Origin of the sequence: Chitinophaga deserti (assembly GCF_003149455.1) — a bacterium.
GTDB classification, from domain to species: Bacteria; Bacteroidota; Bacteroidia; order Chitinophagales; family Chitinophagaceae; genus Chitinophaga; species Chitinophaga deserti.
This window is the reverse complement of record NZ_QFFK01000006.1, coordinates 426,150-480,278: the sequence shown is the minus strand read 5'-3', so window position 1 is coordinate 480,278 and position 54,129 is coordinate 426,150. Positions and strand designations below refer to the sequence as shown.

38 protein-coding genes (1 of these 38 cut by a window edge) are annotated in these 54,129 nt (G+C 50.8%); 12 read left to right on the top strand and 26 right to left on the bottom strand.

The window, feature by feature from the left end; genetic code table 11:
• The first annotated feature begins 359 nt into the window (after nt 1-359).
• The gene (locus tag DEV76_RS16550) at nt 360-1,490 is read left to right on the top strand and encodes a cysteine desulfurase family protein (RefSeq protein WP_109699043.1); all 1,131 of its coding nucleotides are present in this window, start codon (nt 360-362) and stop codon (nt 1,488-1,490) included.
• Between the two features lie 14 nt (nt 1,491-1,504).
• Here DEV76_RS16550 and DEV76_RS16545 read toward each other — a convergent pair whose 3' ends face one another.
• The 6 genes from DEV76_RS16545 to DEV76_RS16520 are packed head-to-tail and all read right to left on the bottom strand — an operon-like array spanning nt 1,505 to nt 5,670.
• On the bottom strand, nt 1,505-1,945 hold the full coding sequence (locus tag DEV76_RS16545) for a molybdenum cofactor biosynthesis protein MoaE (protein WP_109699013.1): 441 nt from the start codon (nt 1,943-1,945) through the stop codon (nt 1,505-1,507).
• A 31-nt stretch (nt 1,946-1,976) separates the two neighbouring features.
• Nucleotides 1,977-2,204, bottom strand: a complete 228-nt coding sequence (locus tag DEV76_RS16540) for a MoaD/ThiS family protein (protein WP_109699012.1) — start codon at nt 2,202-2,204, stop codon at nt 1,977-1,979.
• A gap of 18 nt (nt 2,205-2,222) precedes the next feature.
• A complete protein-coding gene (locus tag DEV76_RS16535; protein WP_109699042.1) occupies nt 2,223-2,951 on the bottom strand; it encodes a sulfite exporter TauE/SafE family protein in 729 nt (242 codons plus the stop codon).
• Between the two features lie 15 nt (nt 2,952-2,966).
• Nucleotides 2,967-3,560, bottom strand: coding sequence for a nucleotidyltransferase family protein (locus DEV76_RS16530; RefSeq protein WP_109699011.1), 594 nt, complete (start codon nt 3,558-3,560; stop codon nt 2,967-2,969).
• Nucleotides 3,557-4,537 carry a GTP 3',8-cyclase MoaA gene (gene moaA / locus DEV76_RS16525; RefSeq protein WP_109699010.1) on the bottom strand — a complete coding sequence of 327 codons (981 nt, stop codon included), beginning with the start codon at nt 4,535-4,537 and terminating at the stop codon, nt 3,557-3,559. The genes DEV76_RS16530 and moaA overlap by 4 nt, the downstream gene beginning before the upstream one ends.
• Nucleotides 4,538-4,545: 8 nt before the next feature.
• Nucleotides 4,546-5,670: an XdhC family protein gene (locus DEV76_RS16520; protein ID WP_109699009.1), complete on the bottom strand. Its 1,125-nt coding sequence runs from the start codon at nt 5,668-5,670 to the stop codon at nt 4,546-4,548.
• A 311-nt stretch (nt 5,671-5,981) separates the two neighbouring features.
• Between DEV76_RS16520 and DEV76_RS16515 the strand changes: the two genes are divergently transcribed.
• Genes DEV76_RS16515 through DEV76_RS16505 form a run of 3 tightly spaced genes read left to right on the top strand, consistent with a single transcriptional unit; the run spans nt 5,982 to nt 9,366 of the window.
• Nucleotides 5,982-8,195, top strand: coding sequence for a xanthine dehydrogenase family protein molybdopterin-binding subunit (locus tag DEV76_RS16515; RefSeq protein ID WP_232826968.1), 2,214 nt, complete (start codon nt 5,982-5,984; stop codon nt 8,193-8,195).
• 23 nt (nt 8,196-8,218) lie between these two features.
• Nucleotides 8,219-8,686 carry a (2Fe-2S)-binding protein gene (locus DEV76_RS16510; protein WP_109699007.1) on the top strand — a complete coding sequence of 156 codons (468 nt, stop codon included), beginning with the start codon at nt 8,219-8,221 and terminating at the stop codon, nt 8,684-8,686.
• Nucleotides 8,687-8,724: 38 nt separating this feature from the next.
• Nucleotides 8,725-9,366 carry a hypothetical protein gene (locus tag DEV76_RS16505; RefSeq protein WP_198652095.1) on the top strand — a complete coding sequence of 214 codons (642 nt, stop codon included), beginning with the start codon at nt 8,725-8,727 and terminating at the stop codon, nt 9,364-9,366.
• Nucleotides 9,367-9,382: 16 nt separating this feature from the next.
• Here DEV76_RS16505 and DEV76_RS16500 read toward each other — a convergent pair whose 3' ends face one another.
• Nucleotides 9,383-10,273 carry an AraC family transcriptional regulator gene (locus DEV76_RS16500; protein WP_109699006.1) on the bottom strand — a complete coding sequence of 297 codons (891 nt, stop codon included), beginning with the start codon at nt 10,271-10,273 and terminating at the stop codon, nt 9,383-9,385.
• Nucleotides 10,274-10,375: 102 nt separating this feature from the next.
• Here DEV76_RS16500 and DEV76_RS16495 point away from each other — a divergent pair, with 102 nt between their 5' ends.
• The 4 genes from DEV76_RS16495 (at nt 10,376) to DEV76_RS16480 (ending at nt 15,611) form a co-directional block, all read left to right on the top strand.
• A complete protein-coding gene (locus DEV76_RS16495; protein ID WP_109699005.1) occupies nt 10,376-12,733 on the top strand; it encodes a GH92 family glycosyl hydrolase in 2,358 nt (785 codons plus the stop codon).
• A 402-nt stretch (nt 12,734-13,135) separates the two neighbouring features.
• On the top strand, nt 13,136-14,074 hold the full coding sequence (locus tag DEV76_RS16490) for a pentapeptide repeat-containing protein (RefSeq protein WP_109699041.1): 939 nt from the start codon (nt 13,136-13,138) through the stop codon (nt 14,072-14,074).
• Between the two features lie 10 nt (nt 14,075-14,084).
• On the top strand, nt 14,085-14,843 hold the full coding sequence (locus tag DEV76_RS16485) for an ABC transporter ATP-binding protein (protein WP_109699004.1): 759 nt from the start codon (nt 14,085-14,087) through the stop codon (nt 14,841-14,843).
• Nucleotides 14,844-14,855: 12 nt separating this feature from the next.
• Nucleotides 14,856-15,611, top strand: a complete 756-nt coding sequence (locus DEV76_RS16480; RefSeq protein WP_232826967.1) for an ABC transporter permease — start codon at nt 14,856-14,858, stop codon at nt 15,609-15,611.
• 164 nt (nt 15,612-15,775) lie between these two features.
• Here the strand turns inward: DEV76_RS16480 and DEV76_RS16475 are convergent, their stop codons facing one another.
• The 10 genes from DEV76_RS16475 to DEV76_RS16430 form a co-directional block, all read right to left on the bottom strand.
• Entirely contained in the window at nt 15,776-17,257 is a 1,482-nt protein-coding gene (locus DEV76_RS16475; RefSeq protein WP_109699002.1) for a S41 family peptidase, read from the bottom strand.
• A 69-nt stretch (nt 17,258-17,326) separates the two neighbouring features.
• Nucleotides 17,327-18,646: a MutS-related protein gene (locus DEV76_RS16470; protein WP_109699001.1), complete on the bottom strand. Its 1,320-nt coding sequence runs from the start codon at nt 18,644-18,646 to the stop codon at nt 17,327-17,329.
• A complete protein-coding gene (locus tag DEV76_RS16465; RefSeq protein ID WP_109699000.1) occupies nt 18,643-19,956 on the bottom strand; it encodes a MutS-related protein in 1,314 nt (437 codons plus the stop codon). Before DEV76_RS16465 ends, DEV76_RS16470 begins: the two co-directional genes overlap by 4 nt.
• A 33-nt stretch (nt 19,957-19,989) precedes the next feature.
• The gene (locus tag DEV76_RS16460; RefSeq protein ID WP_109698999.1) at nt 19,990-22,314 is read right to left on the bottom strand and encodes an ABC transporter permease subunit; all 2,325 of its coding nucleotides are present in this window, start codon (nt 22,312-22,314) and stop codon (nt 19,990-19,992) included.
• Between the two features lie 2 nt (nt 22,315-22,316).
• The gene (locus tag DEV76_RS16455; RefSeq protein ID WP_109698998.1) at nt 22,317-23,243 is read right to left on the bottom strand and encodes an ABC transporter ATP-binding protein; all 927 of its coding nucleotides are present in this window, start codon (nt 23,241-23,243) and stop codon (nt 22,317-22,319) included.
• 29 nt (nt 23,244-23,272) lie between these two features.
• Nucleotides 23,273-24,040, bottom strand: coding sequence for a hypothetical protein (locus DEV76_RS16450; protein WP_109698997.1), 768 nt, complete (start codon nt 24,038-24,040; stop codon nt 23,273-23,275).
• Between the two features lie 27 nt (nt 24,041-24,067).
• Nucleotides 24,068-25,528 carry a RagB/SusD family nutrient uptake outer membrane protein gene (locus DEV76_RS16445; RefSeq protein WP_109698996.1) on the bottom strand — a complete coding sequence of 487 codons (1,461 nt, stop codon included), beginning with the start codon at nt 25,526-25,528 and terminating at the stop codon, nt 24,068-24,070.
• A 10-nt stretch (nt 25,529-25,538) separates the two neighbouring features.
• Nucleotides 25,539-28,835, bottom strand: coding sequence for a SusC/RagA family TonB-linked outer membrane protein (locus DEV76_RS16440; RefSeq protein ID WP_157962933.1), 3,297 nt, complete (start codon nt 28,833-28,835; stop codon nt 25,539-25,541).
• Between the two features lie 227 nt (nt 28,836-29,062).
• Nucleotides 29,063-30,280, bottom strand: a complete 1,218-nt coding sequence (locus DEV76_RS16435) for a FecR family protein (protein WP_109698994.1) — start codon at nt 30,278-30,280, stop codon at nt 29,063-29,065.
• Nucleotides 30,281-30,346: 66 nt separating this feature from the next.
• Nucleotides 30,347-30,934, bottom strand: coding sequence for an RNA polymerase sigma factor (locus DEV76_RS16430; protein WP_109698993.1), 588 nt, complete (start codon nt 30,932-30,934; stop codon nt 30,347-30,349).
• Between the two features lie 78 nt (nt 30,935-31,012).
• On the opposite strand from DEV76_RS16430, the gene DEV76_RS16425 reads away from it, so the two are divergent.
• Together DEV76_RS16425 and DEV76_RS16420 are read left to right on the top strand one after the other, a co-directional pair.
• Nucleotides 31,013-31,681 carry a Crp/Fnr family transcriptional regulator gene (locus tag DEV76_RS16425; protein ID WP_198652094.1) on the top strand — a complete coding sequence of 223 codons (669 nt, stop codon included), beginning with the start codon at nt 31,013-31,015 and terminating at the stop codon, nt 31,679-31,681.
• 61 nt (nt 31,682-31,742) lie between these two features.
• Nucleotides 31,743-32,525 (top strand): sterol desaturase family protein, encoded by a 783-nt coding sequence (locus DEV76_RS16420; protein ID WP_109698991.1) that lies wholly within the window; start codon nt 31,743-31,745, stop codon nt 32,523-32,525.
• Between the two features lie 115 nt (nt 32,526-32,640).
• On the opposite strand, the gene DEV76_RS16415 is transcribed toward DEV76_RS16420, so the two are convergent.
• The 9 genes from DEV76_RS16415 to DEV76_RS16375 form a co-directional block, all read right to left on the bottom strand.
• The gene (locus tag DEV76_RS16415) at nt 32,641-34,917 is read right to left on the bottom strand and encodes an FAD-dependent oxidoreductase (RefSeq protein WP_109698990.1); all 2,277 of its coding nucleotides are present in this window, start codon (nt 34,915-34,917) and stop codon (nt 32,641-32,643) included.
• Between the two features lie 9 nt (nt 34,918-34,926).
• Nucleotides 34,927-37,743 carry a hypothetical protein gene (locus DEV76_RS16410; RefSeq protein WP_198652093.1) on the bottom strand — a complete coding sequence of 939 codons (2,817 nt, stop codon included), beginning with the start codon at nt 37,741-37,743 and terminating at the stop codon, nt 34,927-34,929.
• Between the two features lie 118 nt (nt 37,744-37,861).
• Nucleotides 37,862-39,247 carry an SGNH/GDSL hydrolase family protein gene (locus DEV76_RS16405; RefSeq protein WP_109698988.1) on the bottom strand — a complete coding sequence of 462 codons (1,386 nt, stop codon included), beginning with the start codon at nt 39,245-39,247 and terminating at the stop codon, nt 37,862-37,864.
• Nucleotides 39,244-42,582 (bottom strand): hypothetical protein, encoded by a 3,339-nt coding sequence (locus tag DEV76_RS16400; protein WP_109698987.1) that lies wholly within the window; start codon nt 42,580-42,582, stop codon nt 39,244-39,246. The genes DEV76_RS16405 and DEV76_RS16400 overlap by 4 nt, the downstream gene beginning before the upstream one ends.
• Nucleotides 42,583-42,604: 22 nt before the next feature.
• Nucleotides 42,605-45,157, bottom strand: a complete 2,553-nt coding sequence (locus DEV76_RS16395) for a glycerophosphoryl diester phosphodiesterase (RefSeq protein WP_109698986.1) — start codon at nt 45,155-45,157, stop codon at nt 42,605-42,607.
• On the bottom strand, nt 45,154-46,836 hold the full coding sequence (locus DEV76_RS16390) for a sodium:solute symporter family protein (RefSeq protein WP_109698985.1): 1,683 nt from the start codon (nt 46,834-46,836) through the stop codon (nt 45,154-45,156). Before DEV76_RS16390 ends, DEV76_RS16395 begins: the two co-directional genes overlap by 4 nt.
• A 7-nt stretch (nt 46,837-46,843) precedes the next feature.
• Nucleotides 46,844-47,734, bottom strand: a complete 891-nt coding sequence (locus DEV76_RS16385) for a DUF5017 domain-containing protein (RefSeq protein ID WP_109698984.1) — start codon at nt 47,732-47,734, stop codon at nt 46,844-46,846.
• A 2-nt stretch (nt 47,735-47,736) separates the two neighbouring features.
• Entirely contained in the window at nt 47,737-49,305 is a 1,569-nt protein-coding gene (locus tag DEV76_RS16380; RefSeq protein ID WP_109698983.1) for a RagB/SusD family nutrient uptake outer membrane protein, read from the bottom strand.
• Nucleotides 49,306-49,352: 47 nt separating this feature from the next.
• On the bottom strand, nt 49,353-52,514 hold the full coding sequence (locus DEV76_RS16375; RefSeq protein ID WP_109698982.1) for a SusC/RagA family TonB-linked outer membrane protein: 3,162 nt from the start codon (nt 52,512-52,514) through the stop codon (nt 49,353-49,355).
• A gap of 252 nt (nt 52,515-52,766) precedes the next feature.
• Here DEV76_RS16375 and DEV76_RS16370 point away from each other — a divergent pair, with 252 nt between their 5' ends.
• Together DEV76_RS16370 and DEV76_RS16365 are read left to right on the top strand one after the other, a co-directional pair.
• On the top strand, nt 52,767-53,780 hold the full coding sequence (locus tag DEV76_RS16370) for a LacI family DNA-binding transcriptional regulator (protein ID WP_109698981.1): 1,014 nt from the start codon (nt 52,767-52,769) through the stop codon (nt 53,778-53,780).
• 143 nt (nt 53,781-53,923) lie between these two features.
• Nucleotides 53,924-54,129, top strand: the 5' portion of a protein-coding gene (locus DEV76_RS16365) for a DoxX family membrane protein (RefSeq protein WP_109698980.1). 181 nt of this gene lie beyond the right edge of the window; 206 of the gene's 387 nt are visible here — the first part of the coding sequence; its start codon is at nt 53,924-53,926; its stop codon lies off the right edge, out of view.

Genomic DNA, 54,129 nt, shown 5'->3' with positions numbered 1-54,129 from the left:
CTGGGCTATCGCTATGCGCTCTGAATCTGAATATTGGCTTTTTCTGCCCTGCGTCTTCTTCATAAAGGAAATTTAATTTAAACGTTATTAAATCCCTAAACTGTAAAGCCAATTTTGAAATAAGACAGGAATCAACCGGCCGCTTAACGGCCAAAACGGTCATTTGCGGCCAAAATGGCCATTTGCTTTTAACCGCATTCCTGCAAAACTTACTTTTGAATTGTAACTACAAAGCATCATGGTCAGGATTGAGGAATTTTGTTTACCGCCCTGGCAGCAGGCAAAGAGGGCATAATTCCTGATTTTATGTGGTAAATTCACGCAGTATGCCGGTTGAATTCCGGAACAATAACAAACTAATGTCCGCAACGCCAATATACCTGGATTATAACGCAACCACTCCGCTGGATGAGCGGGTGCTGGAAGCGATGCTGCCATACTTCAGAACGCACTTTGCGAATGCAAACAGCGTGCATTTATCCGGCTTAGTGGTGCGGGAAGTGGTGGAAAATGCAAGTGAACAGCTCGCCGCGCTTATTGGTGCCAGTCCAAATGACATACTACATACTTCCGGCGCAACAGAATCCATCAATCTGGCGCTGAAAGGCCTGCAATCCACAGAAAGGAACCACATCGTTACTGTTACTACCGAGCACAAAGCCGTACTCGACACCTGCCGCTTCCTAGAAGAACAGGGCTTCCGCATCACCCGGGTACCGGTGGATGCGGAAGGACTCGTAAATGAAGTTGAATTGGAAAATGCAGTAACGGAAGATACCCTCTGTGTATCGGTTATGCTGGCGAATAACGAAACCGGCGTCATACATCCTATCCGGAACATTAGCGGGATCGCGCATGCCCGTGGCGCACTGATGCTTTGCGATGCAACGCAGGCGGTGGGGAAAATTCCGGTTAATGTCCGGGAACCGGGGATTGATCTCTTGGCGTTATCGGCACATAAATTCTATGGCCCTAAAGGCAGCGGTGCATTGTGGATGTCTCCGGGAGTAAAGAAGTTACTATCAGCCCAGATGCATGGCGGTGGTCATCAGAAAGGGTTCAGGAGCGGCACGCTCAATGTGCCGGGCATTGTTGGGATGGGGAAAGCTGCGGAGGTGGCTCAGGCTGAGATGGCGGAAGATGCTGCCCGTATCGGGAACCTGCGGGACCAGCTGGAGAAGGAATTGCTTACGGTCGCCGGAGCATTTGTGAACGGCCATCCCGGGCAGCGGCTTTATAATACTACAAATATTTGTTTCCCGGGTGTGAATGCGGATCAACTGATCCTTGCGCTGCAGCATATATCTGTTTCCAGCGGCTCTGCCTGTACAGCGGCAACCACCCATCCATCGCATGTCCTGAAAGCGATGGGCCTCAGCGACCAGGACGCGCTTTCATCAATCCGTTTCAGCCTTGGGAGGTTTACGACCGAACCGGAAATTGCGGAAACCATCGGGCGGGTGAAGTTATTGGTCGGCCGGCTTACCTGAAGGAATATTGCCTGTTATTGATTTACTTTCCACTGATGGGTTTCATCTTCGAATAATTCCTTCCCCCATACCGGAAGTTCCTGCTTGATGCGCTCCACTACTTCCTCACAGGCGTCAATCGCCATTTTCCGGTGTTTGGACGAGGTGAATACGAACAGGCAGATTTCCCCGGCTGCTACCGTGCCTAAACTGTGATATACATGCATACAGGTAAGTGCGTATTTCTCAAAGGTCCCTTCCCGGATCTCATGCATTTTATCCAGTGCAAGATCCTTGTAGGTAGTGTATTCGATGGCGCGTACGGCCTTACCGTTGATCTGGTCGGCCCTTACCTGCCCCAGGAAAATACTATGCGCACCTATATCCGTTTTAGAAGAATGCTTAGCGATGGCATCCGCGATGAATGCCGGAGAGATTGCACCTTCCATGAAAATCTGTTTCTTTTCCCTGCTCATGTAATTACTGTTATCAGTTAAATGGATAGTATCACCCGCCGGAATATGGGGGCATCAGCGCCACCTCGTCGTTATCATTCAGGGGTATGTTATTCTTCACGATCTGCTGATTAACGGCAACCAGGATCTTTTGCGTTGTAAGTGCGGGAAATCTGGCTTTCAGTACTTTCAACAGCTCATCCGTATCCGTAGCCTCAAGTTCCGAATGTTTATCGAGGATGTCCGTCAATGCGCCAAAAGCAGTTAGTTTTACCTTCATAGCATTACAATTTAACAATTAACCGCCTGTAAACAATAACTTATAAGCTGCAACCAGCAACACGGTGGCTAATACATACTTCAGTATTTCATGATTGAACTTTTTGGCACCGATGTAAGCCCCCAACAATCCGCCTGCGAATGCCACGGCAATGTACGACCACATGCCCGCCGTAAAAGTAACCCCTTGCGTCAGCATACCACCGAGTCCGGCTACGGAATTCACGAATATAAACGCTGCGCTGATGGCCGCAGTTTGCTTCTGGTTGGTCCATTTCAGCAGGATAAGAACCGGGGAAAGGATGATGCCCCCACCGATCCCTATCATGCCCGACAACAGGCCTATAACGGCCCCGGCAGCCAGGGAAATGGTAAGGTCCGGCTTCTTCAGCTCGCTATCCTCCACGTTTTTAAAGAAAAAGAAACGGAAAACGGGGAACAGCAGCAGTACTCCAAGCATCCGCTTATAAACCACCACATCCACGTTCAGCATCCCGCCGAGGAAAGCGCAGGGTATGGAAGCCAGTGCTATCGGTATAAATATCCGGGCTTTGAAATGCCCGCCGGAATAGTATTGGAGGAACGAAATCACTGACACGAACAGGTTCAGCACCAATGCCGTAGGCTTCATTTCCTGCGGCGCCACACCGTAAAGCGCCATCAGCGCCAGGTAACCGCTCGCCCCGCCATGCCCTACAGATGCATAGAGGAACGCTACAATGAACAAAACGATGTAAAACAATTCCATACCAGAGATCATACATTAATTGCCGGTCAGCTTATTATATTCTGCCATTGTATCAATATCGATACGGCCTTCTTCAAACGGGTAAATGGCGGTATCATCTTCATGCTGCCTGATCAATTTCTTCGCGCCTTCCTGTCCTTCCAGTTGCAACAGCTGTTTAAAATATGCCCGTGTGAACAGCACCGGGGTACCATAGGTATTATCGTAGCCAGATGCTGCGATCCCCTTGCCGGAAGAGCGTTGCGTTGATTTCAGGCCTTCGAAGACGGCGGCACTGATGAAAGGCTGGTCGCAAACGGCGAGTATGCAGGCAGCTAATTCCGGCTCAGCATCCAGCAGCGACAATAACCCCACACGGATGGAGGAGGCCATACCGGATTGCCACCCGGGATTGGTGACCAGCTGCACCCCGGTTTCCGCCAGTTCCTGTTCCACAGCACCGGCATCGGCACCAGTAACTACTATAACCAGATGCTGTTCAACTGCGAGCGCAGCATCTGTTACCCGGCGAACAAGGCTTTTACCCCCGAAGTGCATCAGCTGCTTGGGCTGCCCCATGCGTGAGGAGCCCCCGGCTGCCAGAATGATGATACCTGTCTGAAATGTCATCCGCCTATGTTTATCATGCTCCGGTTTTCAATAGACCGTGCATCGAGATTCTCAAAATTACCAGTCATTTGTCCGCCCAGTTCGCGGGCTTTAGCGCGGATGTTCTCCATAATAAGCAGCAATACATCTTCCCCGCGGCGCAGCGCCGAAAGAAGGTCCGTTTCCGATTTGGAGAACAGGCAGTTCTTCAGTTTACCGTCGGCCGTGAGGCGTATACGGTTACAGCCTGCGCAGAACGGGGCCGTCATAGTACTGATAACGGAAAAATTCCCCTGGTGACCGGGTATGGAAAACCGCCGGGCCGTTTCATTGGGTTCTGCCGGCAAGGGGTTCGTTTCATATTCTGCGTTCACTGCTTCCAGTATTTCACGGTAGGTGAATACCTGGTTGCTCGTCCACCGGTTACCACTGAAGGGCATAAATTCAATAAACCGCACTTCCACCGGCCATTCCCGCGTAAGGGCAATGAAATCGTTGATCTCATCATCGTTCAGCCCTTTCATGACCACAACGTTGATCTTGGTACGGATACCCCGTTCCAGTAAAAGACTGATATTGTTCCTGACACGGTGAAAGAGATCCCGCCGTGTGATTTTAAAGAACTTACCGGCCTGCAGGGTATCGAGACTGACGTTGATACCCGCAAACCCCGCGGCTTCGATATCGGATATCATTTCATCTACCCGGATGCCGTTGGTAGTACAGGCCAGTTGTACCGGAAGTTCGGCCAATGCCCGGATGATGGCAGGGGCGTCTTTCCTGACAAGCGGTTCGCCGCCCGTCAGCCGGATTTTACGGACGCCCTGATCAACGAAGACCCTGGCGAGGTGATCGATCTCCGCTGGCTGCATAAGCCGGGCATGGGGCGCAAAGGCATAATTTTCCTCCGGCATGCAATAAAAGCAACGCAGGTTGCAGTTATCCGTCAGCGACAGGCGCAGGTAATCGTGTACACGTCCAAAGCGGTCTTCAATCATGATGATACTTATGGTAATACAATTGTATCCTTATGGATTTTCTCTTTACGGTATTTAAGTGAAGTTCCTGATTTTCCGGTTAATACGGCCTTTATTTCCGCGATCACGGCAATAGCGATCTCATCGGAGGTTTCGGCTCCAATGTCCAGTCCTACGGGACCATAAACGCGTTGCTGTTGTTCGGGAGTGAGGCTTATTCCTGCTGATGAAAGCTCTTCCAGCATCCGGTTCATTTTGGTTGCCGGGCCCAGGATGCCGATATAAGGTGTGGCAGTTGCCGGGAGTACTTTCAATAGTGCCAGATCGTACTTGTAGTTATGCGTCATCAGTACGAATACGGTTGATTCGTCGATGGTTAACAGGCTGGTCAATTCTTCCGGCTTTGCCAGCAGTACTTGTTTCGCCCGGGGAAACCTGCGGGCCTGTGCATGGGTTGCGCGGCCGTCGGCCACGGTCACTTCCCATCCCAGCAGGGAGGCCGCTTCCACCAGGGGCTTCACATCGTTCCCGGCGCCGGCCACGATAAGCGAAACCGGAGGTGCCACATATTCCAGCAGTGCCTCTGCCCCATCGCCTCCCGTGGAGATCTTCCGGATAACAGTCCGTTTTCCTTCCAGCACGCTTGCCAAGGCAGCGGACAGGTCAGTACCGGGAATGCCTGCACCATACCCTTTACCTCCCTTCCAGCATAAGACGGTACCCGGCTGGGGCGCCCGGCGGTCCAGCGAATAAAGGGTGACCAGTGCGGCCTCCCTGCGGTCTTCCGTTAGGCGTGCCAGCAATGCCATGGCATTGTCGGGCTTATCCGGGTCGATGTATTCGAATAAAATATGCACGATACCATTACAGCCGAGCTGAACGCCGAATTCGGCATCATCAGGATTGCTGGTATCGTAGGTGATCAGTTTATTCTGCCGTTGCTGAATGGCCAGCAGGGCTTTCCGGAGCGCATCGCCCTCCAGGCAGCCACCGCTGATAGCGCCGGTAAGGCTTCCGTCTTCCGTCACCAGCATGCGTGCTCCGGGCCGGCGGTAGGAAGAGCCTTCCACCCTTACTACTGTGGCCAGCACAGCCTGCATTTGCGCCTGGCGGGCTGTATGATAAGACTGAATGATTTCCAGGATCTCTTTCATCCTAATATCAGGACTGTTTTGTAAATTTAAGTATACCCTTCAACACCGGTGGGTGACGTTACCAAATCTAATGAATTCCTGGCTGGCGATGTTCCCGTTCTTCGCCAAACCGTAATATTGGTAGGAAAATAAGTAATACATATACAACCGTGCGGAGAATATTTTGGTAACTTGATCTTGTGCAAATAACGGCCTTCATGCTGAATGGAAACTTTTGCCTAAAACTATAATTTCTGATAATGGAACAATCAAAGTCAACCCAAAGCAGGCGATCATTTTTAAAGTCATCTTTATTAGCCGGGGGCGGCCTTATGATCAGTTTCACCTGGCTATCCCGGGCAGGACTGGCAGATACCCCTAAGGGCATCGCATTGCCGGAGCAATGGCATGAACTGACCGGCTATATCAAGATCACGCCTGATAATATCATAAAGATCCTCAATCCCAATCCGGAATTTGGCCAGAATGTGATGACCTCTCTCCCCATGATAGTGGCCGAAGAGCTGGAGGCCGACTGGAAAAAGATAGTAGTGGAAATGGGCCCGCACGACAATGTGAAGCTCGGGCCTCAGTTTACCGGCGGCAGTAATTCAGTGCGGATGTACTGGAAGCCACTCCGGGAAGCTGGCGCCGCAGCCCGTCATATGCTGCTGCAGGCAGCCGCAGAAACCTGGGGCGTACCGGTTGAAGAACTGACGGCCCAAAACGGCATTATCTCCCATGCCAAAAGCGGCAAGTCAGCCAACTATGGCAGCCTCGCGTCTAAAGCGGCCACATACCCCATTCCCAAAGGGATGGCGTTAAAAGCGGCCAAAGACTTCAAAGTGGTACGCAACTCTCAGAAGAATGTTGAAGGTCAGAAGATCGTTACCGGCAAACCCCTTTTTGGACTGGATTACAGGCAGGAAGGAATGCTGTATGCCATGATACAACATCCCCCGGCATTCGGCATGAAACTGCAGTCATTCGATGCTTCCCAGGCCCTTAAAATGCCAGGGATCAAAGACGTTTTCACGCTTAAACTGTATGAAGATGGTTTTGAACAAGGAGGGTTTGATACCCGTTCCTTCAACGATCTGCTGGTTGTGGTTGGTAATACTACCTGGGAAGTAATGAATGCCCGTAAAAAGCTCATCGTGCAATGGGAAGCGACCGGCGACACAAAAGACACGATTGCCGGCAGGGGTACCAAAAGAGAAGTGATAGTACCCGGAGCGCTGGAAACCACCACTGCACAGCTGGAGAAAATGAAGGAATACGCTCAGAAACCCGCCCAGCAGCTGAGAAAGGACGGCGACCCGGAAGCAGCCTTCAAAAACGCCGCACAGGTGATAGAACGTACTTACAATGCCCCGTTCCTCGCGCATAACTGCATGGAGCCCATGAACTTCTTTGCGCATGTTACCGATGAAAAAGCCTTGCTGGCAGGGCCCTTACAGGCACCTGCATGGACGGAACCAACCCTCGCTAAACTATTAAACCTCCCACCTGAGAAGATCGAGATACAGATGACTCGCATGGGCGGTGGCTTTGGCCGCAGGGCTTACGGCCATTACCTGCATGAAGCAGCCCTGATCTCGAAAAAAGCAAAAGCACCCATCCAGCTGATATACTCCCGTGAAGATGATATGACCTACGGCATCTACCGCCCCATGTACACCGCCACTTACCGGGCAGCACTGGATGCCAATAAAAACCTCATAGGCTTTCATGTGAAAGGGGGTGGTATTCCCGAACACGCCATTCACGCCAACAGGTTCCCTGCCGGCGCTGTTGATAATTATCTTGCAGAAGGCTGGCAGATTCCATCCAATATCACCATCGGGGCCTTTAGGGCGCCACGTTCCAATTTCAATGCTGCCGCAGAGCAATCGTTCTTAGACGAACTGGCAGTTGCTATGGGTAAAGATCCCATTGAACTACGGCTGGAACTGCTGAAAAGAGCCAAAGATAATCCCGTTGGTAAAAACAATGATTACGACCCGGACAGGTATGCAGGTATATTGAAACTGGTGAAAGAAAAATCAGGATGGGGCAAACCGGAAAACAAAAAGTACAGCCGGGGTGTTGCCGCCTATTTCTGCCATAATTCCTATGCAGCCCACGTAGTGGATATTGTGATGAAAAATGGGGCGCCGTATGTGGAAAGGGTGTACAGCGCGGTAGACTGTGGCATCGTCATTAATCCGGACGCCGCGTCGAACATGGTTGAAGGTGCTGTGGTAGATGGAATCGGGAATGCATTCTATGGCAGGCTGAGCCATAAAGAGGGTGCACCGGAGCAAAACAATTTTAATAATTACCGGATGATAAGGCACAGCGAAGCGCCTAAAAAGATCGAAGTGCATTTCGTTCAAAACGACATCGATCCCACCGGATTGGGAGAGCCTCCCTTCCCCCCTGTTTTCGGTGCCGTAGCCAATGCATTGTTTAAAGCCACCAACAAAAGGTATTACGACCAGCCTTTCCATGAACAGATCCCACAGCCCGGCAGTACGCTGGATAATAAAAAACGTTTAGGTTAATAGTACTTCATCAATTATCGACTATGATCAAATTAAATATCAATAAGAAATCCTACGAGCTGGACATTGATCCGAATACCCCCTTGCTATGGGCGCTAAGGGATGTAATTGGCCTTGTGGGAACGAAATACGGATGTGGTGTGGCGCAATGCGGGGCCTGTGTAGTTCACCTGAACGGGGAAGCCGTGCGGTCGTGCGTGACCAAGGTAAGCAGGGCGGCCGGGCAGCAGGTAGTTACCATCGAAGGCCTGTCTCCCAACAACGATCACCCATTGCAAAAAGCATGGCTGGAGCTGGATGTTTCTCAATGCGGATATTGCCAGGCAGGCCAAATCATGTCTGCAGCAGTATTGCTGAAAGAGAATAAAAACCCTACCGACAAGGATATCGATATGGCCATGGAAGGAAATATTTGCCGTTGCGGCACTTATATGCGCATCCATAAGGCGATACACCTTGCAGCTAAAATGCAAAGCAAAGATTCAAAGTAAATACACCGCTACACCGGAATAACATAAACAACAAACTGATGGAAAAAGCACCTGGGAAAAAGTCTTTTATTCAACATCCAAAGCTCATTATTACCACAATAGTTGTTGCGACAGTTATCGGATTGTCTGCAAGCGGGCTGAACAGCGAAAATGAAACAATAGTCGTTAAGCATGACAACATCAGTCAGGCAGACAGTATTGCCTCAGTAACGGCCTTCGAGAAGGTGTATAAGGTGCTGATGAGTCCGCGGTGTATGAACTGCCATCCTGCCGGTGATATTCCACTCCAGGGCGACGACAGCCACCTGCACGCCATGTCTCCCGTACGAGGGCACGATGGAAAAGGGTTGTATTCCATGAAATGCTCCAATTGCCATCAACCCACCAATTCGCCGGGCCTCAATACCCCGCCCGGTAATCCCAAATGGGCACTCCCTCCCGCTGATATGAAAATGGTGTTCGAAGGCAAATCTGCCAGAGAACTCGCTTTACAAATAATGGACTACAATAAGAACGGCCATAAAACGAGGGCGCAATTAATCGAACACGCCCGGGATACCCTTGTTAAAGCCGGCTGGAACATGGGTGAAGGCCGTAAACCGCCACCGGTACCTTATAATGAATTTGTAGCTGCCTGGGATGAATGGATTAATAAAGGCGGCATCGCGCCTGCTAAATAACAGGTAGAACATTCAATTATACCTCCGTCTCATTCTTTCTGTAAGCCGATGGCGATAACCCCATTACTTTCGTGAAAACGCGGGAAAAGTACGCCGGTTCCTCAAACCCGAGGCGGTTAGCGATTTCGTGCAGTTTAAGATTAGTCAGCTCAATGTATTCACAGGCTTTCTGAATCTTCAGATTGATGAAGAAATTAATGGGTGATATGCCTGTTTCTTTCTGGAAAAGCATGGAAAAATGAGATTGCGAGTATTTAAAGTACCGCGCAATCTGATCCAGATCCAGGTTGCGCTCTATATTCTCCTGCATATAATAGATGACCTTGGCAGAAAAAGGATACTCTTTCCGCGACCTGACCGTGAAATGCTGATAGGCGTTCAGGTAAACAAATGAAGCCAGAAATGTATAGAGGCACATGGAAGCATAGATCATATACTCTTTAATGTACCCCATTGAAAACCGGCTGTAAATTTCTTCAAACAGCCTAATACGATCCTGCAGCCGGGAATGTTCATCAGGCAAAATAGTGACCGGGTTAGCTTTAACCGGTACAAAACTCTTACTCAGCTGCCCGCGGAACTGCAGCCAGTAGATAGTCCATGGATCATCTGCATCCGCACCAAAAGCATAATCGGTTTCTGCAGGAATTATGATGAACTGGTTGGCTGATATCGTATACTTCTGACCATAAATGGAATACCACCCTTTCCCTTCCGTACAGTATATGAGCAGGGCATAGTCGCACTTATTGGTTTTCTGAACATAATGAAACTTTACTTTCGGGAAGTAGCCGATCTTACGCACATACAGATTATTGATCAGCGGCTCTTCACAATAGGTTTGTAACAGCTCTTCGGGCAATGAAATGCTCCGCTCCCCCTTAAAACCTTCCTTTATCTTTTTCATCAAAAAAATCGTAAGATAGTATAAGTAAATAGTGATAAATGTACTTTTATCTCCAACAGCAACAAAATACTTTTACATACGTATTCAAATAATTAAAACCGTATGAATGTAAAAAGCTGCTATAGTCTGGGCGTGTTGTTTTCGCTGCTATTATTCTCCTGTTCCAGGAAGGTTTTAACTGGTGGATATAAGGGACCAAATGCTACCCAGGAAGCTTTATCTCAGTATGTGGATCCCAGAATAGGTACTGCGCATGCCCGCTGGTTTCACTTTACCCCGGGAGCCATGCCGTTTGGGATGGCCAAACCTGCCCCTTCCACCAACGGGCATCTGGGTAACAAAAGCGGATGGGAAGCTACCGGATATGATTACAGGGATAAAACAATTGAAGGCTTCCCCTGCCTGCATGAGTTCCAGGTTGGCGGAATTGTGCTGATGCCCGCTACCGGTAAGCTCAAAACCATCCCCGGTACGGTTAATGATACAACCGGCAAGGGCTACCGCTCGCGCTTCGACCGTTCGGATGAAATTGCCACAGCAGGCTACTACTCCGTACTCCTGAAAGATTATCAAATTAAAGCAGAACTGACCGCCACACCACGCGTTGCCTTTCAGCGGTACAGCTACCCTGCAGGTGCAGCGCATCATATCCTGTTCGACATCGGCAACCAGCAGGGCGAAAGCGGACGGGTGAAAGACGCATACGTCACTAAAACGAGTGATGGCCGGATTGAAGGCTGGGTAATCACCGAGCCGGAATACGTAAAAAAATACCAGCCGGGCGCAACCGTTACGCTCTATTTTTCTGCCGTTACCGATCATGCTCCTGCCTCCTGGGGTACTTTTAAGGGCAACGATGTACAGCCAGGAAAAACCGAAGTTTCAGGTGCGGGTGCCGGCATGTACCTGACTTTTGGATCCAACACCCCTGAAACCATTACGGTTAAGACGGGCCTGTCTTACACTTCGGTTGCCAACGCACGCCTGAACCTGCTGAAGGAAGCAGCCAACCTCAATTTTGACCAGGCTAAGGAAAATGCCGGTAAAGTCTGGGAAGATTATTTAGGACGGATCCGTGTGGAAACATCAAACAAAGCCGATAAAATCAAATTCTATACAGGCCTTTACCATGCATTGTTGGGAAGAGGGCTTGCCAACGATGTTAACGGTGCATACCCGCGCAATGATGGTAAAACCGGGCAGTTACCATTACAGAACAATAAACCCGTTCATAACATCTATAATACCGATGCAGCATGGGGTGTACAATGGAACCTTTCACAGCTGTGGATGCTGGTATATCCTGAATATCAGTCGGATTACCTGAGCAGTCATTTACAAACGTATAAAGATGCAGGCTGGCTGGCCGACGGGCTGGCCAATGGCCGTTATGTTTCCGGGGTAGGTACCAATTTGTTGACTACCTTGTTTGCAGGCGCCTACCAATGCGGCATCCGGGATTTTGATCTGAAAACTGCCTATGAAGCGGCCCTGAAAAACGAACTGGAAGGCGACAACCGCCCCTTAGGAGCTGGTAAGATGAACACGAAATCGTTTACAAAATACGGGTATGTTCCTGTTGACGCAGATACGGATGGCTTCTCCGCTTCGCATACACTGGAATATTCATATAGTGCCTGGGCAGTGGCACAATGGGCAAAACAACTGAACAAAACCAGTGATTATAACAGGCTGATGTACCTGTCCAAAGGCTGGGAACGGCTCTACGATTCTTCCACTAACTTTATTCGTCCGCGGAAAGCCAATGGGGAGTTTATTGAAAACTTTAATCCATTACAGGTATGGCGCGGATTCCAGGAAGGGAACGCCTGGCAGTATACCTTTTACGTGCCACACGATGTAAAAGGCCTGGCAGAGAAGCTTGGGCCTCCGCTTTTCAGTCAGCGGCTGGACAGTATCTTTACCGTTGCGCAAAAGTTGATTTTCGGGGGCGGTAAGCAGATAGATGCCTTCGCAGGACTTGAAACACTTTATAATCATGGCAATCAGCCCTGCTTACATATTTCCTGGCTGTTTAATGACATCGGTTATGCTTCCTTAACCCAGAAATGGGTGCGCGCCATCCTCAATGATTTTTATGGCACTGAAGGTATTCATGGTTATGGCTATGGGCAGGACGAAGACCAGGGGCAACTGGGCGCCTGGTACGTTATCAGCTCCATTGGCTTATTTGACGTGAAAGGTCTTACTGACACTACCCCTTCGTTTGGAATTAGCAGCCCACTGTTCGATAAAGTCACTATCCGGCTAAACAACCGTTACTATAAAGGAAGGGAGTTCATAATAGAGACGAAGAACAACAGCAAAACCAATGCTTATGTGCAGCAGCTTACGCTGAATGGAAAACGGCTGAAGGATACGCATATGCTGTTCAACTCGGTTGTGAATGGCGGCAAACTGGTGCTTGAAATGGGCAGCCAGCCTAAAGACAGATACTAATTCCGGTTAAAAGACAGGATAGCAGAAGCTGGGAATTACAGCCCTGCTTCTGTGTTTTATGTACTATCGTGGCATTCCAGTATTAACCGGATTTCCAATGGACCACCTGATATCTGCACCGCATCCTCAACTTTCGACGCTCGTTGCATGCTATGCCCCCCGTATTCTTCTATCTGGAATAATAAAGACAAAAGGCGCTATGAGGTAGCGTCTTTTGTCTTTTTGCCGGTCTAAATATCCTGATATTACCTTATCCCCCTCCTAAACAACTGTATTTTGTTAAAAAACAACCAAAAGTGGTGTGAAGACAACTAAAAGGAGCGATGTTTTTAGTGATTTTAGGTCTGATCCGGAATAACTTTGCCGAATCATCACTGTAAAGTACTCACCAAAAATGCAGATATGGATTCCAGGATTATAGGCGGCAAAATTGCCAAAGCGCGAAAAGATAAGAGCATGTCTCAGGCACAGGTAGCCCGGCTGCTGTTTATCAGTCCGCAGGCTGTCGGGAAGTGGGAACGCGGGGAGTCTGCGCCGGACATAGTTACATTTAACCGTTTAGCCGAGATATTCGGGGTAGACTTTAATTACTTCTCGGAGAGCTTTACCACCCCGGACAGCGAAGTACCCTCGCAGCCGGTAGAAGAAAATATGGGCCATACTCCTCCATCCCTTAAAACCGCCCCACTCCCAGTCTCCGGCAGGCAATTACTGACCAATTTTAGTGCGGGCAATCATGAAAAAGGGGATTTTGCCGGTGTTATAGCACATAAAGGCAGGTTTGAAGCGAGTACCCTAACCGGAGCCGATTTCTCAGGTGCTGACCTCACCGGCAGCATGTTCAGGGCAAGTGACACACGGGCAGCCAATTTCGACGGCGCGAACCTGACCGACTGCCGCTTTTCTGTACTGGAACTGGCGGGATCGAGTTTCCATCATACCACACTGGTACGCACAGAATTCGATAAAACCGGCATGGCCGGAGTAATCTTCTCTGATATTACATTTACAGGGGTAACGCTTAATATGATTGATCTGAGAAATACGCGCTTCGAACAATGCGCCTTCCTGGATGTCGATTTCAAATATTGTGATCTGAGAGAAATGGTATTGGACGGACTGACCTTTACCGGCGTACGGTTCGACAAGGCTGCGCTGAATGACGTTTCGTTCAAAGGGGCCACGCTCAACAATGTATCTTTTATACCCACGTTTACCCTCACCAACAGGTACTACAGGGCTATCAAAACCATCTCATTCGAGGGGGCCAAAATGGACAAGCTGACTTATGCCGCGCTTAAAGGCATTGGCGCTGATGTTTCCCAGGTCTCCATCATCTAAAACCTAATACATGCAAAAATCAATTCAAGTGACAGGACTGCATAAGTCCTACAGGAACCTCCATGTCCTGAAGGGAGTGGATCTTGAAGTGGAAAAGGGCAGCATTTTCGCCCTTTTAGGATCTAATGGATCCGGTAAAACTACGATGATCCGCATCCTTTCCACGCTATTGCCACCCGACAGCGGCCAGGTTATGGTGAATGGGCACGATGTGGTTGCCCAGCCCGGGCTGGTACGGCAGTCGATCAGCCTCACGGGACAGTTTGCCGCCGTAGACGAGATACTGACCGGCCGGGAAAACCTCATTATGATAGCCCGGCTCCGGCATCTCAAGGATCCGCGGCAGGTTGCAGATGATTTACTTCACCGCTTCAAGTTGACAGATGCGGCAGACCGGCGTGCATCCGGCTATTCCGGGGGTATGCGCCGCAGGCTCGACCTTGCCATGAGCCTCGTGGGTAACTCTCCTGTCATTTTCCTCGACGAACCTACTACCGGCCTTGACCCCGAAGCCAGGATCGAAGTATGGAAGATCATCAGGGAGATGGCCCGAAGCGGCGCCACGGTTTTCCTTACAACGCAATATCTCGAGGAAGCGGAGCAGCTGGCAGACCGGATCGCTATACTTCACGACGGTAAGATCATCGTCAGTGGTACGCTGGAGTCGCTGAAAAAGCTGTTCCCTCCCGCAAAGGTCGAATACATTGAAAAACAGCCTACGCTGGAAGAAATATTCCTTTCCATCATTGGCAACAATCAGCAACAATAAATAGATAAAACTATGCAACACTATTTCTCAGATATGCGCGTCATGCTCGGACGCAGTTTGCGCCATGTATTCCGCAGCCTGGATACTATTATCACCGTTACCATCATGCCGATCGCAATGATGCTGCTGTTTGTTTATGTTCTGGGCGGTGCGATTCAGGCGGGAACTGACAACTATGTAAATTACCTGTTGCCCGGCATCCTGCTGATTGCGGTGGCCAACAGTATAGGCTATGTATCATACCGCCTGTTCCTCGATAAACAGCGGGGTATCTTCGAACGGTTTAACTCCATGCCGGTGGCCCGGTCTGCCGCGTTGTGGGGGCATGTGCTGACCTCCCTTGTCTCCAATGCGGTATCCCTGACCGTGATTGTATTGGTGGCGTTGATGATGGGTTTCCGCTCACCAGCCGGCGTAATGTCGTGGCTGGCGGTAGCTGGTATTATCGGGGTGTTTACCCTTGCCCTTACGTGGATTGCAGCCATTGCCGGGTTATCGGCCAATTCGGTAGACGGCGCGGGCGTTATAGCATATCCCATTCATTTCTTCCCGCTGATCAGTTCTGCGTTCGTACCCACTGCCACCATGCCCGGGCCGGTTCGCGCCTTTGCCGAGCACCAGCCCGTTACCCCTATCGTGGAAGCCATTCGTGCATTATTATCAAATCAGCCTGTGGGCAGCGGAATATGGGTTGGACTGGCATGGTGCGTGGGGATTATGGTGGTAGCCTGTTTTGTGGCGGGCAGGGTGTACAGGAAACAGGGGTAATATTAACTTTGGGATAAAAAATAGCCGCCTCAAAAAGCTGAGGCGGCTATTTAATTTACCTGGCGGAGGAGAGTACAACGTGGAATGATAAAAGCAACGTTGAATTACGGACGGTACTATCCTCCCGGGTTTCACGAGTATTCAAAGGATACGATTTCAGGATATTAACGCTTACCAGACCGGATCAGATCCAGGGTATACTGTATCTCGGGATCTTTACCGGCACGGATATACTGCTGAAATTGCCCGAATGTGAGTTCTTTATCGGGCTGGCAACCGCGTCCGTTGTCTTCTTTGGCCTTCATGAAATATATTTCACTCATCGGCACCGTCAGCCTGCTTTTTGTTTTAGGCAGCGTATAGGTATTGAACCAGGCCGCCGTTGTGGAAGCCTCTCCGCTGCCGGTTTCCGTGCCTACCAGCACACCGCGCTTATTATTCTTTACCAGCGCTGCAAAGTAGGTGGCCGCGCTTACCGTGCCGCCGCTGATCAGAATATAGACGTCGCCCTTAAAGTTGTTCTTATCCGGCGGGTAGTTGACAATAGAGCCTTCCGTCAGACGGGCATTGCCGTAGTAAAAACCTGCGGAACTGTCGTAATCGAAGCGTTGCTTCAGGAAATTCGCGGTCTGCCTGATCTCTTCTTCCCCCATTTTGGTGCCATACCCGTTCAGCAGGTTCTCCGGATCATGGATATCGATGTTTTTTGTACGGTAGTTGAACACATTATCAAAGGGCTTTAAAGCCACGAAGGAATACAACAGGGCAGACATGTTGGGGTTACCGCCGCCGTTTGAGCGGATATCGATAATCACGTTCTTAATATTCCGCTTCTTTACTTCCGCGAAGAAATCACTCAGCTCCTTATACATAGCGTTCTCCTGGAGCATGAATGTGAGCACGGTTAACACCCCAGTCGATTCATTATCCAGATATTCCTTTGTTACGTAAGCACGCTTCAGGAAGGTATTAAAGGGAAGCTCTCCGAGGTTACGGTTATGATACCCTGTTTTAGCATCAACGGCTTTCAGCTGTGTGGTAACGGTGTTCTTAGCGCCGTATTCTTTATACACTACTTCATAGCTGGGGGCTTCGGGGAAAACCAGGCTGATAAACAGGCTCAGGTTTACGCCGGTACGGTCTGAACCAGTGCGGATGAAACCATCGCTATAGGTAGCGTATCCGATTTCACTAAGCAGGCTGGCCGCTGTTTTCTTATTAATGCTCAGGATCTCCGCGCCGAAAGGGATCGGTTCGCCTTTGGCGTTTACAATGATCTTATCCTTAAATGTGGTGGTAGCCAGCGGGAAGTGATGGATGCCATAGAATACATCTATCACACGTTCTTCGTCGTAATCCAGCTTCAGGTGAACGTCGTTAAACAACTGTACGGGAGAATACCGCAAAGCGCTCATGAGCGACGGATCCTGATCCAGCCGGTTCATCAGTGAATCCAGCCTGCGGTTAAACGTGGCCGTATCCGTAAACTTATAAGGATTCGGGTGCTGTTTCTTCAACAGGTCTGTAGCATATATAAAATCATCCTTCAGATCCTGCCTGGTAAACCCGGTAAAAGGTTGTAACTGCGCCAGCGCGGATGTGGAAAGCAGGGACATGAGCATCCCTGATGCAATCAATTGCTTCATGCTATTGGTAATTTTAAGAAACTTTCCATCGCGGCAGATGACCGCGACAGTATCAGGTGAGCGATATGGTTACATAGTATTGATAAGCTGGATAATCCCTTCGTTTTCGATGATCATCATCCCCTGCCGGTCTTCCGTAATGCCCTCCTGTAATGTGTAAGTGTACCTGGGTACATTCCCTTCCAGTATAGTGGGCATGAAACGGAACTGTACATTCGGCAGGTCTTTCAGTGCTTCCCCTACTTCGATAATGTGGGTAGACACGATGAACAGGCAATTGTTGTATTCGGAGAAACCGCGGGTAACAGCCAGGGTACCATCAAAGGCATCTTTTACGTTGGTACCTTTAAACAGCTCATCAAACATCAGCAGCAGGTGCTCGCCGGTGGCGGCAGCCAGAGCGGCATCCTTTACCCTTACTACCTCGGCATAGAAATGACTGTACCCCATAGCAATGTTATCGGCTACGTTGATACTGGAAAACAGGCCTTCACGTACGGAAAACACCATATCATCAGCCGCCACAGGAAAACCGATATGCGCCATGTACATGCCGATGCCGATGGATTTCATCCAGGTAGATTTACCGGCCATATTGGCACCGGTGAGGAAAATCACATTGCTGCCTTCTTTCATCAGGATATCGTTCCCCACTGCTTTGGTGATACAGGGATGCTTCAGGTTGGTGGCGTGGAACATGTTCTGCTCCTTCTCCATTGCCCGGGCATAGCAGAACTTCCGCTCACGTGCAACCTGGCTAACCGCGATGTATACATCCGTTTCTGCGATGAAATGCAATACATCTCTCATCTCATTGTTAAACTTGTTACGGAGCAGGAAGTCGTATTCGGCAACCGTTTGGGTAGACATTGCCTTGTAGATATCGCTGTCCAGCACCTTCCGGATATCCTTGTGATTCATGATCGTGAGCAGTGTATCTACACGCTGCTTTAAAGGGCTATCTTCTCCCTTCAGGCGCTCCAGCAGACCATAGCACTTCTTCAGGGTTACTATGGTTGCCTGCAACTGCAGCAGGGTGTTTTTATACCGACCATCCTTCATCACACCCGCCAGCAACTTCATGAGGTACGTATCTGCCGTGGTTGCCAGCTGCGACTTACCGCCTGTACTGTCGACATACTCCCGCATCAGCGCCACCTGATCCGCTTCGAATGGAAAGGCAATACTCTCTTTCCCGAAAAACTCAAACACCGCCACCCGCCGGTTGATGGCAGCAGCATCTATAAGCGGATGGGAAAACATCTCGTCCATCAGCTTCTCCCCGATACGGGTCCTGACTCTATTGAAAATGTAATACACCGATCCCTGCCGGAATTTCCCCATGAGGTTTAACTCTCCAACAGACTGGCGATCTATTTTAAAACTCATAATTGCTTATTTAACCGTTTACCGCCTTTGTTTCCCTGCCTCAGAATATCCAGAATCCCTTCGTTATTGATAATGATCATACCATGTTTGTCATTCGTTACCCCTTCCTGTAGAGTGTAGGTATACTCCGGGATAGCGCCCTTCATGATGGTGGGCAGGTAATAGAAGGCTGCGCTTTCCTTTTTACCCAGTTCGTCTGCAGCTTCTATGATATGGGAGGAGATGATGAACTTACTGTCTTTCCGGTTGGTAAAAGCATTGCATACGGCCAGGGTTCCTTCCAGCGCATCTTTTACGTTTGTGCCGCGGAATAATTCGTCGAACAAAACGAAGAGCGATTTCCCTTCGCTGAGCTCCTGCCCCATTTTCTTAACCCGCAATACTTCTGCATAAAAATGGCTGGCGCCGATACCGAGGTTATCCGGCAGGTTGATGGTGGTATATACGCCATCCAGTACTGAAAACTCCATGGCGGAAGCGGCAATGGGGAAGCCCATGTGTGCTATATAAACTGCGGTGCTGAAAGAACGGAGGAAAGTGGATTTCCCGGCCATATTGGCACCTGTAAGGAAAACCAGGTTGCGGGACGGATCCATATGCAGAGTATTGGCCACGGCATTTTTAAGCAGCGGGTGGTAAACACCCGCTACTTTTAAAATACCGGTACCTTTCGGGTGTACAGTGGGAAACACCATGCTATGCTTCCCCGTAACCTGCGCCACGGAAATGTACACATCAATATGATAGATGAATTGCAGCAGCTGCAATACCTTCTGCTTTTCCTTTGTACGGATCAGCACATCAAAGGCAGTCACTGCGGCGAAAGATATACGTGCATTGGGTTTCTCATTAAACACCGGCGCAAAAGCAGGATCATTCAACAGTACCACTGCCGCCAGGCGCTCTTCTTCCAGCTCAGGCACCCTGTCCAGCTCCTTCGACTCTAAATATTGCCGCAGAGCATGAAACAGCCCTACCACGGCCACGATACCGTTCTGTGCTTCCTTCTCGCTGAGCGTCACTTTCGAACCGCCATCGAGGTTATCATCAAACGATATATACTTCTCTACGAGATCCAGCATAATGCCATCGAACGGGAAGGCGGATTTCATTTTCGCGAAGGCGGAAATGATGTTGATCCGTTTGATGATCGCTTCCCTGTCGCTCAGCGGCCTTTTGAACATGGCTTCCATGATGAGCTGTCCGCCACGGGTGAACGAGTGGTTATATATATCGTATATGCCCTGTGTGTCTCCTTTGGAAAACAAGCGCAAATCCTCCATCGTCTGTATATCTGTCTGCAAATACATAATGTACGTTTTAATAAAAACTAAAAGCTGCCGTTACTTGCGTTTTCTACGGATCAGGATCACAATACCTGCAATGAGCATCAGTACAGGCAGGCCATACTGGAGCAGGGTTTTCAGCATTTGAGCCGGCACCTTGGTGATGGTGAGCCAGATATCTGCGGGTGCTTTTAAATTGTGATATACAGGGTAACGGTTATCCACGGTGTAGCTGTAGAAAGCGTTTCCATAATCCTTACCATTGGCTTTGGCGGCCGACATCATATCCGCATCGCTGGAAACGATGATCTTCTGCACCCTGTCCCCCTTCTTCCTGGTCAACTGCAGACCAACCGGATAGGGTCCTTCTTTGCGGTAATCGCCTTCTGCTGTGTTAAACACCGGCGCCGCCGAGTCTAATACCAGCACACCCCGTTCCACCCATGTATTTACATTGTTCGCCAGCGTGGTAATTTGCTCTGCTTTGAAGCCGGTGGTATCAGAATAACTCAGTACACTAGCCCCGGCAATGGCCGTATAGGTGGCCTTTTTAAGTCCGGTTTTAAAGGCATATAACTGCGGCTCATCAGCCATTTCCGCTCCTTTTTTCGAGATCAGCCCGGCAAATTTATGCGGCATATCGTGCGGGTTCACCTGTACAATGGTACCTTCTTCCGCATTAACGCCTACATGGTTCAGTATGGGATTCATAATGAACTGTTTACCCGGCTCGGTATAGAACATTGCATTCCCTCCCCTGTCGATATACTGCTTAACGCTGTCGATAACAGCTTTATCCAGTAGTGTTTTAGGATCGGATATCACCAGTACTTCATTAGGATCGGTGCCGCTTAAATCCGGTCTGGATATCGTATCGAAATCCACGCCCATATTGATCAAAGCATCTCTCGTTGATTTGTTCACGGCATGGTTACCATACTCCCGCTCACCATATTTAAATGGCGAACGCTCCAGGTCTCCTGTGAGGAACTTAAATACAGGTGTGGTATCGTTCATTAACCGCAGTAAACTACCGGATACATTCCGCTCGCTGGGCCACATTTCCGGATCCTGGTATGTTCTCAGGAATGTTTGCTTCCCCTTATACTCCACCTGCATCAGTAAGCCTTTCGCTTCTGCTTCCAGATCGATCAGGCTTCTGATTTCTGCAGGCTTCTTGTAGATATTGAGGTCGGTTTTATACATTTCGGCGTACTTCTCCGCGATTTCTTCCAGCGTTTTGCCCGGATAAGTCTGATAAATCGAGCTGTCCCCGGCATTCACATCATAGTAATACACATACTCAAACTCCATATTGGTATAAAAACGGCGGTATCTGGCCCAGAAGTTCCACAGGTATTTGTTACGGGCGGTAGGCACACCATTTCCCAGGTTATAACCAAACAGGTTGGTATATAAGGTCACCTTCAGCGGCGATCCGTCCAGCTTAGCGATGGTTTCCTGCGTATTGGGGTGCAGGGTATTGATCTTAGACCTCGTTACATCGTAATAGCCAATAAACCCGTGGATCGAAGTAACTACCAGCACAAAAATGGTGATTCCCAATGCCAGCATATAACGCCCGGCAGATACGCGCCATGATTTAGATTCGGTAACGGATTTGGTTTTGATGACTGTGCAGCTGATGAAAAAGGTAGTTATAATGAGGAAGTAAATGATATCCCTCGTTGACAGTAACCCGCCTAACAGGCTTTCCACCCTGCCGGAGCTGGAGAGGAAGTAAGTAACATCCCGCAGGTAATCCGTTCCCTGGAAAGTAAGGCCCAGCGAAGAGAAAAGAGTCAGTGCCACAAAGGTACCGATCCCGGCAACGATGGGGTAAGCTGTAAGGCTGGAGATGAACATCCCTACCGCCACATACATGGCTGCCAGCAAAAAGAAGCCCAGCAGCATGGTTGCGATATGGAGGTATTCCACATGCTGAATGGAAAAGGTCAGTACTACCACCACTGCTGTAAAGAGCATGATCATCAGGCAAACAAAACTATATACCCCGAGGAATTTGCCCAGTACGATCTGGCGGGTACTAACAGGCGAAGAATGCAGCAGTTTGATGGTTCCGGCGGAATACTCGCGGTTGATCACTCCCATCGTTAAAAGCGGGATGAACAGAAAGAAGATCATCAGCACCGTATCAATACCCTTGCCTATTACCATACGCGTGAGTGGTAAATTGAGGAACCCCTCAAAAGCCGAACCCTGTAATTCCAGCATAGCGTCCTGCTGAACGGCTGTATCTGCCAGGTTTCCCATAATGATACCCGCGCTCGACATCAGGAACAAAATCAGAATGAACCAGGCTATCGGCGAAAAGAAAAAATACCTTAACTCTGCCCGTGCTATATTAAATATTACTCTCATTACTATAAGGTTGAAGAAGATGATAATTGTTTGAATACGTCGTCCATACCGGAAGATTCTGTGTTAATGGACGTGAGGCGCCAGTTCTTTTCTGCGCTCTTCCTGACGATCCTTTCGGCCAGGTCTTCGTTGGGCTGGAACCAGATCCTGCATTTATGATCGGGTAACATCTCCACTTTCTGTACATCTTCTATGGCCATCAACTCCTCCGCCTCTGGCATATTCAGCATCCTTGCTACCATGGTGTTAGGCTGAAGGATGTTATTAAATGCATCGAGCGTATCAGAAAACACTACCTGACCGGATTCGATCATGATGATCTCTTTGGCCAGCAGGTTAATTTCTGACAGTACGTGCGACGATAACAATACCGCGCGGTCTTTCGCGATTTCCTTGATCAGCTTACGTGCTTCAATGATCTGGTTGGGATCCAGGCCATTGGTAGGCTCATCGAGGATCACCACCTTCGGCTTATTGATGATGGATTGTGCGATACCTACCCGCTGGCGGTAGCCGCCGGAGAGGTTTTTAATTAACCGCGACCGCATTTGGGTTATAGACGTTTTCTCCAATACTTCATCCACCGCACCCTTTATCAGGCGGCGGTCCATCAGCCTGAGCTGCGCGGAATATTCGAGATACTCCTGCACGGTAAAGTCGAGGTACAGGGGAGCCTGTTGCGGTAAAAAGCCGATCTGTTTCTTGTAAGCAATGGGATCCTCTTTCATGTTCAGCCCATTGATGGAAACATTCCCTTCAGTTTGCAGCAGGGTACCGCAAATGATGTTCATGGTGGTAGACTTACCGGCACCATTTGAGCCCAATAATCCGACAACCCCGGTATCATTTATCTCGAAATTTATGTCGCGTATTGCCCACGAACTGGCATACTTATGCGATAGGTTTTCCACCTTTAATATTGGATGCATACTTATATACTTATGATTGAAGACTAGGTTTAATAATGGCCCACAGTGGTTGCGTTGGCAGCAAAATTGCCGGGTCCTGTCCAGGTACCTTTCACCAGCATGGTCCTTGCTTTGAAGAGCCAGGCCACATTGGGTACAACCGTACCGGGATAAAGATTGGTTTCTGTTAATGTGGTGAGTGTTTCACCGGTAGCATGGTCTTTTATTTCGAAGCGGAAGTTCTGTACAGACCTGGTTACCGGAACCTTTATGAAGCCGGATATCTGTTCATATGCCAGATTGGAAACCATCGTTCCCGGAACCGGCTCCAGCTGAATCACGTCTATAGACCTGTTGTCGAAGAAGTTGGCAATGCGAAGATGTGCCACACTATCGTTCAGGCTGCGGGCTGGCAACTGCTCTTTAATGGTTTTTTGCAGTGGCTTCGCCGGACTACCATAAATAAAATGTGTATAGATGCCCCCGGGCTCAAGGTCCAGCCTGTTTTTTACAAATGGGCTGCTGGTGTGCAGGGTATCATTGTTCCGGTAGACCGTAATGGGCTGGCTCGTTTTACCGGTTACAAAATCGTAGTAGTCACCATTCTTGATAAATGATAGCAAAGCGTATATTTTAGGCTGTGTTTCCCCGTAATAAACAGTCAGGAAAGAGGAATTGTCGTTGACTGCATTAACGATCGTTAATGAAGAAGGGAAAATCTCCGGGGGCATCTGTTTTTTACAGGAAGTAAAGAACCCAATCACACATCCTGCCAGTACGCCGGCCTTAAACACGTTTTTATATATTGCTTGAAACATCGTTCCTGGTTTTAGTAGTTACCGTAATTAGTTGTACCCGATATTCTGAGAAAGCTGGTTACCCCAGAGGATTTCTTCCGGAGGAACGGGGAACAGCAACTGGTGGTTGCTCCAGGGCTGTTTGTAAGTAACTGTTGAAAGCACATCGGTTGCTTTACCCGTCCTTTTCAGATCCAGCCAGCGGTGCCCCCATTCTGCGAACAGCTCCGTTTGCCGCTCATGCGCAATGGCATCCGTTGCCTGCTGATCGGTGAGCGTATAAGGGAGTTTATCCAGTCCGGCGCGCCTTCTGATTTCGTTCAGGTCGTCTATTACCGCATTTTTATTAGCTGCTCCCCTGAGCATATTCGCCTCTGCCCTGATCAGGTACATTTCCGCCAGCCGCATCACTACATAGTATTGCGGCCGGAATCCGCCCACTTCCATGTTGAGTGCATTGATTTTATATTTAGCGGGAGAAACGCCGGCAGGAAGCGTGGGCGTACTCACCATCTGGTAGGTCCATACCGTTTTCCGGTTATCGCCGGCTTCAAAGGCATTGAGGAGTAAGGGAGAGAGGTATTTCCGTGTTAATGCGTGCCCTTCCGGGGTAGCATTGCCTCTCATGGCGGAAATATTGATCTGCTTCAACTGGAATATTACTTCCTTACTGTCATAGCTGAATACCCTGTTCAGTTCTTCCAGCTTAAACAGCTGTGTTTGCGCGATGATCTCATTGGCGTGCCGGTACGCCGCTTCATAGTTCCTGGTGAAGAGATATACCCTTGCCAGCATGGCTTTTACGTACCACTTATTGATACGGACACGTTCTGTATTGTTACCATCGTAGTTCTCAGACAGGTAGCCGGAGGCTTCTTCCAGATCGCTGATAATTTGCCTGTATACATCGGCAGGATTGGCGGAAGGGAGGTTCTTGGTTTCGTTGAAGTCGATAGACAATGCCAGGGGTATCCTCTCAAACAGGTTCACGAGGTAGAAGTATCCCATAGCTCTTACAGCCAGGGCTTCGCCCAGTACCCGTTTCCTGTAGGCAGCCGTGAACTCCTTTGAAGTGGAGCCTTTCACGCCTGCTATCAGTGCATTGGCGTTGAAAATGCTCTTATAGGCCGTTTTCCAGATTTTAGAGGTGTAACCCACGTTCTGGAGGGTAAGATTATTAGCAGCTTCTACATAAAATTCGTATTGTCCGCTAAAGGATGGGTGATACATCTCGTCTGCAGTATGTGCAGCTACAATGGTAATAGCCCCGGCGCTAAATACATGCGTACCAACCGGTAAAGACCCTGCAGCTTCAAATTCACCTCCGCTGATCATATAAGAATACATACCATTCAGCGCAATCGCCGCCTGATCGTCGGTCTGGAAAACCTGGTTGGTGGTGATGGAATTCACCGGATCCTTGATATCGAGCAATTTATTGCAGCCCGTAGCCAGTAAACCCAGCAAAATAGTTCCTGATACGGTTATATTGAAAGCATACTTTTTCATGCGATTGTTTTTAGAAACTGAATCTCAGGTTAGCGGCCACTCTTCTGATTTGCGGAACTGTTCCCAGTTCCACATCCGTCAATCTGTATTGTGTGATTTTGAAAATCTTGGACGAATTCACAGAGAACGTACCCTGTTTCACCTTAATCCGTTCCATCCATTTGGCAGGCAGTATGTAAGAGATACTGAGGTTATCCAGACTGGTAAAAGAGCCTTTGGTATAGTAGGCATCGGAGCCGAAGAATCCGCCGTTGTTAATAGTGGAATATTTGGAGTAAATAGCTTTATCGCCCGGCTGCCTCCAGTGCCTGCTGTCGATATCCTCATACAGGATCATATTGGTCATACCTCCATATCCCATATTACTCAGCTGATCAATCACCAGACCGTTTTCGAAGCTGAATTGCGCATCCAGCGACAATACCCTTTTGAAATCCACCCTGAATCCAAACCCGCCGAAATACTTCGGGTTTATATCTATTATCCGGTAATGATCTTCCATATCCAGATCAGGAAAGTTAGAGGAGGGTGCGCTTATCGGATTTTTCCCGTCTCCGTTATAATCTTCATATGCCGGCGTTCCCTTCAGTGGGTTGATGCCGATATAATGTGAAAAGGATTTTGCGGTAACGGAATATCCGATCCTGTACATATTCTTGTAGGGAGAAGTTTCCAGTCCTTCGAAAGCCACCAGCGTATTCTTATTCCTGCTTACATGCCCGCGTACGGATATGCCCCATGTATTTGTGTTCAGTACCGTACCATCCAGCATCAGTTCCACACCTTTGTTTTCTATAACTGCCGGCCAGTTCCCCACTACGGAAGGGAATCCTGTAAAGGCAGGGGTGGTGATATCCGTCAGCTGTTTACCATCTTTATTCAGGTAAAAGTTGCCTTCGATGTTGAGCCTGCTGTTGAAAAGCCCTACCCTTGCCCCCACTTCAAATTTGCTGGCGCTGGACCAGCTGAATTTCTGGTTAACCGGCTGAATGAGCGTGTAGATCGTCTGATCATCGTAGTCCGGTAATTTTTCAAAAGAATTCGTCGGGATATTTGACCAGCGGGAGAGATATTGATAATCCCCGACGTTGGCATTTCCCATTACGCCGTAAGTAGATCTGATTTTAGCGAAAGAGAACCATTCCATACCGGCATCCCTAAACCAGTCTTCATTCGAAAGTACCCAGGATACGCCAGCGGAGCCGAAGTTTCCGAAGCGGGTGCCGTCACCAAATCGCGATGATCCGTCTCTCCTGCCATTCAGGTTCACGATATATTTGTTCTTCCAGTCGAAAGACACAGATGCCAGTAAAGACGCTACTTTCACTTCCACAAAATTGTTCATAGCCTGAATGATCTGAGCGTTTGAATAACTTTTGATGAGGTTATCGTTAGCGTACATCATCCCTATCGTTGTAACGGCATCCTGATCGCTGTAGCTGTAGTCACCCGCCAGTGAGACAGACACACGGGCATCACCCAGCATTTTCACGTAATTGATCTTTGGCTGTATCAGCAGGCTCTTGCCTGATCCGGTACCATAAAATGCCATGCTCATGGGGAAGAACATGGGGTCTTTCCCGGCTTTGGGTATATAATTACCGTTCTTATTAGAGAAGAATTCACCACTGACGCGAACCCCGGCAGTCAGATCTTTGAGCACTTCATAGGTAAACCCTACGTTGGTCTGATTCCTCAGTGTCTGGCTCTCCTGCCAGTTCTTAATATCCCTGAAAGGATAAAAGGAGCCACTGGGGTTTCTGTAGGGAGCAAAATTAAACTGCCCAGCTTCGTCATATATCCATGGCGCATTGGGTGGCAGGGAGAACATGTCCATCAAAGCCGCGGATTCATTATTTGCATAGGAGCTGTTGGATGCAAGGTCTACCACCAGCTTACCATTGGGGCTGCGGTGGTTGAACGACAGGCCCACTGTTAAACGTTTATTACCTCTGCCCTGGTTATACATTTCTGTGGTGGAAGTGTAGCCCACACTCACTCGGTAAGTATTTTGTAACAGCCCGCCTTCCACGCTCAGCTGCACATCATCCGACTGCTCATTTTTGTAGAATACCTTCTGCCAGTCTGTAAAGGATTTCTGATCCCAGGTGGTGAGATCCGGGGCATTATCACTTGTTGGGAAGGCTGCATCATTGAGAAAAGCCTCCCTTCTTGTGTTCAGGTACTGCTCGGTGTTCATCAGGTCCATAAAGCGCTGTACGCCGGAGAACACTTTGGAGTAGCTGAAATTGAAGCGTGTGGGACCGGGCTTACCTTTCTTGGTGGTAATGAGGATAACCCCGTTTGCACCTCTGGAGCCATACAGTGCGGTGGCATCTGCGTCTTTCAGTACATCAATACTTTCAATATCCAGCGGGTTGATCATAAACAGCGGGCTTTCTCCAATAGAGTAACCGCCGTTTACAGGAGATGATGCACCAAAGGGGTTAACGGACAACGTTGCAATGGGCAGCCCGTCAATCACATACAGCGGATCGGTAAACATGTTTTGGTTCAGTACGTTCCTGCCGCGTAACTCCACCTTTCTGGCACCGGCAGTGTTGGCAGACTGGCTGATGCGGAGGCCGGGGATGCGGCCGGCAATGGCATCCAGCACATTCACCACAGGCTGCTTTTCTATATCACTGGCTTTTACCGTGGCGATGTTGGCCGTACCGGTTCTTTTATTGGTAGTCCCCAAAACGGTGACCTGTACTTCATCCAGTTTGTTCTCCGAGAGCACCATCGTTGCGGTATACGCTCTGGTAGCCCATACCTGCTCTGTTACTTCAAACCGCTGATCAACATACCCGATGAAGCTGACGCGTATCTTATCGCCCATGCTCACGGGCACCTGAGCAGATCCGTTTCCTGCCGTCAGGTAATGCTTCTGGGTGGTGAGATTGGTAACTGTGGCGCTGGCCAGTGGTGTATAATCCGTAGAGTATACATACACACTGATATTTTCCCCAACCGGTGGTGCAACGGGTGCGGGAGTTTCCATGAACTGCATTTCCTTCTTTGAAACGAGGATGTTCTTGTCAATAATCCTGTAAGACAGTGACTGATTTTCGAACACCTTGTTGAGGAAAGCCTCGAGACTAATGCCTTTGGCCTGAATCGTGACGGGTTTGGCAACCGTCAGCGAGGCAGCTTTGTACATGAATACATAGTCGGTTTGCGACTCTACCGCTGCAAAAACCTTTTCGAGTGAAACGTTTTTGCCGTTAAAGCTGATGTTCTGTGAAAGGCCTCTTGCTGAAACCTGCAGCAGGGCGATGGTGAGTAAGAAGAATGTTAGCTTCATAACTAACAGAGATTTGGTTGAGCTACGTATACACCCATAGGGGAGCCGCATGCAATAAAGAATATTTTGCATAAATTCGCAGTATAGCCGCCCCTTTCACGAGGGGCGAATGTTTAAGTGAACAAAAAAGCAGTCTTTACCTGATTGTGTTTTTTACTTTACCTGAACATCCACCGGAAGTGTCGCAAGCACTTCCGGCTTTGTTTACGTTAATTCTATTTTGGTTGTTATTTAATATATAGTGTATTCCCCTTCAGTTCGAAATCAACATCCATCGTTTCCAGTACTTTCAGTACGTCAGACAGATTCGTGTTGCGGTGCATTTTCCCCTTAAATATTACATTCTCCGGTTTTCCGATATATTGTACGTTTATATTATACCATCTTTCCAGCTGGCGCATAACACTGAACAGGTCTACCCCGTCGAAGTTGAACAGGCCGTTTTTCCATGCGGTAATCTTACCGGGATCGATGGTTTCCGTTACGGTGAGAGAGGGTTCAGTTTGAGCGTCCGGCTTGCTTAAAACGGCCGTTTGGCCGGGCACCAGTATTTTATGCCTGATTTTATGATCACCCGTATTTGCAGAAACCGGCGTTACTTTCACGGCACCGGTCAGCAGTGTTGTTTGTATGGTTTGTTCGTTGTTATAGGCATTAACATTGAATGAGGTGCCCAGTACTTCGAGCTTCATGCGGTCGGTTTCCACCACAAAAGGCTGCCAGCTCCGGTTGGTGACGTCGAAATATACCTCTCCCGTAATCTTCACTCTCCGCTCCTCTCCTTTAAATGCCACAGGATATTCGATGGAGGATGCTGCGTTCAGCCACACCTCCGTTCCATCCGGCAGGGTAACATGGTATTGCCGTCCGTTAGGCGTGGTGATGGTATTCTTAGCAGCTTCGCCGGTTGATGAGGTTTCATCATATACCAGTTCATTATCATTCAGGGTGATCTCTGTACCGTTCTGGGTGGCCACTTTTCCGTTTACCATACTGTCCAGTACCAGCTGGCTGCCATCGGCCAGTGTAAGGATGGCGCCGTTTTTACCGGGTGGGATATCCTGTGAGGAGGTTTTTCCTGCCATGCGGCCGGTTTGTTGCCCGTGATCAGTGAGGAAGAAGTAAGCCGTAATGCCCAGTGCCAGTACAAGTATGGCGGCGGCCCATTTCCAGGTACGCAGGAACCGCATGCGGTATACGTTATCCTTAACAGGCTTACCAGCCAGAAAGCGTTCCAGCGCGCCTGATTCATCGAACTGAGCCATGGCAGCAACGTTCTGCTGCTGTACATCGGGATCGTTTAACTCCATCCAAAGCTGATGGTGCTCTTCACTGGCAGTAATCCAGGCATCCAGTTGAGCCTGCTCGTCGTCAGTAAGTGCACCCTGCCGCGAACGGGTAATAAGCGAAGCGATGTGGAATGGATCGTTCGGAAAAGGCGTCATGTCTAATGTCTGTTTCTATTATTACAACGCAGGTATCCGATCGTACTAAAGGAATTGAAAATAAATTTACTGGTGGTGGGAAAACAACGAGAATAAAGCGAATACCACAGGCGACAGGCGCATTCTTAGCAGCTTCATGCCCCTGGTTTTCTGGTTTTTAACCGTTTGAAGGGAGATATTAAGGATTTCAGCGATCTGCTCGTTTTTGAGGCCTTCTATATAACTCATGCGCACGATCTTGCCGCATTGCTCTGGCAGGTTATCTATCTCCAGGTAAATGCCGCGGAACACTTCCATACGGATGATCTCCAGATCCTCCGCGGCGGTTAAAACCTCCTGCTCGTTGAGGAACCGGGCCTGGCGCTCCTGGCTGTGCTGTACCCCTTTCATGAAGTTCAGCGCGGCATTACGGGTGGCTTTATATAGAAAATCTTTCAGATGACGGAGGTTCTCGAAGGGAGATTGTTTCTGCCACAGCTTCTCAAAAACGTCCTGCACAATATCTTCCGCATGGCCGGGTTCTCCTACGATCCTTGACGCATACAGGCATAATGCGCTGTAATACTCCTTAAATATGAAGGAATAGTACAATGTATCTCCCGAAGTCAATCCCCGTAAAAGCTGCTGCTCGTTATAAGAAGATAATTGCGACAAGTGCTGAGTCCCCGTTTTTTTGGTTGAACGTAAAAATAGTTAAAATATTAAGCTATAAAAATCCGATTGAAAGGTGGCATGCAGAACGAATTATCCTATTTTCACCCATGCGGACCATCCACCTCCGCCGAATACATTATAAGAATTATACTGATGCTCGACTCGGAAAAAATAGAATTTTACCTGAATCTTTTTAAAGGGATTGATAGTGCAGACCTACTGAAAGTGATTCAGGGAACGAAGCAAAGGGTACTCGCGCCTGGGGAAATTTATATCCGGGAAGGTGAAAACAGCCAGCGGCTGGCATACATTAAAGAAGGCCTTATACGGTGCTATCACGTGAATGATAAAGGTGATGAGATTACGGTGCTGTTACGGTGGGAAGAGCAGATCATTGCGTCTTACGACAGCATTCTGCTGCATAAGCCCTCCCGTTTTACCTATCATGCACTGGAACCCACAACGGTCCTTGAGGTTAACTACGACGAGATGGAGCGCCTACTGGAGAACAAGCCGGTTTTCGAGAAAGCCCGGTATCATTTTGTGCTGGATATGCTGGCACAATCCCTCGAGCGGATAGAATCCTTCGTACTGCAAACCCCTGAAGAGCGGTACCTCCAACTGATACAGGACAAGCCCGATCTGCTGCAGCGGATATCCGACAAGCATGTGGCTACCCTGCTGGGCATTACCCCCGTTTCATTAAGCCGGATACGGAAAAGAATTATTTCGCGGCAGCAGCATTAATTATCTTTTGTTAACAGGCTGCCGGTGCCGGGGTTTTACTTTTGTTCTAAATATCCTATTCATGGAACAACTGGTTAAAACACTTGCGGCAATATTCAGCATTACACTGATCCGGTATTTTGTGCTGGCGGGTATCCCCTTCCTGCTCTTCTACATCCTCCTGCGCTCTTCCACAACCAAATATAAAATTCAAAACAGGACCGCCACTAAAAAGGACTTCTTCCGGGAGATCATGCATTCCGGTTCCTCCAGCCTCGTTTTCGCTATTATCTCAGTGATCGTCCTGTTTACACCACTGAAGTCATACACTTTACTCTACACTGACTTTAATGCTTTCCCACTGTGGTGGGTACCGGTAAGCCTGGTGCTGAGCCTGGTAATTCACGATACCTACTTTTACTGGATGCACCGGACGCTGCATCATAAGAAGTTATTCCGCTTCACGCATAAGGTCCACCACCAGTCGGTAAACCCTTCTCCCTGGACCTCCTACTCCTTTCATATTCTGGAAGCAATCGCTGAAGGAGGCATCCTGGTGGTACTGGCCTTTACCCTCCCCATGCATGCAGACGTGCTGATCATGTTTACCGTTGTGAGCTTAATCATCAACGTATATGGGCATCTTGGGTATGAAATCATGCCGAAAGGATTGCGTAACTCCTTCATCTTCGAGATCATCAATACCTCTGTATACCATAATCTGCATCACAGCAAATTCAAAGGTAATTACAGCCTGTACTTCCGCTGGTGGGATAAGCTGATGAAAACGGAGAACCCGGATTATGTGAAAGTGTACGACCGGATACAGGAGCAGCGTTTTGGCAGTAAAACTGCCGTTGCATAATAGATAAGTGTTACATTCAACTACAAAGCCGCGTAGACCGAAAGGGTCTGCGCGGCTTTTTTCTTCCGCATGGAAGGAAACAGAAAGGCCCGCCTATCCGGCGGGCCTTTTATTATCAGTAACACCTCACGGCACAGATGGCCGCAGGCACTTCAGGAGATGGATGGTCGGCTTCGATAATAAGCCGTTGAGTGCGTACCGGCTCAGCCAGTTCAATGCGGTGGAAAGCCTGGTAATTATCCTTCCTTTCGAAGAGGATATTGCCTGCTTCGTCTTTAACCCGGAAACTGCGCACGCAAAAAGGCATGGCGGTTTCGGGGTGCGTCATCAGCACCGATTCCATGGGGTGGTCGTAGTCAGTATCGAAGAAAAGCTCGATGTGGCGTACATGCTGGGGTTTATCCCAGCTGAGGGTGAGGGCAGGCTGCGCATCGCTCCAGTCGGCCACCCAGGCGTTGGGTTGCGTTACAGGGCGCTCCAGTCCGTTGCTAACATTAGCCGGCTGAAAGGCTCGAATTCCTGCGGGGATACGGATGTCGAGGTTATGCCCTCCGGGCCGGCGTTGCGGGCACCAGAACTCGAACGCATCCATCCCGATATCTTCCGGCGGAGTTTGCTTCCCGTAGTTGGAAACTGCTTTGTTGATGGTGTTAAAGACGGACAAAAGACCGGTAGCACGCCGCTCCGTATAATGCAGCTGCACGCCGGGGGTTTTGAAGAAGGTCACGAAAGCGTAGCAGGGCTCTGCCAGTTCCGCATCGAAAGCCAGCTGCAGGCAATTGCGGCCGGGCTTTAATTCGAAAGACTGCCGCGCCAGTATAACATCCGGCGTATGGTTACCACCTTTGCCGCTGATGCGCAGTTCCGCTTCGAGCGTGCCCTGTCCTTCTGCTTCTGCATGAATGGTCATAACAGGCACCCTCCCGGCAGGTAAAGGCAGCATTTGTGCTACTGATACGTCCAGCGGGCGGAGGATGGGCTGGCCGGGATATTCTTGTAGAACCAGCTCGCTGCTGGCGGAAATGGTGGCGCTTTGTGCGAGATCATCCGGAGTCTTATACCGCAATCCGGGTATGTACTGACCATATTGCAGCAGGCGCTGTTGCAGTGCCTGTGTATATCCTTTACGGATAATCTCTGCCGGGAGCAATCTTTTTTCGGTACAGATCACGGCAGCCATGGCAGCGGCCTGTGTAACATGAGCAGCGGTAGCCATTACACGGGTGGAGCCATAAGCCACGTGCGAGGCACTGATGGTACGGCCTCCGAGGAAGAGGTTGGTGATATTGCGGCTGTACAGACTGCGGTAGGGAACCTGGTAAATGCCTTTGCTGTGCCATTGGTTGCAGCCGGGCTTTTCACTGAATACCCCGTCGGCCGGGTGCAGGTCTATGGACCAGCCGCCGAAAGCCACGGCATCTTCATGCGTGCGCTGCTCCACGATATCCTGCTGTATCATCATATAATCCCCTTCGAAGCGGCGGCTTTCGCGCTTGCCGGGTATCATGCCCACCCATTCCAGCGTGAGGTTGGCAGCTTCAGGAAATTCTCCGGAGTTCTTGATATGGTTCCATACACCGTATACTACTTTCCATAATTCCCATTTGATGGTTTCCGTATCGTGTACGGTATCGAGCCGTCCTCCGTATTCGATCCACCACAGCTTGCATCCGTATTCCCGGGCATTGAAGCTGCGGTAGCGTGGTACTTTAGTGATATCGTCCAGTGCAAAGGCAGGGGGCGTGAATGTAACAGGCCTGCCGGTATCTTTACTATAGAAATACAGGCTGTGGCCCAGCAGTTCACCATATTCTTCCGAAGGGGCAAACAGCTCACCGAACTCTTCCCGCTTTTCAGCGCCCATACGGAAGGCCGCTCCTGCCAGGAAGCCCACAACCCCATCGCCGGAAGCGTCGAGGAAAAGGGGGGCCTGCAGGCGGTATTCCGTCTGGTTCTGGCTGCAATATGCCTGGAGTGCGCTGATGGTGGCTTCGTCTTTCTTTTCTACCTGGTATACAGTGGTATTGAGGAGCAGGGTAATGTTGGATTCCTGCGCTACTTTATCGAGCAGGATCATATCGAAAATGACCGGGTTGCCTTCGGGATTGCGGTAAGTATTCTCCACGAGTATCTCATCCACTACCCCGCCTTCGCGTGCCCAGCGGTTGTTATTCCCCATGTGCGAGGTGGCTCCTAATATCCAGAGGCGCACTTCACTGCTGGCGTTGCCACCCAGCACGGGGCGGTCCTGTACAAGTACTACCTTCAATCCCTGCCGTGCAGCGGTTATGGCAGCACAAACGCCCGAGAGGCCTCCGCCGGTGATCACAAGGTCAACAACAATGTTCTTTTCCGGGAACGTACGCATCCCGGCTGCGTCTTGCTTGATCATATATCGTTTTTAATTGCCTAAGGTTATTTTTTCACTGGTAACGGTGGTGCCGTCCTGCTTTTCGAGCAGCAGCCAGCACTGCACGGATGCGGCCTGTTGCAGGGGAACGGTGAACTCGAAAGGATATGCATCTTTACGGACCGACTTCGTTTCACCCCCTGCCACGCTATACTGCAACTGCACCGAGCGCCAGCGGTTATCGTCATCTTCCAGATAGAGGAACAGGCGCCGCGCATAATCGCCGAGCCGGAAGAGCATGGCTTTCGCATTGCCGGTGGGGATCTCCCCGTAATCGTTCCCTGTTTCTTTATTATGTGCCAGTATTTTGTGCTGGAAGCGTACCTGTGGTGCTACATGCTCCACCACAAATGCCGCGATGCCCCCGGGCGCCACGGTACATTCGAAGGCACCCTGATGCAGACGGCCGGCTTTGGCACCATTGAGTGGCATTACCCTGCTGGCGTCAGTAGTTTGCACCAGAGAGGGGTTCAGCGCAATTCGGGTGCGCACGGCGGTTTTACTTTGATTGACGAATGCAAGGAACAGGCGGCCACCTTTCCGGGCAGCGATGTAGTTCACTTCGCGGCTGGTGCTTGTGAGCAGGCGGGCCGGCATCCACAGCTGTACATCTTTTTCGTTATAGAATGTGCCCGGCGTACTGCCGTACATTTTGTTTTGCAGGTAAGCATAGCCTTCGATGTATTCCGCCGGAAAATCTATCTTCCCATTGCTGCGCACAAAAGCATCGGTTACGAGGTAATCGATCAGCATGGATGCCATGGGCAGGATATGATTATAGTGGAAGGAATTGACGCTTTGCTCCTTGTGGGCATGCAGGGGAAAGTTTTCCTGCTCATAGGCAGTAGTGCGTTCCGTATTGATATGATACCCCGGAAAATTGCGGTACCTGCCAACGATAGCGGCTTTGGCCACGTTCATGAGGAAAGTGTCTTTCGCATAATATCCCACACGCAGCATCCAGGGTGCATAGTTGGCCATGAAGATGGCACGGTGACCGGTGGAGGTGCCGGACGATTCCGGGGTAAGCCCGGTTTCTGAAAGCCGCCAGGCGGGTGCTTTCTCTTCCGGGTAATACATTTGCGTATGTCCTTTGGAGCGCAGGTACCAGTACATGGGTGCCTTACCGCCGATGTTGACGGTGACCGTACTATCGGGGATGCCCGGAGCCATCCAGGTGAACATGGTGTAATGACGTGCCCCGTCGGCTGCAGCCTGCAGGTATGCCTTATCCCCGGTAATTTCGAATAACTGCAACAGCTCTATCCAACGGTTGGTATACGCCGGCCAGAAAAAGAAACTTCCTGCGAAAGGGTCGTTGAAGGCAGTTTGCCGTTGTGCCACCCGTTGCTGCAGATAAGCGTTGGCTTTGGTGATGGCGGCAGTAAGGTATTGCTGTGACCCGGTGGCTTTGTAGAGTTGCATGGCATTGAACCAGCTGGCGCCGTCCTCTTTCACATCGAGGTTACGGATGCGGGCGGATGCATACTCCTGTTCCATGAGCCGCAGGTAAAAAGGATTCGATTTACCGAACACGTTGTATAGTGCCGCCAGTTCTGACAGCGGGGCTACAGGGCCTTTCAGCCTGCGGGAAGGGTTCTGGATCTTCTGGTTACTGTCCAGACTGAAAAGGAATTTCTCCCGGCTCAGCATAAACTCTGCCAGCGGGTATGCCCTCTTCTCAAACATCACTTCATCATCCCTCACAATAGACAACTCCAGCGGGTTGAGGCTGGACACATTTTTCACAGCGCCCGGCACGTCGGTGGAATAGGCGAAGCCTTTCAGACTGTCTACAAACCAGGCATAATGCGTCATGGCGTAGGCAGTCATATTATCGAGAACGGTGTTAAGTGAAGCGATATCGTTACGGCGATAATCGCGGAAGCCGAAGATCTTTTCGGCGAGGTATTGATAGGTATGGCTAATGTCTTTGTTTTCCACCACCAGCAGTAAAGAGAAATGGAACGCCTGTCCTGCCTGCATCTTTGAGCCATGCCCGCCTGGGATGGGTGCAAATACCTGCGGCTGCATCTCCCCTCTTTCGTTACGCAAGGCAATACCGAACTGACTGTTAGGCAAGGTAGGCAATGGCTGAAAAGGCAGGTGCTCCGGTGCGGCAAGTATACCGATGGTGTTTAACCCATCATTCGCCATGGTGGTGGGTAATGTTGCCATGAAAGCCGGGGTAAGGTAAGCGGCATCGGGCATTCTTAATTCCTGCCAGATGAGTGGCTGCCAGATCTCTTTGGCGTCGGCGCCGGGCAATGCGGGTGCACCCACGTAGCCAATGCTGTACCAGCCGCTGCGCGGGGCTTTATAAGTGAAATGCAATGCGGGATAAGGCCGGCCCGATGTAACGAGGTATGCGCTGAGCGCGGGGTCGGGAAAGGTAAAGAAAACCGTATCCTTTTGCTGGCGGATGGCAGTAGCTTCCAGCAACCGGCTTTCTCCTGCGTGATAAACGTTGGCTGTCCGCCATTCGGATCTGGTACGGAGGATACGGTCGTCGAAGCCATCGCCTGCCATAGCTGCATTGATCATTTTCTGTACGAATCCGGCGTGGCTGCTGTCGGTCACTTTCCAGGTGAGCACATTGTATTCCACTTTGCTGATGCCCGCAGGCTTCAAAGCCATACCGGGGTCAGCAGCGTTGTATAATATCTGAAAAGCAGGCCGGAAGTGATACTCCTTTCCACCCGATGTGATACGGATGCCTTCGCCTGCAGAAGGTACACGTACCTGCGCCTGCGCCGCAAGGCTCAATCCAATCAGACAGGCTGTTATACGTGGAAATCTGTTTTTCATACTGTGTTATACTTGCCGGTATCAAATTTAAGATGGCGCATGCAGTGCCGTGAATGCTTGCAGGGAGAAAAGCGGCTGGGAACATTCCCAATTTGTGGGAGCATTCCCAAAATGCCGGTTACTGTTTTGCCATGGGCAACGGGGTGCCTTTCAACAGCACCCGTCCCAGGTACAATACCGTGGCACTGTACTTTTCCGGATGTTGGGCAATATCCGTTTGCTGATCCCGGCCGAGGATGGAACGCTTGTCTGCCAGTTGGGAAGAAAGCCGGATAGTGACAGTATATTCCCCATCGGGCAGCGAGAACAACTGATGCTGGCCGCGGTAACGGTTGTAGCAATATGCGTTGAAGCGGTTCACGGGCAAACTGTCCCCTTCCTGCAGCCGGTATACCTGCGTACCGGGTACCAGCGGCGGCTGCACCTGCATGGGACGGCCGTTCACTTCAATAGTGATCTGCCCCACTTCCGGCCCGCCGATATCGAAGATGCCGAAGCCGCTGCCCCGGAAGCGGAAAGTAAAAGCCGCACCGGGAACGGATGCTTTTTCAATGACAGGGAACCATGGCGCAAACTGTGGCATCTTTACCTGTTCCCAGCTGCCAGTGAATACGGCTATGTCTCGCGGGGCATACATCCCGGCGCTTTCCCAGTTATCTGTAAACAGCGGTTTGGGTAAGCGGACAGGCTTGCGGGATGACATGCGCTTCATTTCTTCCATTGCCCTTGCAATAGCAGCGGCGTACAGGTTGCCGCCAGCCTGCAGCGGGTGCACACCGTCTGTAGAAAAGAGGATATGCCCCACGGTGTCTTTCGGGTCTCCTTTCCATAACAGCTTCCCATCCAGTTCGAGTTGAGACGCTTCCATGCCGAGGTGAACCGATGGCAATTGGTAATGTTCCGCCACCCGCTCCAGTCCTTGTACAGGCAGCGGTATTTTCCCGTTGTTGTAATCTTTCGTTTGTGTACCGGTAATCGTATAAATGAGACATGCTTCTGCGCCAGCGGCTTTTACCTGCCGCACGATGCCTTCCATGCCTTCGGCGTATGCCCCGTTTACGGCAAACTCTATGAACACGAGGTCGGGTTTATATTGCAGCAGTTGCTCCTGAACACGGCAGGCGCCAAGGTCGGTACCTGTGCCGGATACACCTGCGTTCAGGGCTTTGATGTCACTGGCCGGGAACATCCCCTGCAGGTAGCGGAGCGCCTGCGGCCGGTAGCCCGCATTGCCCTGTGTGATACTGCCGCCTATGAAGCCTACCAGCAATGGCTTACCCGCTTTTGCTTTTCCAAAAAATGCAGGCAGGCCGTTGCGTGGCACACATTCCCCTTCGTTCTTATAACTGCCGGGCGTTACCAGCGGCGTAGCAGGTATTGGCTGAAAATACAAGGGCGATGCCCCTGCCTGCGATGCGGCGATGAGATCGCTGTTGCTTTGCGCCTGTGTACCCGTTACTGAGGCACACAGCAGGATGGAGATGCAGTTGCGGAGATGTCTCATAAATGCATGTTTCTTTCAAATGTGCGCCCGTCGCGGGTAGTGACGGTTACTTTTACATTGGCCTCCTCTCCTGCTTCCAGCGGGTGGAACGACCATTCAAACGGATATGCCGTGAGCGTTGCCTCCCGATGGTTCATGGAAACGGTTACCCGCGTGCCTTCTGATAAGGTGGATTCCAGATATCCGTACACGGCATCCCAGCCAAAAGGCGTACGGATGCGGAACAGGTAGCATTTACCGATCCCCGGCCCGAAATCCGTTTGCCGCATGCCTTCTTTCAACGGCGATATCTTAGGCCGCATTCCCTTTTTACCAGATACCGGGAAACTGACCGCAGCAAATTGCTTGGGCGGAATAGTGACGGTGAGCGTACGACCATCAGCAATCTTTATTTCTCCGGCAGCATCGGCATGAGGGTACCACTTAGCCCGGGTGTTTGCAGATACAGGCGCTTCATCACCCAAAACAATTTCACACGTCACAGGCACATCGGATTCACTGTTAAGCAACACCCAGAAGTGCTTATCCGAAATAGCGGTTACGTAATTCACTTCCGGATGGCTGATCTGCACGAGGCCACGCTTCATCCATAGGCGAACATCTTTATCATCCATCACCTTCCCTGTACCGCCACCATAGATGCGGTTATTGAACCATACGAAGCCGTCCTGCTTTGCATATGGGAAGGTTACTTTCCCACCGCTGCGCTGCTGCATTTCGGTGATAAGATAATCGGTACTGAACGCCAGATGGGGCGGAATATGGTGGTAATAAATGGAGCTTACGTCCGGCCCTTTATAAGGGAAATCCGGCTGAAGGGTGATGTCCTGGAAGCCCGGCGCATAGTACCCCGGGTAGTTCGTGAAACGGCCAATCACCGCATTGCGTGCGTAGGTCTCGAATATCTTGCGGGGTATATGCTGATACAGGCGCAACAGGTGCGGCGCCCAGCTGCTCATGTAAACATGTCGCATCAGTTTGGAGGGATCGAAGAAAGTGTAAGGCTGCTCGAAGCCCAGTCCTACCGGAGAAACCACTGCCTGCGGTACCTGCTTCTCCTGCACATCGCCCGGCTTGCGGGGGAAGCCCAGCCGGTACTTTTCCCCGCCCTTCCACCACATGGTGGTATTACCTTCGAAGGTATTACCCGGGTGGATGGTTTGCAAAGTATCCTGAACAAAAGGATAGCTCCGCACTCCTGCGATGGTATGAAAAGCAGCATAAGATGCAGCATCGAGGTATTTGGCGGCGCCGGTGGCATCATAGAGATCGGGCAGATCCCACCAGTTGGCGTAGAACGAAGTATTGTAGAAAGGTTGTTTGGTGAGGAGGTTCGTTTTAGTACCATACACTTCATCCGCCACAAAAGCATCGGCATGCTTCACAGCGGAATCCAGCCAGCGGCGCTGCCCGGTAAGCCGGTACGCTGCCAACTCCTGCGACCATACCGGTACAGACACTGAGTATCCTCCCGCATCACGCACTTTCCCTTCGGGCAGGGCAATGCTTTTGAGCCATGGATTGGCGGCCCCGAGGAGCTGATTCAGGCCTTCGAAATATGCAGTGGTGAACTGGGAACCATATGGACTGAGCGTACCCGCCTTCTTACTCATTCCCTTCTGCGCCCAGCGGAAACCGCTGCGGCTGAGGGTATATTCGATCACCGGCAAAGCCCTGCTGATAAACAGCGCTTCGTCGTGCGCCTGTATTGCCGTGGCAATCACGGCCAGGGGGGCTGCCTGCACTACTGTGGGTGCAGACACAGGGTCGGCCTCGATGTCGTAAAACCCTTTCAGTGCAGGCGCCCAGCCGGCGGCCGTGTCGTTTCTGATGAGATCGGTGATATTATAGATGGTTTCCGTTAATGATAAAGTGGGATGGCGGTAATCGCGTACGCCATAGATGCTGTCAGACACATATTCCAGCGCGGCATTCCAGCCCGCTGCGGCACCGATGGTGAATGAGCGTTGCAGCAGTTGTCCTGCTTTCAGTTGTGCATCGGGCAGGCCCGGCACGGGGGCATAGGCTACAGGTTGCAGGGTGTTCTTTTCATTCTGTATGCCAAAGCCTATTACCGAGGTGCTTCCCATGGCCCAGTCGAGCGGGAAGCTCTGGCGCGTAGCTGCTACAAATAAAGCCATGCCGCCATCTTTGCGTTCCGTGATGGAAACCGGCTGAGGCATGAGGGCGCTGGGCAGCAGGAGCGGCTGCTCCGGAATGCGCTGGTATTGGAACATAGGCGGCAGCAGTACGTTGGAGATTTGCTGTTTATCTGCTCCATTGAACGCCGTTACTACCAGACTGTAATATGCCGCCTTCGGTGCTTTGAACCGGAGATCGAGCTGCAGATGGCGGTGCCCCGGCTGCAGTGACCATATCCCCTGCATTACCTGTCCGTCTGCAGCGCGGTAAGTTACCCGCAAACGTTGTGGCCCTTCCTGCTCTACCGCTACTGCCTGAAATGCTGTAAGGATACCGGAAAGGAAAGGATTTTGCAGGTTACCGGGGAGCATTACTTTATACGTTTTGCCTTTGCAGGTAAGGGTGCTGTATCCGTTGGAACCGTTCCAGCCGGGGTAGAATCCGCCAAAAGTGATCTGTGGATTATCTGCACTGAGAAGCAGTACTCGGTGTTCTTCCCCTGAACCGGGAAGGTATTCCCATTGGCCGTTATGCTGGATAGCGGTGCGGGCAGCATATTGACTTCCCTTGCGCCATTCCAGTTTCAGGAATTCATTTTGAAGAACATTTGCCATCGGTGCATCTGCCGGTATATCTGCCACCGGCAGCACTGGCTGCACAGGCGGTGTGGGAAAAACCGATTGATGCGGAGCTTTGTAGCGGGAGAGATCCGCTCCTTCCGGCTGGATGTTTTCAGTTGTGAGGAACAATGCGTCTGCACGGGCAAAGTTCCCCCTGCTGTCGCGCAGCTGGATGACGTTCTCCCCGGTATCCAGCTGCATAATGCCCGCCTTTTCCCAATGATAGCCCGCTTTACCATGGCGGCCACATTCGTTCGCCAGCGGCACATCATTCAGCAACACCTGGAACAGGCGCGTACCGGGCCGGTCGTTCGGATAATCGATTGTGCGTGCCCAAACGATATATTCCCCCGGTTCGGTGATGCGGACTACGGTTAATGCATCGGCGGCTTTCACCTGTCCGCTGATTACTCGTAGAATCTGGTGGTTAGATGCACCGCTGCCCGGAGGACGCTCCACGATCCAACCGCCCAGGATGCGGAAATCTTCCGCTTCCACAAAGTAACTCCGCTGTGCATGTACGGACAGGAAAGCCCCTACGCATAGCAGTATGCATATAAAAAGTGATTTCATCAGTCTCGTTTATCGTCTGTTGTCAGCCACGCAAACCGATCTCCACGATCCGGATGCCATAAGGCGCGATCTTCACCGGAATGATGTTCTTCGCATCCACAGGCGTTACCGGTATGCGGGTGTAATCCATACGCAGTGAGGTCTGCAGGGCTTTGCCGTTGTTGTTCAGCAGTATGAGAAAAAGCTTTTTGCCATCGGTACTCAGGGCACAGTAATAGTCGAGGTACGGATTATCGCACTCCAGCAATCCCTGTCTGAGCATAAGATTAGCAGGCACACCATTCACCTTACCCGGCGCAAAACCATAAGATTGGTGCGGGCCCACTTTAGGTGTGATGAATCCCCTTGGGAATACAACCTTCCCGCCTGAACGCATTTCTGCTTCCGACAGCAGATAATCGGTGATCCACCCTATCTGCCACCAGGCATGGTGCGGGTAAGGACCGGCTCCTTTGTTCATCACATCCCAGTAATACGAGGCTACACCTGTAGGCTCATCCACGAAAGCATCGCGGCCCAGTGCGGCAGCGCGGGCCATATGGAGGAAAAGAGAATCTTTGGTGAGGGAGAACATGCGTACGAACATACCGGCATGACTGGCCAGCAGAATTGGTCCGCGATGATTAGCACTACCGAAAGTACCGCCATGTTCAAAGCTTAACCCCGCATGGCTGATCTCCCAATCTTTTCTATCCACCCCATTCACTCTTTTCACGGTATTGGTGGGGATGGGATGAGTATACACGGAAGTGGTGTACATCTTCGCAGTTTTAATTGCGGCAGTACGGTACTTCTCCTCTCCCGTTGCTTCTGATAACTCCAGCAGCGCCTGCACGCTTTGTGCAGTGGCAAAGTCGGGCACGAAGCGTGTATCGCCACACACCCCCAGGAACTTGCCCTGATCTACTGCATGCCGGATGTACCAATCGGCTCCTTTTTTCGCAGCAGCGAGGTATTTGGGCTGTTTTAATATTTTATAAGCGATGAGCAATCCGTAAAAAGTGGGCCGCAGATCTTCCGTTTCGAGGAACATAGGCGCCTGTGTGGCATGGTCGTAAGCTATCTGCCACTGGCCTTTACTATCCATCCAGTTAAGCAAACGGTCGGCCGCTATCTGTACTTCCCGCTTCATGGCAGTATCGCCGGGGTTAAAGAGCAGGATGTTTCCTGCATCCATCAGTACATAATAAGTAGTGCCGATGGGTTCCACATAAGGGCCCCATTCTTCGGTGAAGCGTTTGCTTTTAGACAGGTAATATTGGCCCGCTGCCGCGCCGTGAAAGAAGCCGGGCGTAGTAGTTTGTTGCTGTAGTTTGAAGTTGCGGGCAAAGGGAAGACGGGTTTCCTTCAGCACCGGATCATTCATGATAGTAGCGAGCATCCACATAGCACCGTAGTCGGAGTTTTTCATGGCATCCTTTTCGGAGCCATGTACCCCGCCCAGGTATGCCTGCGCACCGATAGACATGCCATTGAAGGCCTCCGTTCGCCAGAGCGAGGTGGAATCGTTGGTTACATACCGGTGCATGGCCAGGATGCGGTTGGTGAGCGAGCGATTAGTGGATTTCAGCTGCAGGAAATCAGGGAACCGGTAAATATCGTTCACCGTATGCTTGTAAACCGTATACCAGTCAGCATCCTGAATCGTGTAACGGAAAGAGAACTCCGTGGTTTGTCCTGCCTTCAGAAACGAACCTTCTTCTCCTAATACCGGATGGTAAAGTGTAGGCGTTAGTTCTCCTTTGCGGTTCATGAGCGAAAGCCCCAGCCGCCAGACTGATTGCGTTTTGGCGGTGTCTGCCCAGGGGTCCCGGGCTGTTCCGGGATCTGCAGTTACTGCCAGCGTAACCCGGTTCTTCCCTTCTATGAAGGGCGACAATGTGGAGGCAGTCCTTTCCCGCATAATGAGCGGTTTATCGGGGATGCCCTGCATATATACGGCCGATTTGATAAAATCCTTCTCTACCGCATTGCTCTGGTAATAACCGGGAATACCGGCCCAGGTGAACCCGTCCTGCGGATATGTTGCCAGCGTTGGCGTGGCAATGGAATACCAACCTTCCGTTTTTGCCGTAAGTTTTATCGTAACGGTAATATCAGAAGGATGAATATGATCTGCCTTCCAGAGAACGTTCATTATTACACGGTCGTTCTCCGTAAGGAACGACTGGCTGCCTTTTCCTTCCTTGCTTTCGGACCGCTTCTCCGGATAGAAGTGCATTGCCTCCCCTGCTGTATTCAATGGCACAGGACTGGTCAGCTCTTTCCACAGGGGAATAACATACCGGTAAATACTTTCCGGGAAATTGATGGCTTCGCCTTTGGCATTATATACAGGTTCCGGTTGTTTGGAGGGTTTGGATGCAGCATACAGCACGGTGAATTGCCCGTCCGAATGCGGCAGCTCCATCCAGCGGCCCGTACGTTTTACGGATAGTGAGCCGAGCTTAAACCCATCAGCTGAACGGTCCCATGACATGCGCACGGCTCCGTTCTCCAGCGTAACAGGCGTTTGCGCACCGGCAGATAAAACCGATAGTGCAAATAAAGCCGGCAAAAGCGTATGTTTTATCATGCGATTTTCTTCATTGATGCCCTCAGCGGAATAAGGGCGAGTACGAGAATGATAGTGGCGATTACCGCCACCAGCGTAGCGCTGCCTTCCGCGAAGAAGCACAGTGCATACATCAGCAAGGCAATAAAGGCCAGCGAGAAAGCGATGACCCTCAGGCCAAAGATGTTCTGCTGGCGGATGGCTGCCGCTTCTTCCGCATCGGGCGCCTGCGCCACCACTTTCCTTTGTGCGCGTACCGTTTGCAGGTGCAGGTATTCCTCACTTACAGTGCCTTTCAGGCGGGCGTATATTTCAAATGCCAGCAGCATAAGGAAAGGAAGCCCTGCGCCAAGGAGCATCTCCTCCGCCCGGTTAAGCCGCAGGCCGGAGGTTAAGGGCAGCACGATCTTGAACAGCAGGTTAGCGGCAAGGCTCAGCCCGGTAATGTACAGTGTGGCTTTGCCGGTAAGCCGCTTCGAGAACAACGACCAGATAGGCGGCGCCAGCAAAGGCCCGCCTGTAATAGCGGCAATACTCAGGGTGAACTCCACGATACCGCCGATGTATGGTACAATGAGCGCGATGGCGATCATCCCCAATCCAAAGCACCACGATGAAAGGCGTGCCACGGTCATCAGTTTTTTATCCGACGCGCCGGGGTTGATACGGCCTTTGTAAATATCATTGGTGAACACGGCAGACACAACGTTCAACGCCGTGTTGGCCGATGCAGACGTGGAAAAATACATACCGGTGAGGATCAGCCCCATCAATCCCGCAGGCAATACATGTTTACATACCAGCAGGTACGCATTTTCCGTATCGGCGCCCTGCAGTGAGGGGTCTATCAGTTTATACAGCATGGGCGGCAGCATCCACAAAACCGGACTGATGATGTACAGTCCTGCGAAGAGGTACGCCACTTTCGAGGCGGACTTCGGCGTGTCTACACTGGTATATCGCTGCACGAACGTCCAGTTGCCGCCGATGTAAAAAATATGGTATAGGGCAAAAGCGAAAATAAAACCCCAGGAATACTCTCCGTTTACGACATCAAAAAAACCATCGGGTGAAAAATGCAGGAAGCGGTCTATCCCCCCTGCCGCATCAAACGCCAGCGGGATGATGATGAGTACCGCCGCCGTCAGTATCACAAACTGCAGGATATCCGTTACCATTACAGCCCAGAGGCCGCCTACAGCCGTATACGCGATCATGAGCAGGCCCAGCACCACTGTGCTCGGCATGAGCGGGAAGCCCAGCGAGGAGCTTACCAGCCGCGCTACAGAATACAGTACCGAGCCCTTGATGAGCAGTGATACGATCATGAAAATGTATATGTACGACTGCTGCACACCTGTGCCCAGCCGCTCGCGGATGAACTCCGCGGCCGTGAGGTTGCCGGTGGCTTTCCATTTTGGGGCCAGGTACAGGCCGGTTACGAGGCCGCCGATGCACATGGTCCACTGAATGGTAACCGCTACCCATCCGTATTTGTATGCGATAGAGCCCCAGGCCACGAAAGTACCGGCCGAAAAGAAGCTCATGAACAGAGACAGCCCTCCGATGAACCAGGGCACGGATTCACCTGCCGCAAAAAAAGACTTCAGGTTACGGCCCGTCCGGGAAAAGGAAAAGCCTACCAGCATGATGAATACCGAGAAAATGACAATCACCGATGTATCGATCGCAACGTTCATGAGCCTGCTATGGTGTAATGGTTAAATTAATTTCACGGGTGAGGCGCTTTTCGCCGTTATACCGTACTGCCGATGCTTCAAACACTACTTTGTAGGTGCCCGGCTTCGTGTACACATAACTGTGCCCCTTTAGTACGGTACTTACATTCTTCAATGCCTGTCCTGCATCCGGAGCAATTTGCCAGGGGTTGAAGCCCTTGCTGATCACCCAGTCTTCATTATCAGCCACGGTGGCACTGCTGTTTTGCATTAGCAGCTGTGCAGTGCTGATGGTCCACACGCGGTCGGGATTCTTAACATCCACCTGCTGCCAGCCGCCGGTAGCCATCAGGGCCAGGGGTGTCACCACTCCGTCGTCAGATACATTGGTAGCGCTGAAGGTACGCACCGCCCAGAGGTTTTGCCCCTGTGGCTTTTTAGTGTCGGTGTACCGGAAAGCGACATACACCGGTGCGGCATCCTGCTGCGGACGGGCAAATTCTTTCAGGCTTACCACACCGGAAGGTGTATTATCAGCGCCGGTAGAAAACACAGCACGGTCCGTGATGTCCGTCCAGGTAGCGGCCTGCAGATCTGCCACGGTAGCCTTTCCGGAGAAGTTGTTCGACACCATCAGTTGCAGGTTGGGATAGGTAACCCCATTGCGCGTGAAAGTGGAAAACGAAATCTGCAGATCGTTGGCGGCGCTGGTACGCTTCCTGAATTCGTAATTATGGCCCGGTTCACCGGAAAAGAAGGTGATATTATCCGGGTTGCCTTCGAAGGAGAACCTTACGGTATCGCCCGCTTTATAGGTGAGGGAGCCGGCCTTCACTTCAAAACCAGGCATCTCCACTTTGTCTTTATTGCAGGCCGCCAGCGCCATGGCTGCGGCTAAAGTATATAAAACCTTTCGCATGATTACCAGTTCGGGTTTTGCGTGATGAGTTTGTTAACCGTGATCTCTGTGTTCGGAATGGGGAATACGAGATTGCGTGCGGTCACGTTTTTAGCGGCATTAGCAGCGTATCGGAAAGCAGCAGGCGCCGTAGCGGTGATTTCCGTGGCGAGCGACTGCATCTTCGAAAGATAAAGTCCCCAGCGGATGAGGTCGTGCTTGCGCATGCCTTCAAAGGCCAGCTCACGGGCGCGCTCATCCTGCACATATGCCAGGAAAGCCGGCTTATCCATACCCGCCGGTGCATCTGCCGTGGCATCAGGAGTACCCACGGGCTTGCCATAACCTCTGCGGCGCACCTGGTTCAGCGCATCGTACGCAGCAGCAGTGGGGCCGTTTATTTCATTCTCCGCTTCCGCTTTCATCAGCAGCACATCGGCATACCGGATCACGGGGAAGTTGGTGGAATTGTAAGACCGGTTCTTGGGCGTGGCAGTTTCGTATTCACGGCGCCATTTGCCTACTGTACGGTCGTATACCTGTGCGGCGGTGTAGTTCGTTTTTGTGGTAACGCCATTGGTAATTACATATTTGTAGGGAGCAATGGCCCAGTCGCGGCGGGGATCATCGGCGGCATACATTTCAAACATCCTGCCTGTGGGGTGGATGCCTCCGCCGCTGTAACCGATCTTATCATCCGCACACTCCAGCCCGTTCTCGATACCAACAGCGCCGGCCAGCTGCGTACTGCCCAGCTGGTTGCCAAACATACCGATCTCCCAGATGCACTCCTGCAGGTCGTATTTATCCTGCGAGTGATTGATGAAGATCTGTTTATAATCGGGGTTGAGGGAATGGCGGCCGGAAGTGATCACCGAATCGGCATAGTCGAGCGCATCTTTATACCGCGCCGTTTCCTTCAGCGGCTCCCCCGCCATGGTGAGGAACACCCTTGCCAGGATGGCCTGTACGGCGGTTTTGGTGACGGTTTCGTTGTATGAATAACCGTTGATATCGCTCACCAGCTTTTCGGCTTCCTGCATGTCTTTCACAATCTGCGTATATACTGCCTTCACGGTGGCGCGGGGCAGATAGGTATCGTTCGGGGATTGGGTGGATACCAGTTTCAGGGGCACGCCACCAAAGTTATCCACCAGCAGGAAGTAATAGTATGCGCGGAGGAACAGCGCTTCGCCACGGATCACGTTGCGGCGAGTTTCATCCATCTTGGGCTTATGCAAATTCTCGAGGAGCAGGTTAGCCCTGTCGATGCCCTGATAGGCAGTTTCCCAGAAGCGGCCCACATCGAGCTGGCCGGCATCAAACTCCATTACCTTCAGGCTATTGATGGTGATGTTCTTGTAGAAAAACTCGTCGCTGATGGCGAGGTAGCTGAATAACCCACGGGAGTACATACGCCCGAAGTTATCGATCAGGCGGTTGTACACACCGTTCAATGCACGCCTCAGGTCGCCCTCGGTATTGTAATAGTTTTCGGGCGTCACGAAATCTTCCGGTTCTGTTTCGAGGAACTTCTTACAGCTGCTCATGGTGCTGGCGGCAAGAAGTAAAAATATCAGGATGCGCTTCATAATCGCAGTTTTTTAAGTGTTGATGTCATCGGCTTAAAGTCCAGGCACTACAGTGTAAGATCCAGCCCCAGCGTGAGGGTGCGCGCCTTCGGGTAGGCCGACCAGTCGAAGCCCGGTGTGAGGGCCGTGTGGCGGACAGACACTTCAGGGTCCAGGCCGGTGTAGTTCGTCCAGGTATACAGGTTCTGTGCAGCAGCATATACGCGCAGCGATTTAATGTTGGCGCGGCGCAGGAGCTTTTGCGGCAGGGTGTACCCCAGGGCTACGGTTTTCAGGCGCAGGTAAGAGCCGTCTTCGATGGTGCGGGAAGAATATACCTGCGGGCCCTGTCCGCCTACGCGGTACAGCTCGTTGGTCTGGTTATCCGGCGTCCAGCGCTTTTCGAACGATTTGAACATGTTCAGGTAATTACGCACCACATCTCCCCCTTCGAACTCTATTCTGTTGGCATTGAGAATATCGTTCCCGTAACTCCACTGGAAAAACACGTTCAGGTCAAAACCGCCGTAGGTGAAGTTATTGGAGAACCCGCCCACATGTTTGGGATTGGGATTACCGATAATGGTGAGGTCGCTGTTATCTACCTGTCCATCGTTATTGATATCCTTATACTTTATATGCCCTGGTGTGATGTTAGCCCGCGGCATAGTATTGTTGGGTACTTCATCCTTCAGCACATACGACCCGTTTGCCAGCTTGTTGAAATCGCTGTACTGGTATACCCCGTCGAACAGGAAGCCGTAGAACTGCGCGATGGGCTGGCCGGGAATGGCGATGTAAGGAAAGGCGTTATTGAAGTTACCCCAGGTGATGCGCGTAGCAAGGCTCGGCTCATCATCATTCAGCTGCACCACTTTATTGCGGTTGAAGGAGATGTTGAAATTGGAGGTCCAGCTGAATTTCTTCGTCTGCACATTGGTTGTATTCAGCGTAAACTCCAGGCCCTGGTTGGATACCTTGCCCACGTTACGGAAACCGTTGAGGTAGCCGGTGGAGCCGGGCAGGGTGGCGAGGAGGAGCAGGTCGCGGGTATTCTTCTTATAATAATCGGCCGTGAAGGCGATACGGTTGTTGAAGAATCCGAGATCCACACCAATATCTGCCTGCTCGGTAGTTTCCCACTTCAGGTTTTTATTGCCCAGGTTATTGGGGATGATGCCCGCCTCCATATTGTTGCCATAGGAGTAACCGGAATAGATATACATCTGGAGTGACGAGAGATAGGCAAAGTCGAGCACGCGGTTATTACCTGTTAAACCGTACCCTGCACGCACCTTGGCGTCAGACAGCCAGGGGATGTCTTTCATAAACTGTTCCTCGCTCAGCCTCCATGCGAAAGCGCCTGAAGGGAAGTATGCCCATTTATTGCCCGGCGCGAATTTGGAAGACCCGTCTGACCGGAAGGATACGGTGAAGAGGTACTTCGAATCGTAGGTATAGTTCACACGGCCGAGGAACGACATGAGCGCGTTCTTCGACTTCTCGTTAGGCGCAGTGGAAACAATGCCTTCATCCAGCCCGCTCATGCCCAGCGCTTCGTTGGGCACCTGCGTGGAGGTGAAGCCATGGCGGTAGGTGGAGATCTTCTGCAACGTCATACCCGCTACTGCATTCAGGCTGTGTTTCTTGTTGAAAGTACGCACATAGCTGAGGGTATTCTCGTTCAGGAGGTTATTGGTTTGGATATTATCGATAGATCCGTTTACGCCCAGCGCACTGCTTTTCGGGTTGCCGAGGCGGGTGTTGGAATTATTGAAGATCTCGCGGCGGATGTTGGTTTTGGTCATACCGCCTGCAATACGTAGCGTGGTATATTTCAGTGGTTTAATTTCCACGTAGGCATTCGTGACTAATGTATTGTTGAATGCGGGATTGTATTCGTTACGGGTGGAGATGATGGGATTGATGCGCCATTCGTTCAGCGGGTCCACATCAGGGTCGAAAGGCTCATCGAGCAGGGCCGCATCGTTATCCGCGTTGCCCGTTACCGGGCGGTAGCCCCATACGCTGTACATGAGGCTGGCGGTAGGACCGCTGGCCGGGCCGCTCACCGTTGAACTGGCGAAGATGCCATTGGTTTTGGTGCCGGTATAATTGACGTTAATGCCAGCCTTTACATAGTCGCTGATCGCCTGGTCAATTATAGCGCGGCCCTGGTAGCGGCGGAAGCCGCTGTTGATGATGATCCCGTCCTGCGAGTAAACGTTGCCGGACAGGGAATACTTCGTTTTCTCATTACCACCGCGGAGCGAGAGGTTATGGTTATGACCGATGGCGTTGCGGAAAACCTGGTCCTGCCAGTTGATGCCTTTCACGTTGCGGTAATCTTCCAGTGTTTTGCCGTCTTTCAGGTAGATGGGCGTGTACATGGTGGGGTTCATCTCCAGCTGGTACTTTACGAACTCATAGGGGTCCATCATTTCCTGCTGGCGGAGGTTCTGCATCATGCCTACCCATGCCTGATAATTGACAACCGGAGCGCCCGATTTGCCTTTCTTGGTGGTGATAATGATTACCCCGTTGGCGCCGCGTGCACCGTAGATGGCGGTGGCGGAGGCATCTTTCAGGACTTCGATGGAAGCAATGTCTGCCGGACTGATGACGTTGTTATCCGGGCTTTCCATGGGGAAACCGTCTACCACATACAGCGGAGAGTTTTCCTGTGTAACGGAGTTGTTGCCGCGTATCACGATCTGCATGCCGGCTCCCGGCTGCCCGTCGGGCGCAGAAACCTGTACACCGGCCACGCGGCCGCCCAATGCCTGCTCAAAGCTGGCAACGGGAGCTTTCTCCATGTCTGCCATCTTCACTTCCCCTACGGATCCTGTGAGATCTTTCCGCTTCACCGTACCGTAACCGATCACTACCACATCGTTGAGGCCTTTAACGGAAGGTTCCAGTTTGGTGTTGTAAACGGTAGCGTTGGGTGCGAGGCGTGCCTCTTTGGTGTGGAAGCCCACGAAGGAGAATACGAGCACCGCATCAGTCGATTGCGGGATGCGGATGGTGTAAACCCCTGTTTCGTTGGTCATAGCCTGTGCTTTGCCGCCTTTGAGGACAATCGTGACCCCGGGGAGCGGCTCCCCCTCCATGTCTGTAATCTTGCCGGTGATGGTGCGTGCCGCGCCCTGGGAGGGCTGCGTTTGTGCATAGGAAAGGAAAGGCACCACCATACACAGCATTAGCATTAAAAAGATCTTTGCGTTCATAAAAACCAGCTTGTTTTAGTTAATCTATGCATGCAGTGCGGTAACTCCGGAACATTCCGTAAACGTGGCATAAGCCGGCACCGGATAGCCGGTGGTGAGCAACAGCTTTTTCATACGTGTGAATTTGATTGATTGCCAAAGATTGTAACTAACAGCTATTCCGCGAACAAAAAAATGACTTTTCCCATATTGGGAACATTCCCAATTTGCGGGAATGTTCCCACCGTTTCAAATATTTCGTTTCTTAGCGGAATGAAAAGACACCAGGTTACCATCATCGATATCGCGAAAGAGCTGAACCTGTCGAAGTCCACCGTTTCGCGGGCGCTCACGGGCCACAAGAGCGTAAAACCGGAAACCCGGCAGGCCGTACTGGAGCTGGCGGAGAAGCTGGATTACCAGCGGAATATGCTTGCCATCAGCCTTATTACCAATAAAACGAATACGATCGGCATCATTGTTCCCGAGTTTAAAAGCTCCTATTTTCCCACGGCCATCATCGGTGCGCAGGAAGTAGCCAGCAAGGCGGGATACTCAACGGTTATCTGTCAGTCAGACGAAAGCTATGAAACCGAAGTGGCCAATACGCGCGTAATGCTGGCCAACCAGGTAGATGGTATCCTCGTGTCTATCACCAAAGAAACCCGTAATTACGACCATCTGAAGATCTTCCAGCGGAAAGGCATTCCCATTGTATTCTTCAACCGGGTGTGCGATGAAATGGAAGTGCCCAAAGTGATCGTGGACGATTACGACGGCGCCTACCGTGCCGTGAACTACCTGATAGAATCGGGGCGCAAACGCATTGCCCACCTCGCGGGGCCATCTTCCCTGAAGATCAGCGAAAGGCGCATGAACGGCTACAAAGCAGCCTTACGGAAGCATAATGTGCCGCTGGACGAAGAGCTGCTCATTTCCTACGACCTCAACATCGAAAAAGTAAAGATCTACGTTACCCACCTCCTGAACCTCGACAACCGGCCCGATGCCATCTTTGCCGTGAACGACCCTACCGCCATCGAAACCATACAGGTGATCCGCAAGCGCGGGCTGCGCGTACCGGAAGATATTGCCGTGGTGGGCTTCAGCAACGACTTCGTATCCGGGCTTATTGATCCTCCCCTCACCACCGTTTCCCAACCCGTAAAAGAGATCGGGCGTACCGCGGCTCAACTGCTCATAGAGCAGATCAGCCGGGAGGTGGCCGACTGGAAATCGGTCACCAAAATCCTCAAAACGGAACTGATCGTCCGCAAATCTACCTGACGCAGCACGCCTCCACGGGGTTATCGCGACAGGCAGCGGGGGCATATGCGACTTTCTTTGGATAATCTGCAGAAACATTTTGCGAAACCATTTAGTTGCACTTATATTTGCAACCAGATGGTTTCACTACAAACACACTTACTATGAAAACAAAAGCGATTATTCTGACAGTTTTATGCGCACTCACCGGACTGATGTTCATCAATGCGGGCCTCGATAAATTCCTGCACTATATGCCCATGCCGAAAGACATGCCGGAAAAAATGATAAAAGCCGGAATGGCCTTAATGGAAGTAGGCTGGATAATGCCGCTAACAGGCGCAGCTGAAATACTGGGCGGAGCACTGCT

What these genes read in the sequence shown, in the direction of transcription:
- DEV76_RS16395 (WP_109698986.1), bottom strand. Translation starts at nt 45,157, where the DNA reads ATGATAAAACATACGCTTTTGCCGGCTTTATTTGCACTATCGGTTTTA.
- DEV76_RS16385 (WP_109698984.1), bottom strand. Translation starts at nt 47,734, where the DNA reads ATGCGAAAGGTTTTATATACTTTAGCCGCAGCCATGGCGCTGGCGGCC.
- DEV76_RS16380 (WP_109698983.1), bottom strand. Translation starts at nt 49,305, where the DNA reads ATGAAGCGCATCCTGATATTTTTACTTCTTGCCGCCAGCACCATGAGC.
- DEV76_RS16480 (WP_232826967.1), top strand. Translation starts at nt 14,856, where the DNA reads ATGCAACACTATTTCTCAGATATGCGCGTCATGCTCGGACGCAGTTTG.
- DEV76_RS16540 (WP_109699012.1), bottom strand. Translation starts at nt 2,204, where the DNA reads ATGAAGGTAAAACTAACTGCTTTTGGCGCATTGACGGACATCCTCGAT.
- DEV76_RS16485 (WP_109699004.1), top strand. Translation starts at nt 14,085, where the DNA reads ATGCAAAAATCAATTCAAGTGACAGGACTGCATAAGTCCTACAGGAAC.
- DEV76_RS16405 (WP_109698988.1), bottom strand. Translation starts at nt 39,247, where the DNA reads ATGAGACATCTCCGCAACTGCATCTCCATCCTGCTGTGTGCCTCAGTA.
- DEV76_RS16470 (WP_109699001.1), bottom strand. Translation starts at nt 18,646, where the DNA reads ATGAGTTTTAAAATAGATCGCCAGTCTGTTGGAGAGTTAAACCTCATG.
- DEV76_RS16425 (WP_198652094.1), top strand. Translation starts at nt 31,013, where the DNA reads ATGCAGAACGAATTATCCTATTTTCACCCATGCGGACCATCCACCTCC.
- DEV76_RS16465 (WP_109699000.1), bottom strand. Translation starts at nt 19,956, where the DNA reads ATGTATTTGCAGACAGATATACAGACGATGGAGGATTTGCGCTTGTTT.
- DEV76_RS16520 (WP_109699009.1), bottom strand. Translation starts at nt 5,670, where the DNA reads ATGAAAGAGATCCTGGAAATCATTCAGTCTTATCATACAGCCCGCCAG.
- DEV76_RS16450 (WP_109698997.1), bottom strand. Translation starts at nt 24,040, where the DNA reads ATGTTTCAAGCAATATATAAAAACGTGTTTAAGGCCGGCGTACTGGCA.
- DEV76_RS16370 (WP_109698981.1), top strand. Translation starts at nt 52,767, where the DNA reads ATGAAAAGACACCAGGTTACCATCATCGATATCGCGAAAGAGCTGAAC.
- DEV76_RS16550 (WP_109699043.1), top strand. Translation starts at nt 360, where the DNA reads ATGTCCGCAACGCCAATATACCTGGATTATAACGCAACCACTCCGCTG.
- DEV76_RS16390 (WP_109698985.1), bottom strand. Translation starts at nt 46,836, where the DNA reads ATGAACGTTGCGATCGATACATCGGTGATTGTCATTTTCTCGGTATTC.
- DEV76_RS16535 (WP_109699042.1), bottom strand. Translation starts at nt 2,951, where the DNA reads ATGGAATTGTTTTACATCGTTTTGTTCATTGTAGCGTTCCTCTATGCA.
- DEV76_RS16510 (WP_109699007.1), top strand. Translation starts at nt 8,219, where the DNA reads ATGATCAAATTAAATATCAATAAGAAATCCTACGAGCTGGACATTGAT.
- DEV76_RS16375 (WP_109698982.1), bottom strand. Translation starts at nt 52,514, where the DNA reads ATGAACGCAAAGATCTTTTTAATGCTAATGCTGTGTATGGTGGTGCCT.
- DEV76_RS16455 (WP_109698998.1), bottom strand. Translation starts at nt 23,243, where the DNA reads ATGCATCCAATATTAAAGGTGGAAAACCTATCGCATAAGTATGCCAGT.
- DEV76_RS16500 (WP_109699006.1), bottom strand. Translation starts at nt 10,273, where the DNA reads ATGAAAAAGATAAAGGAAGGTTTTAAGGGGGAGCGGAGCATTTCATTG.
- DEV76_RS16490 (WP_109699041.1), top strand. Translation starts at nt 13,136, where the DNA reads ATGGATTCCAGGATTATAGGCGGCAAAATTGCCAAAGCGCGAAAAGAT.
- DEV76_RS16515 (WP_232826968.1), top strand. Translation starts at nt 5,982, where the DNA reads ATGATCAGTTTCACCTGGCTATCCCGGGCAGGACTGGCAGATACCCCT.
- DEV76_RS16530 (WP_109699011.1), bottom strand. Translation starts at nt 3,560, where the DNA reads ATGACATTTCAGACAGGTATCATCATTCTGGCAGCCGGGGGCTCCTCA.
- DEV76_RS16545 (WP_109699013.1), bottom strand. Translation starts at nt 1,945, where the DNA reads ATGAGCAGGGAAAAGAAACAGATTTTCATGGAAGGTGCAATCTCTCCG.
- DEV76_RS16400 (WP_109698987.1), bottom strand. Translation starts at nt 42,582, where the DNA reads ATGAAATCACTTTTTATATGCATACTGCTATGCGTAGGGGCTTTCCTG.
- DEV76_RS16420 (WP_109698991.1), top strand. Translation starts at nt 31,743, where the DNA reads ATGGAACAACTGGTTAAAACACTTGCGGCAATATTCAGCATTACACTG.
- DEV76_RS16475 (WP_109699002.1), bottom strand. Translation starts at nt 17,257, where the DNA reads ATGAAGCAATTGATTGCATCAGGGATGCTCATGTCCCTGCTTTCCACA.
- DEV76_RS16435 (WP_109698994.1), bottom strand. Translation starts at nt 30,280, where the DNA reads ATGACGCCTTTTCCGAACGATCCATTCCACATCGCTTCGCTTATTACC.
- DEV76_RS16445 (WP_109698996.1), bottom strand. Translation starts at nt 25,528, where the DNA reads ATGAAAAAGTATGCTTTCAATATAACCGTATCAGGAACTATTTTGCTG.
- DEV76_RS16410 (WP_198652093.1), bottom strand. Translation starts at nt 37,743, where the DNA reads ATGAAAAACAGATTTCCACGTATAACAGCCTGTCTGATTGGATTGAGC.
- DEV76_RS16440 (WP_157962933.1), bottom strand. Translation starts at nt 28,835, where the DNA reads ATGAAGCTAACATTCTTCTTACTCACCATCGCCCTGCTGCAGGTTTCA.
- moaA (WP_109699010.1), bottom strand. Translation starts at nt 4,537, where the DNA reads ATGATTGAAGACCGCTTTGGACGTGTACACGATTACCTGCGCCTGTCG.
- DEV76_RS16495 (WP_109699005.1), top strand. Translation starts at nt 10,376, where the DNA reads ATGAATGTAAAAAGCTGCTATAGTCTGGGCGTGTTGTTTTCGCTGCTA.
- DEV76_RS16460 (WP_109698999.1), bottom strand. Translation starts at nt 22,314, where the DNA reads ATGAGAGTAATATTTAATATAGCACGGGCAGAGTTAAGGTATTTTTTC.
- DEV76_RS16505 (WP_198652095.1), top strand. Translation starts at nt 8,725, where the DNA reads ATGGAAAAAGCACCTGGGAAAAAGTCTTTTATTCAACATCCAAAGCTC.
- DEV76_RS16415 (WP_109698990.1), bottom strand. Translation starts at nt 34,917, where the DNA reads ATGATCAAGCAAGACGCAGCCGGGATGCGTACGTTCCCGGAAAAGAAC.